Below are 45,646 nucleotides of genomic sequence, written 5' to 3'. Positions count from 1 at the left end.
TGGAAGGCACGCACTTGTTATTATGGATTGTGCTAGTTGGCATTCAATCAAACTAAATAGTCGATTTAAGAATTTATCAATCATGCATCTCCCACCTTATTCTCCGGAGCTTAATCCTATTGAACAAGTTTGGGCTTGGTTAAGAGCAAATGACTTAGGAAACTTCGCATTTAAAAATTATGAAGATATTGTTGATCAAGTAAGTCGGGCCTGGAATAACTTTAGGCATCAAGTTGATCATGTAAAATCTCTTTGTAAAAGAGACTGGGCGAATCTGATCATAAATTAAATTCCTTTGGTATGATCTACATTGAGCCATGCTCACCCATCGACAAGCTTGCATAGTATTTAGAACAATCCCTGTTGACTGACGTCAGCAGGGATTTTTTCGTTTAGGGCTTTTTAGTGGTCTCCTTCAGTGCGACAGCATCATATTATGAGCGGACTAAGCTTAGCGTGTCCTTGTGGTATCCCGACAGCAATTTTTCCCCATCATCAAGTATTCTGCGAAACAGGTAGATACCAAACACAATCACCAAGCTTGTATAATATTCAGAGACATCCCTGTTGACTGACGTCAGCAGGGGAGCGTTTAGATCTTTGTTTAGTGATGAATGAGCGAGCATGAGATAAACAAAGCGCCACGCAGTCGTTATCTTTAAGTGTGATAACTTTCCTTCGACTAACACTCTATTGAATAGGTTGATATCTATAAAAATGAGAAAATCCTTAAGTGTCCTATTGTTTTTATGGCTGTAATGCTTCACGAGCAGAGGAGTTCTGCAACACCTTTCCATTACTAGTGCCTTTGCATAGCAAGTCGACTTTTTAATACAGCAAGATCAATCGATAAGTCTCCTAGTATTTTCATGACAGCGATGTTCTGCGAGCAAAGAAGGGCTTCGACGATTTCTCTTGCCAAGTGCTTTTCAAAACAGATGGAGACTTAATAAAATTATCTTTTTTTCATCGCATTTAGAATAACCTCCTTGAATCGTGTCAGCAGGGTTGTGTGAAAAATGGTCTGCTAGCGCATGGGGGATACTTTGTCTGCTCTGTAGTTTCGATCTGCAAGTTTATGTATGACTACGAACTCTTTTTCATTGCAAATTTTGCTCGGGATCTAGAAAAATGCTAGTGAATAACGCCAATTCACTTTTTATTTTAGTGGTTGAAAAATAATTACCTACGAGGATAAAGAGTAAAAAATATGATGCGTAGGGGTTATTTTTTAGTGCTTTATTGATAATTAAATTCTTTTTAATAATGTGAAAACAGCATCTATTTACACTGCAGTCATATACCTAATACCAATTATTCATATCATTCAGACCTGACTGATACCAAAAATTTTGTTTTAGGACCTTAGTGATAATCTTTCTGGGTGTTTGAATAGTTTTACAAATGTAGGTGCATCACTAAGTTTTACAGTAACAATTGGCTGATATTAAATCTCAGTGTAAAGCTTGTATTAGATCGATAGATATTCTTTTTGTTTATGGCTCTAATAGTGAATAACTATTTTGTATTACATTGTTAATTATATGTAGATTATCCCGATGGATAAGTAAAAATCGCTGGGTCATTTTGGTTCTGTATTTTAGAAATAGAATAGGTGTTTTGATATTTTAATCATGTTTTTTGTTGTTTTTCATGTGACTTTTTTTGTATAAAAATGTAACTACCTGTATTTTTTTTAATCATAAATGCTGTGCTTAGGTTACTGATATTGGAATTTTAAATTATGTAATTAAATTACACTGTATAAATATTAGCATTAATAAAGAGATCTATATCACTCTAATTAATTGTAACTTCATTTTAAATGCAATTTAACGAGACATATGTCTCGTTTGTGATATTTTGCAGGTCATGCTAAATGTGATTCAAATCACTAAATTTAGCCAGTTGATAACTTTGTATTTAATTTGTCGCAATAGTACATCTTATTAAAGTGACTCAAGTATCAAAAATTGTGATTTTAGTTTCTTTTTGGTGACCAAGTTCACATGAAGTGAGACTCTGTTTTATATTTTTTTGAATGTGCTAAATTAATTGTATCAAACGGAATATAACGGTTTTTAATTAACTGTTACTTAACATTACTTATAATAAAATTGAACGGGGAAATGACATGATATCATCCGAGAGTAAAATCAGAGTACAAAACTTTGGTAGGTTCCTATCAAACATGGTTATGCCAAATATTGGGGCATTTATTGCCTGGGGTTTTATTACAGCACTATTTATACCAACAGGTTGGTTCCCTAATGAAGGTCTAGCTGCTTTAGTTGGCCCAATGATTAAATTCCTTCTTCCTTTATTAATCGGTTACACCGGTGGTAAATTAGTTGGTGGTGATCGTGGTGCTGTAGTTGGTGCGATTACTACAATGGGTGTTATCGTTGGTACTGAAATTCCAATGTTCCTCGGTGCAATGATTGTTGGTCCTTTAGGTGGCTGGGCAATCAGTAAATTTGATAAAGCTGTTCACGGTAAAATTAAGAGCGGTTTTGAAATGTTAGTGAATAACTTCTCATCTGGTATTATCGGGATGATCTTAGCTATTCTTTCTTACTACTTAATCGGTCCAGCTGTTTTCGTTCTTTCTGAAGGTCTTGCTGCCGGTGTAAACTTCTTAGTTCAAGCAGGTTTATTACCTCTTACTTCTATTTTTGTTGAACCAGCTAAAATATTATTCTTAAATAATGCAATCAACCACGGTATCTTCTCGCCATTAGGTATTCAACAATCTACTGAATTAGGTCAATCTATTTTCTTCTTAATTGAAGCAAACCCTGGTCCTGGTTTAGGTTTATTACTTGCATACATGGTATTTGGTAAAGGTACTGCTAAACAAACTGCTAGTGGTGCTTCAATCATCCACTTCTTTGGTGGTATCCATGAAATTTACTTCCCATATGTGTTAATGAATCCTCGTCTAATCCTTGCTGTTATTGCAGGTGGTATGACTGGTGTATTCACTTTAACATTATTTAATGCTGGTCTTCTTTCTCCTGCATCACCTGGTTCTATCTTCGCTGTATTATTGCTAACACCTAAAGCGTCATTAATTGGTGTTATCTTATCTGTTGTTTTATCTGCCTCTGTATCTTTCCTTGTTGCTTCTTTATTAATGAAAACGCAAAAAGATTTAGGTGAAGATGAAGGCGATAAACTAGCTGAAGCTTCTAACCAAATGAAAAATCTTAAAAATGCACCTGCAGCAGCGGCTCAAGGTAGTGCAAATGTAGATATGGCTAACGTGAATAAAATCATTGTTGCTTGTGATGCTGGTATGGGTTCTAGTGCAATGGGCGCAAGTTTATTAGCCAAAAAAGTTAAATCTGCAGGATTAAATATTAGTGTTACTAACTGTGCAATTAACAACCTTCCTGGTGATGTTGATATTGTTATTACGCATAAAGATTTAACTCCTCGTGCAATTAAGCATGCAGCTCAAGCTAAGCATTTATCTTTAACTAACTTCTTAGACAGTACTCTTTATGATGGACTAGTAGCAGAAATCATCGCAGCATCAGGAACGCCTGCACCAAGCAGTCAACCTGCTGCAGTTGTTGAAGAACCTACTGCAAAGCCTGTATTTGAATTAACTGAAAAGAATATTTATTTAGGTTTGAAAGCTGAAAACAAACAACAAGCAATCCAATTTGCAGGTGAGCAACTTGTAAAATTAGGTTATGCAGAACCAGCTTACATTGAAGGTATGTTTGAGCGTGAAAAACTAGTAACAACGTATCTTGGTGAATCAATTGCAGTACCACATGGTACGATTGAAGCAAAAGAAAGTGTTATTAAAACGGGTATTGTCGTATGTCAATATTCAGACGGTATACTGTTTGGTGATGAAGCAGATGATATCGCTAAACTAGTTATTGGTATTGCTGCTAAGAATGATGAACATATTAGCGTAATCACAACTATAACTAATGCACTTGATGACCCAGAAGCTATCGAAACATTGATCAATAGTAAAGATGTTCAAAAAGTATTAAGTATATTAAGTTAGTCAAATCAGACTTAATTAAAACGCTGGTTTTTACCAGCGTTTTTCGTTTTAGATTACTTTCATAAGGAAAAAACAATGAAATCAATTCATTTTGGCGCGGGTAATATTGGCCGTGGCTTTATTGGTAAATTATTAGCAGATGCTGGCATAAAAGTTACTTTTGCTGATGTCGATGAAAAAGTTATTAATTTGCTAAATACACTGAATACTTACAATGTAAAAGTAGTTGGTGCAGAATGTAAAACAGAAGTTGTTTCTGGTGTTAATGCAATTAATTCAACAAGTGAAGAGTTAGTTGCTCTTATCAGTGAAACAGATTTAATCACTACAGCCGTTGGCCCTAATGTATTAGTTATTATCGCTAACAAAATTGCACAAGGCTTAGCATTACGTTTTGATGCTAAAAACGAGCAATTCCTTAATATCATCGCATGTGAAAACATGATCCGTGGTACGACTTTTCTTAAAGCAGAAGTCTATAAGCATTTAGATGAAAAGTACCATGAGCAAGCAGAGCGTTTAGTTGGTTTTGTTGATTCTGCCGTAGACCGTATTGTACCTCCTTCTGAATCTGATGATCCTCTTGAAGTGACAGTGGAAAGCTTCAGTGAGTGGATTGTTGATGAGCAACAATTTAGAGGTGAAATACCTGTTATTGAAGGCATGCAGAAAACTGATAACTTAATGGCTTTCATCGAACGTAAATTATTTACCTTAAATACGGGTCATATCATGACTGCTTATTTAGGTGCATTAGCAGGTCATGAAACAGTTAAAGATGCTATTGATGATGATGCTATTTGTTCTCAGGTAAAACAAGCAATGCAAGAAAGTGGTGAAGTATTGATTAACCGTTATGGTTTTGAGCGTGATGCACACAATGCTTACATTGACAAAATTATCGGTCGCTTTGCAAACCCTTATCTACATGATGAAATTGACCGTGTAGGCCGTCAACCTATCCGTAAGTTAGGAGAGAATGATCGTTTAGTTAAACCTCTATTAGGTACAATTGAATACGCTACTGCTAATGATATGTTACTAAAAGGTATCGCTGCTGCATTTAAATATAAAAATAGCGACGATCCTCAAGCAATTGAATTACAAGCGTCATTAGAAGAGATTGGCTTTATTGCAACACTGTCTAAATACACTGGTTTACCAGCGGATAGTAATGAAGCGTTCAAAATAGAACAGCTATACCTAGCGATGGCTTAAAAGAAATAGTTGTACGAGATCCTATCTCGTACAACCTAACCTAGCTGAGCTTATGTCAAAACAACTGCAAGAAACTGAAATACTAGAATGTCTGAATACGAGCCTGACTGCTCGTGGTTTTTTTATCTCTACAGTGGATATCTTTGAACAACTGATTCAAGGGTTAATTGAACGTATTTTTCTGAAAAATGATTTTGCTGTTCAATCTGTTGTGGGTCCACTACTACATAATTCAGGGCCTTTAGGTGAGTTGTCTGTTCGTTTAAAACTATTATTTGGTTTAGGGGTGATACCTCATCCTATTTATCAAGATATAGAAAGCATTATAAAATTAAAAAATTTACTCAGTAATGATAGTGCCGAATACCACTTTACCGATCAGTTAATTGCTGATGCCATTAAATCTCTGCATTTAGCTAAAAATATGAATATGGGTATTTTTGATTTAGTAGCTGTTGCACAAGATGATATAGATTTAACTTTTTATAAAATGCAATTAGATAGACAGCAACAAGTGATCAAGTCATCCTTAGCGCTTGAAATTATTTCTCTCTGCGAAACTTTAAATAAAGAAAGTCCTTTTTAATACTTCATTAATAAAACGATAGTGATAAGACTTTAAACTCGCTAATAATAGATATTGATTAAATGCTATTAGCAATGTCTAGTTTATGAAATAAAAAAAGGCTCTGATACCGATAGGTACCAGAGCCTTTTTATTTATACTATATAAATGCTTACTTTATAATATATAACGAGTTAAATCTTCATCTTGAACGACTTCATCTAGCATACTAGCCACATAGGCTTCATCAATCGTAATTGACTCACCTGAACGTTCAGTGGCTTCATAAGATAGCTCATCCATAATGTGCTCCATCATAGTATGTAAACGTCGTGCTCCGATATTTTCGGTCGTTTCATTCACATGCCATGCAGACTTCGCTATTTTATTGATACCGCATTGAGTGAAAGTAATGGTCACTCCTTCAGTCGCTAATAAAGCTTGGTACTGTTCGCTTAGAGAAGCTTTAGGCTCGGTTAAAATACGTGCTAAATCTTCTTCACGTAATGCTTCTAATTCAACTCTGATTGGTAAACGACCTTGTAACTCAGGGATCAAGTCAGAAGGTTTCGCCACTTGGAATGCACCAGAAGCGATAAACAGCATGTGGTCTGTTTTCACCATGCCATGTTTAGTTTGTACTGTTGAACCTTCAATTAAAGGAAGTAGGTCACGCTGTACGCCTTCACGTGAAACATCAGGGCCAGATGACTCACCACGTTTACATATTTTATCTATTTCATCTATAAAGATAATGCCATTGTTTTCTGCTGCGAAAATGGCTTTTTCTTTTAAGTCTTCTTGGTTAATCAGTTTTGACGCTTCGCTTTCTATTAATGCTTTTAATGCGTCCTTAATTTTCATTTTACGTTTTTTAGACTCGCTCTTATTACCTAAGTTTTGGAACATGCCTTGTAGTTGGTTCGTCATCTCCTCCATACCAGGAGGCGCCATTATTTCTACACCAATTTGTGGTGCTGGCACATCAATTTCAACTTCTTTATCGTCTAATTTTCCTTCTCGTAATTTTTTACGGAAAGACTGTCTCGCAGGCCCTTCTTCAACAACTTCTGAATTGTTCACATCCCATTCAGTTGCTGTTTTAGCCGGTGGAATAAGAATATCTAAAATACGCTCTTCAGCTAAATCTTCTGCTTTTGCAGTTACTTTTGCTAATTCTTGCTCTTTTGTTATTTTAATTGCAGCTTCAACTAAATCTTTAACGATACTTTCAACTTCTTTACCGACATAACCTACTTCAGTAAATTTTGTCGCTTCAACTTTAATGAAGGGTGCATTGGCTAATTTTGCTAAGCGGCGTGCAATTTCAGTTTTACCAACACCCGTTGGACCTATCATTAAAATATTTTTAGGCGTTACTTCATGACGAATATCTTCATCAAGTTGCATGCGACGCCAGCGATTACGTAATGCGATAGCAACGGCGCGTTTAGCTTTGCTTTGGCCTATTATGTGGCGATCTAATTCATGCGCTATTTGTTGCGGAGTCATATTGTTAGTCATGTGTATTCCTATTTTTTTGTTGCTATTTCAGCATCAATGTCGATACATTCAATCGTTTGGTTAGTGTTAGTAAATACACATATGTTGCCGGCGATAGTGAGTGCTTTTTCAACTATTTCCTGCGCAGATAAATCAGTATTTTCTAATAAAGCCATGGCTGCAGATTGTGCGAAATTACCACCTGAACCAATGGCAATTAAGTCATTTTCAGGTCTAACTACATCACCATTACCGGTAATAATATAGGAATGTTTTTTATCTGCGACGGCTAATAATGCTTCTAATTTTCTTAACATGCGATCGGTACGCCAATCTTTGGCTAATTCAACCGCTGCGCGTTCAAGGTTACCTTGGTGGGCTTGTAGCTTGGCTTCAAAACGCTCTAACAAAGTAAAAGCATCCGCAGTGCCTCCCGCAAAGCCTGCAATGACTTGATCATTGTATAAACGGTGTACTTTGCGTGCATTGCCTTTCATTACGGTGTTACCGAGTGATACCTGACCATCACCACCGATAACCACTTGATTACCGCGTCGTACAGAAACAATAGTCGTCATATTGAACCCTTTTGTTGTTTGTTAACTAAATGAGTAGGCCAAATTATTGGCTGATAAATATAAAATGGGGTGGTTTTTATTGAATTCAAGGGGAAATAGGCAAAGAAAAGGAGAACCTAGGTTCTCCTTTAAAATGATTAACGCCAATACCATATTTGACAGCCATTTATTTTGGCTCGTTGTAGTTTATGCCGTTGCTTTTCTGCTAAGCGCTTACGTTCGTATGGGCCCAAAATAACGCGATACCAATTGCCGGTCTTTTTTACCTGACTTTCTAGCCCTTGAAAAGCTATTTTTGCTTTCAAAGACTCAGCATCACCCTGATGTCTAAATGAACCACATTGCATTTGATAAGGTCGAGTTGATTTTTTTTGTTCAGGTATTTCAACGGTTACTTCTTTGGTTTTTAATATATCAACGTAATCCCATTGTGGTTGGGGTTTTTCAGGTAGCACTTCTTCATTTTTAACCATGCTTTTCTTAGGCTTAACTTGAGGTGCTGGTTTATCGACAGCAAAAACAAAATAGCCAATAAAAGCGATTAACACGAGCGCAAAAAAACAAGCAATATATGGAAACCCTTGTTGATTAGGTTTACGTTTATTATTTCTTTTATTTGCCCCGCGTTTAGCAGGTTTTCTTCGTGTTACCTTGGCCATTATTACATACGTTCCAATGTGTTAATGCCTAACAGAGCTAAACCTTGTTGCAGCGTTTTAGCCGTTAAACCAGCTAGTTTTAAACGGCTTTGTTTTTGTGTTTCATTCTCTGCGATTAATATTGGGCAAGCTTCGTAAAAACTTGAGAATAAACCGGCTAACTCAAACAGGTAAGCACATAAGAAGTGTGGCATTCCTTGTTTACCAACTTGATCAATAATTTCATTAAACTGCATCAGTTTGTTAGCTAGATCGATCTCTTTTTCTTCGCTAAATGAAACATCAGCAGTGACACTATTTATTTCGATACCTGCTTTATTAAAGATACTGGCTACACGTGTGTAAGCATATAATAAATAAGGAGCAGTATTTCCTTCAAAACTTAACATGCTATCAAAACTAAAGGTGTAATCGCTGGTGCGGTTTTTTGATAAGTCTGCATACTTTACAGAAGAAATGCCAACGATTGAGGCAATATGACGTAGTTCGTCTTCTGCCATATCTTGATTTTTTTCTTTTACTAATTGGTAAGCACGTTGTTCTGCTTCGGTAAGTAAGTCAGCTAGTTTTGGTGTTGAACCTGCACGTGTTTTGAATGGTTTTCCATCCTCTCCCATTACCGTACCAAACGGCATATGTTCAAGTGAGGTGCCTGCTTTAACAAACTCAGCTAAGCGTGCAACTTGAAAGACTTGCTGGAAATGTAACCCTTGACGTGCATCGACAAAGTATAAAACGCGATCCGCATTTAATACCGATTGACGGTAGCGGATGGCTGCTAAATCAGACGTCGCATATAAAAATCCACCATCTTTTTTCTTGATAATAACAGGTAGAGGTTCGCCTTCTTTATTTTTAAATTCATCTAAGAAAACACATTTAGCACCTTGGCTTTCTTGTAATAGACCTTTTGCATCTAGGTCGCTGACAACGACTGACAAGTCTTTATCATATGCACTTTCTCCGCGCACATCATCTAAACTTAAGCTTACCCCTAAACGATCATAGGCTTCTTGACAGTGTGCAATACTAATTTCTTTGAATTCTTTCCATAGGGCTAAGCATTCGCTATCACCGCTTTGTAGAGCAACTACTAGATCACGGGCTCGGTTAGCAAAGACTTCTGACTCATCAAAACGTCCTTTTGCGGCGCGGTAGAATACTTCTAGGTTGGCAAGGTTTTTATTAATCTCTTCCCCTTTTGCTCGTAACTCTTCCATATAGGCTAAAAGCATACCAAATTGAGTTCCCCAATCACCCACGTGATTTTGGCGAACAACATTATGCCCTTGAAACTCTAGCGTACGGGTTACTGAGTCACCGATAATCGTTGAGCGTAAATGACCTACGTGCATTTCTTTGGCAAGGTTAGGCGATGAGTAATCGATCACTACCGTTTGTGGAGTGTCAGTTACTTGCACATTTAAACGCTCATCTGCAAAAGCGCTATCAATTTGTTTTTCGATATAGTGAGGGTTGATGAAAAAATTAATAAAACCAGGACCTGCGATCTCTGTTTTGAGAACTAATTCTGAAGCCGGTAAGTTTTTTACGATTAGCTCAGCAAGGGCGCGTGGATTTTGTTTTGCTGGTTTTGCTAGCATTAAAGCTAAGTTATTAGCAAAGTCGCCATGTGATTTGTCTTTAGTGCGATCAATCGTGATGCGTGGTTGAACATCGGCAGGTAAAATTTGTTGTGTCTGTAAAGAAGCAACTGCTTGTTCAAGGAGGGTTTGGATTAATGCTTTCATGGGTAACTCACCAATTGATTCGACAAATAAAGTAGTCAGATTCTACCGTTTATCGTTGGTGAAGACTAGCGAGGAAGTTAATAACAAGCCTTAAAAGTCCAATATCAGGAATACTTTTAATATTAGCGGCAGATGAAACTATAAGTACTCAAATTCATGACTGGCGATAACAACTTGATACAGCATTTCTTCTTCTTTACTGGTTAATTGCCCGATAGCCGTTTCTGCTTCTAAAGTAGGGCTGTTATTAGCAACCGCTTTCATTGCTTCAATTAATTGCATATCTAATTGTATTGCTAAAGTCACAATGTCTTCTAACTCTAAATCTGTTTTTAGCTCAAGGTCTTTGCAGCGTTGTGGAAAACTTTGGTCGAAGAAGTTATCTAACAGGGTGTCTAATAAACTAACGGGAGCGAGTTTAATGTATTGATGTAAATTGAGATGAGAGATTTGCTCTCTGTTTTTCATGTATTCTAATAATAATTTTGTTTTTCGGTCGCTGGCTTCTTCACCCAACCGCTGATAAAGGTCGGCTAAGGCTTTATGGCAGTCTTCAATATAAACTAAAAAGTCTTTGATCAGTTTAGAACGCATAATTCACTCCCTGTATTATGTGCTTAGCGCAACTATTAAAAAATAGGCACTAAACCAGTGTAATTAGTTTTCATTTTTTAGCATCTTATAAAGATCAAAACTGCTTGTTTATCGAATGATAATCACAGTTTTGATTATGCTTCAACGTTGTTGATTGCGTTTAAATAAAAGCGCCAACACCGATAATTCTTATGCTAGCGCCTCGTATTAACATCGAGACCTTCATAGCCGTTATCAAGCAAGACGCATTATTTAGCCATTAACTTGGACACTCTCATCGATTATATGACTTCTAAGCGAGCATAGGTTGTCATCAACCATTTGCTACCTACACCCATAAAGTGAACTTGTAAACGACTATTTTCACCACTACCTTCTTGCGCTGTAATCGTGCCTTCTCCAAACTTGGGATGCATCACTTGTTGTCCTAGTTTGAACCCCTGAATATCTTGAGTGATAGCTAGCTTTGGTTTCTGTATAACGGGTTGTGCTCTTCGAACTTGGGTTTTTAAACGAATATATTCAATATTCTCTTCTGGAAGCTCACTAATAAAACGCGATGGTGGATGAAACTTTTCTTGTCCATACAAGCGGCGACTTTCAGCATGACAAAGCGTTAATTTTGTCATTGCTCGTGTTAAGCCCACATAACATAAGCGGCGCTCTTCGGCCATTCGTGTTTCATCGGTAGCTGATTGCTGCCCAGGGAACATGCCTTCTTCTACTCCAACAATAAATACCTGTGGAAACTCTAACCCTTTAGCTGCATGCATAGTCATTAATTGAACTGCATCTTCAAACTCATCGGCTTGATTATCACCTGATTCTAAAGCTGCGTAAGCTAAAAAGGCAGTCAACTCTTCCATCTCTTGCTCTTCTTCGGGAATAACAAATCCTTTAGTCGCTGACACTAATTCTTGTAAGTTCTCGATTCGGCTACGGGATTTCTCTCCTTTTTCAGCTTCATACATCGCCTCTAAACCTGAGTGTTTATTGATGTGATCCACCATTTGGAATAAAGGTAATTCTGAGGTTTCATTTTTAAAGCGGTTAATTAAAGTTAAGAAACCACTTAATGACGCCTTAGCAGCAGGACTTAATTGTTTGTTTTCAATTAAGTATTGGCTAGCTTGCCATAGCGTATAACCTTGCTCACGGGCACAAATTCTTATTTTATCTAAGCTAGTATTACCTATTTTTCGTTTAGGCTTGTTAACAATTCGTTCGAAAGCCGCGTCGTCTTGATGGTTATTCATTAATCGTAAATAGGCAATGCTGTCTTTAATTTCCAAGCGGTCGAAGAAGCGTTGCCCACCATAAATATGATAAGGAATTTGCTGCGCCATTAATTGTTCTTCAAATAAACGCGATTGTGCATTGCTGCGGTATAAAATGGCACATTCGCTGAGTTTGTTACCTGCCTTTTCCCATGTTTGCAACTGGCTAGTGACATAACGCACTTCATCATAATCATTGAAGGCACTATAGATGGAGATTGGCTCGCCATCATCCCCGTCAGTCCACAGAACTTTTCCTAAACGATCGCTGTTATTTTGAATTAATTGATTTGAGGCTTTTAGGATATTGCCTGTGGAGCGATAATTTTGCTCTAAACGAATAGTAACGGGTGACGTTTTCTCTTTTAAAAAACGTTGAATATTTTCAATATCTGCGCCACGCCAACCGTAGATAGATTGATCATCATCACCGACAATGGTTAGGTAATTATTGTTATCAGTTAATAGTGTTAACCAAGCGTATTGTAATTTATTCGTATCTTGAAACTCGTCAACTAAAACATGTTGAAAACGCTGTTGATAATGAAGCAATAGTGCGGCGTTATTTAATAACAACTCATGCGCACGCAATAATAATTCTGCAAAGTCGACTAATCCAGCTAATTGGCAAGCGGCTTCATAGGCTTGATAGACTTGCAAGCGGTGCTTATCTTGTACGCCGAAACCTGGGTCGATATGTTTAGCACGTAATCCTTCGTCTTTTTTATCGTTGATATACCATTGCAACTCTTTTGCAGGGTAATACTTTTCATCTAACCCTAAGCTTTTGATTATGCGCTTAACCATCTTTTGTTGGTCATCACTATCAATAATTTGGAATTGCTCTGGTAAGTTTGCTTCTTGATGATGCAAGCGCAATAAACGATGGGCAATACCGTGGAAAGTACCAATCCACATACTGCCTATTTGCTGTGGGCAAATATCAGCAATACGTCCACGCATCTCTTTTGCTGCTTTGTTGGTAAAAGTAACCGCTAAAATACCGTAGGTAGGTATTTGATTAACTTGCATAAGCCATGCGATTCTATGGGTTAAAACACGTGTTTTACCACTACCGGCGCCGGCTAACACCAGCATATTTTGTTCTGGTGCTGATACGGCAGCGCGTTGATGATCATTTAAATCATCGATAAGGTAAGATACGTCCATAAAAATGCCTGTTTATTTATTCAGTAGAAAGGAACTATACCGAAACATCGCATAAATGTGAATATTCTATATTTTAGTATATGCCAAAGAACCTCTGCTGAAATACCGTGGTAACGATTATTGATAGTCGCAGAACGGTTGTTCTGAAGGATCAGCAGCAGGCTATAAAATAGCTAATAAGTCTTGTAGGTCGGCCATTTCCAAAGTCGGTAGTAACTTGGCGCGCTCAAGTTTTGTATGGTTAGGGTTAAACCAAACTGCTTGTGCTTTATTATTTTGTGCCCCATATACGTCTGAGATCAAGTGATCACCCACGTGTAATATGTCCTCTACCTTGATATCCAACTTTGATGCCGCTTGTTGAAACATATCTAAATGTGGTTTGCTACGTAATCCATCGCCCGCTTTTATCACAAATTGAAATTTATCATGGAGACCGATCTGTTTCACATTCACGTTACCATTGGTTAATGCGATGACAGGGTAATGCAATGCGAGTTGTTGTAATAATTTAATACTTTTTTCTGGCACCGTGAAATCACTGCGTAATTGCAGAAATACCTGTAATGCATTATCGGCATACTTAATAGCATTAACCATTGCAATACCATAAACCACCATGATGCGTTGAATAATTTCTTTACGCCATAGCGATACATCATGTTGTAATGCCGGATTTTCTTTTATCAGTAAATCTCTATATAAACCCCATTTACGGGCATCTAACTCTGCTAATTGCTGATAGGTTGTACGTAAATAGACAAGGAAGTCCGCTTCCGCCTTTATGATGATCGGGTGGTTGTCATATAAGGTATCATCCAAATCAAAGCTAATTGCTTTGAAAGGGCGAAGGGGTTTATAAAATTTCATTTTTGTCCCTATTAATAATATTATTTTTTACGCTTAGCGCGAGGGTGTGCTTTATCATACACTTCTGCTAAATGCTGAAAATCTAAATGCGTATAAATTTGTGTCGTGGCTAGGTCTGCATGGCCTAATAAGGTTTGTACCGCTCGTAGATTACCACTGGATTCCAGCATATGGGTTGCAAATGAATGTCGTAATTTGTGGGGATTAACGTGGCTTGGTAATGCCTGCTGTAGCCCCCATTTTTCCATACGCATTTGCACACTACGCGCTGAAATTCGTCTTTTTTGTTTAGATAAAAAGAGTGCTGTTTCACCGGCTTCCGCAAATTCAGGTCTGATCTTTAACCATAGTTTAATGGTACTAACAGCACTCTTAGTAATAGGTAACAGACGCTGTTTACTGCCTTTACCAGTTACCATTATCTCTTTTTCCGATAACTTTATATCTTTTAAGTTAATACCCACTAACTCACTTAACCTTAATCCAGAAGAATACATGAGTTCCATCATACAATGATCTCGAATGGTAAGCGGGTCTTCGCCATTAATATCTAATAGCTGATCCATATCGTCGACACTGATGTTTTTAGGTAGCGGTTTATCTAATTTTGGCGCGGCAACGCCTTTAGCGGGATTAAAGGTGAGTTGATCGTTCTTAACTAGGTATTCTAGAAAAGAGCGTAATGCAGAAAGTTTGGTAGCAATGGAACGTGCTTTAATACCATTTTGATGTAACTGTTTAGCTAATAAGCGTACTTGGTGTGTATCAAGCTGTTGCCATGTTTGTATGTTTTGAAGCTTTAATAATGCAATAAACTCATTAAGATGACGTTGGTAATTATTGATAGTGACAGGGCTTAAGCCACGTTGGCTAGCAATATGTAACAAATAGCGTTGTGTATCTGGTAATAAGGAACTCATGGTCAATCCTAGATAATAAAAAAGTGCATAGGACAATTCTCAAATGAATTAACCATGCACTTTTTAAGATCGTTGTTTTAGCATTGCATCGTTACAGTCAATGTTATGGATAGCGCGCTATAAAATAATAACAGGATCTGTTTATATTTGAATTTGTCCATCAAAGACAAACTCAGCGGGACCACTCATGCGCACACTTTGTCCTGGCTGCCAAAAAAAGCGCAACTCGCCACCGGGTAATTCAATACGGCAATGTGTATCTAATTTGCCTTGTAATTGACCAACCACAGCAGCCGCACAAGCGCCGGTGCCACAAGCTAAGGTTTCTCCTACACCACGTTCCCATACGCGCAGCTTTGCATAACCACGGTCTATTATTTGTAAAAAACCAACATTCACTTTGTTTGGAAAGCGTTCATGTACTTCTAGTAACGGACCCAATGTTTCAACCGGAGCTGTTTCTATATCATCAACAAGTACAACACAGTGTGGATTACCCATTGAAACCACGCCACATAGAACAGTGTGGTCTTCAACACGTAGAATATATGTTTTTTCTTCTTTCTGCGCTTCAAAGGGCACTTTTGCTGGCTCTAAAATAGGCTTGCCCATATCCACAATAATATTGCCATCTTGTTCTATTTTTAGTTGAATTTTACCCTTTGCAGTACTGACGTTAATCACGCGTTTGTGGGTTAATCCTTTTAGTTTAACAAAACGAGCAAAACAACGAGCGCCATTGCCACATTGCTCTACTTCACTACCATCAGCATTAAAGATGCGGTAATGAAAGTCTAAGTCTGGATCATAGGGTGGTTCAACCATTAATAATTGGTCAAAGCCTATGCCAAAGTTACGATCTGCTAACCTGCAGATCGTCTCTTTAGATAGAAAGACATTTTGCGTGACGTTGTTAATAACCATAAAGTCATTACCCAAGCCGTGCATTTTAGAAAATTCAATATTCATCTTCGCTCTACTTTTACCAATAAAACCTATTAAAATAGGGAGTTAATACTCCCCGAGATAGCGCATAAGTTTTAACTAAGGTAAAACATGCTCACCGCGCCATAGTTCAATGTGTTTTTCACGTTGACGTACAACAAAGGCTTTATCACCATCAACCATTATTTCTGCTGGACGACAACGAGAGTTGTAATTTGAACTCATAGTTGCACCGTAAGCACCTGCACTACGGATCACTAAATGATCACCTTCAGCAATGGTTAGTGAGCGATCTTTACCTAAAAAGTCACCTGTTTCACAAATAGGGCCAACAACATCGTAAACACGACTTGGACGTGTTTCAGGATCGTTTAATTTATTATTAAGTGGAATGATATTTTGCCATGCACTGTATAACGCAGGACGAATTAAATCATTCATTGCTGCATCTACAATCGCAAAGTTCTTATGGTCGTTTAATTTTAAAAACTCAACTTTAGTCACTAAAACACCCGCATTGGCCATAATTGCTCGGCCTGGTTCAAAAATAAGTTTTAGTTTACGGCCGTTCATACGTTCAATAATAGCGTGCATGTATTGTGCAGGCTGTGGTGGTGTTTCGCCATTGTATGGCACGCCTAAGCCGCCGCCTAAATCAAGGTGTTCGATTGTAATGCCCTGTGTTGCTAGGCTATCAATTAAGATAAGTAGTTTATCTAACGCTTCTAAGAATGGTTCAATTTCAGTTAGCTGAGAACCAATGTGGCAATCTACCCCTTTTACTTCTAAGAAAGGCAATTCACTAGCGATATTATAAACTGTCGATGCTTGCTCTATTTCAATACCAAATTTATTCTCTTTTAATCCTGTAGAAATATAAGGATGTGTACCTGCATCGATATTTGGATTAATTCGAATCGAAATAGGGGCTTTCTTGTTTAAACAGCCAGCTACTTCATTAATACGGTACAACTCAGAGATAGATTCAACATTGAAACAGTGGATCCCTGCTTGTAATGCGGTCGATATTTCAATTTCAGTTTTGCCTACACCAGAGAAAACAACTTTTTTAGGGTCTCCGCCAGCTTGAATAACACGCAATAACTCACCAACCGATACAATATCAAAACCTGAACCCAAGCGAGCCATTAGATTAAGTACACCTAGGTTTGAGTTTGCTTTAACTGCGTAACAAATTAAATGAGGATGAGATCCGGCAGCATTATCAAAAGCTTTCCAATGACGCTCGATAGTCGCACGAGAGTATACATACGCAGGCGTACCTGATTTCTTGATGATATCTTCAATTGCAGTGTCTTCGACTAATAGACGGCCATCGCTATGGTAATTAAAATGATCCAATTTGAAATCCTTTTGTTGATTCTGTAGTTTATTGGTTATTGTCACTGCCTTCATGCATGTTTTATTGTGAAGTATTTAAGGCATCTGTTGTATCTGCTTCGGTTGCGTTGTTTTGCACCGGTTGTTCTTTAGGTGCTGGTGGCGCTTCTCTATAAAGTGGGCCTTTCATACCACAACCTATCAATAAACTTGAAAAAAGCAGGGCTATTAACGATAAATTCAGTTTTTTCATACCTTCTCCTAGTTAAATATTTTTAGCCCTCTATAATCGCATTTCATCGGTAAAAAGCAAAGGAGAAGTAAATGACGGATAGCGAATTTCTTGAATTAGCGGATATGTTGTACCAAAAAATCGAAGATAACATTGAAGCGTCAGGTGCTGATATAGATTATGACCAAAACGGTGCTTTGCTAACCTTGGAGTTTGAGAATAGAACTAAATTGATTATTAATCGCCAACAACCATTACATCAAGTGTGGTTAGCCACATTAGAAAATGGCCATCATTATGATTTTAAAGATGGCTTCTGGATTGATGACCGAAGTGGGGCAGAGTTTTTAAGTTTCTTATCTGCGGCGATTAGTAAGCAATCAGGTGAAAAAATAATCTTTGAATAGTTTCAGAGTACTAAGTTGAATCGCATTTCGCGATAGTTGCTATTTAAATAGCCATTTTTAATAGTAAAAGCGGTCATTAAATATGTTTAAATCTTTTTTCGGTTACCCGTTTATTTTTTTGGTGTGCTTTTGGTTAGCGAGTGATATTGAGATCACAACCTCCTTAAAAGCATTTAAGCAGAGTCAGTTTTCGATTCAGTTCCCACAAGCGAGTTTAAGGGCAGAACAATCAGATCCTTGGTTTGAGTTTTATTGGCCAATGGTTGAGCAAGATAATGAGCAACAACATAAGATACCTTTAGAGGATGAATAATGAATACAGTTGTCTTTCCTGGATCCTTTGATCCCGTTACTAATGGCCACCTTGATCTTATCACTCGTGCGAGTTGTTTAGCTGATCGGGTGATTGTTGCGGTGGCTATCAATAGTAGCAAAAAACCTTGGTTTGATTTGCAAACCCGCTGTGATTTACTTTCCGAAGCCACTAAACACCTAAATGGTGTGGAGATTGTGCCATTCAACGGTTTGTTGGCTGAGTTCGCAAAAACGCATCAAGCACAGGCATTAATACGTGGTATTCGTGGTGGAACTGACGCTGATTATGAAATTCAATTATCGCAAGTAAATCACACCCTCAATCCTGAATTAGAGACTATTTTATTGCCTGCACATGCACGCACTGCTTTTATATCTTCAACTATTGTTAAAGAAGTCTTTAAACATCAAGGTGATATTAGCTTATTAGCGCCGACATGTGTGCAACAAGCATTTATCGACCGCCAGTAAAAATGCTGTTATTTTTCTAAAAGCCCCAATTACAATGAACTCATTTGGGACTTTCATCTCTTTTTGTCTCATTTCTCTATGACAATGCTGTTAAGCATTGTAAGAGTTGCATACACTGATTCCTAGCTATGCCAATTCTGCTAGTTGATTAATATTGTTGGTTAAAATGTACCACTTCTATTTGAAATGGGTTTATTTTCTCTGCTCAATATTTGATCACATATTCAGGAATATTGGTATTATAAAAATTAAAGTAGAGACCTTTGTAATGACAAAGGTCTCTACTGTTTTAATCCGTTTCAGATCCTGACAAGTATTTATGGTGCTGGTGGTCGACCTCATTTTCAATAGTAGATAGCAAACACCAAGTCACTTGACACATAAAAAAGGAATTATTATGAGAACAAGCGTTAAGCCTATCATATTGGCTACCCTCTTCAGTGCAGCCCTTTGGGGATGCTCTTCTGCACCACAACATCAATGGCAAGCAGATAAAAGCTATGATTTAACTGTACTACATACTAACGATCATCATGGCCGCTTTTGGCAAAACCGCCATGGTGAATATGGCATGGCTGCGCGTAAAACCTTAATTGATCAAATTCGTCAAGAAGTTGAAGGGGTAGGAGGCAGTGTTTTATTACTCTCCGGTGGTGATATCAACACAGGAGTGCCAGAATCTGATTTACAAGATGCAGAGCCAGATTTTAAAGGCATGAGCATGATTGGTTACGATGCAATGGCATTAGGTAACCATGAATTTGATAATCCGTTATCTGTACTTGAAAAACAGGGAAAGTGGGCAAACTTCCCAATGTTGTCGGCGAATATCTATAATAAAAAAACAGGTCAGCGTTTATTCCAGCCTTATCAGGTTTTTGTTAAACAAGGAGTAAAGATCGCTGTTATTGGGTTAACAACAGAAGACACGGCTAAAATTGGTAATCCAGAATACATTAGTGGTATTGACTTTCGAGATCCAAAGATAGAAGCCGCCAAAGTTATCGTTGAACTTGAAAAAAATGAACAACCCGATTTGATTTTTGCTGTAACGCATATGGGGCATTATCAAGATGCAGGCTTTGGTGTTAATGCACCTGGAGATGTTAGCCTTGCACGCTCTCTACCTGAAGGCGCTCTGGACATGATTATTGGTGGACATTCACAGGAACCGGTTTGTATGGAGGGAGTGAATGTTGTTAATAGTCAATTTAAACCAGGTGATGATTGTGTACCAGACAAACAAAATGGTACTTACATTGTTCAAGCCCATGAGTGGGGTAAATATGTTGGACGTGCAGATTATAAATTTAAAAATGGCGAACTAGCATTAGTTAATTACCGCTTAATTCCTGTTAATTTAGTGAAAAAAATAAAAGTGGATGGGGAGTCAAAACGTGTATTGATTCAATCACAGATTGCACAAGATCCAGCGCTATTAGCATTTTTGACACCTTACCAAGAAAAAGGTCAGGTTGAGTTAAATAACCAAGTAGCAGAAATTAATGGCAAACTTGAAGGTGACCGCAATGTGGTGCGTTTTAAACAAACCAACTTAGGTCGATTAATTGCTAAAGCACATAAAGAAAGAGCGAAGGCAGATTTTAGTGTGATGAACTCCGGTGGTGTGCGTGATTCAATCGAAGCGGGTAGCGTTACCTACAAAGATGTTTTAAAAGTACAACCTTTTGCAAATCAATTAACCTACGTTGATATGAAAGGTGCTGAAGTTATAGAATATCTTAATGCGGTTGCAACTAAACCTGTTGATACAGGTGCCTATGCTCAATTCTATGGCATTAGCATGGTTGTCAGTAAGAACTCTGTAAGTGAAGTGAAAATCAATGGAAAAGCAATTGATTTAATGCAAACGTATCGCTTCACCATTCCAAGTTTTAATGCAGCTGGTGGCGATGGGTATCCTAAAATCACAAATCATGCAGGTTTTGTAAATACTGGATTTGTAGATGCTGAGGTATTAAAAGACTACCTTGAGTCGCATACTCCTCTAAACGTTTCTGATTATGATGCTGCAGGTGAAATTAACTATAAATAATTTATTCAGATAGATTATAAAAGGCCTTGTTGCGCAGCTGAATTATTTACAGTGTCTGCAACAGGCCTTTATTTTTTAATGCTGGCAGTGACTACAATAGACACTGTTTCTGGCTGCTAATTTCACTGATGTTAATGGTTTATCACAGCCGGGACATAATTCCCCTGTTTTACCGTATACATGTAACGTTTGTTGAAAATAACCTGGTTTACCATCTCCTCCAACAAAGTCCTTCAATGTTGTTCCACCTTGTTTAATCGCCTCTTCTAAGATTTTTTTAATGGCAATAACTAATAGTTGATAACGCTTTAAACTAATATTGTTAGCCGCTCTAATGGGGCTTATTTTTGCACTAAATAAGGCTTCCGTTGCGTAAATATTACCTATACCAGTCACTACTTTTTGTTCCATAATAAATTGTTTAACCGGTATTTTTCTATTTTTAGCTTGTTCATAAAGCATTTCTGCAGTGAACTCCTCTGACAATGGTTCTGGACCGAGTATGCTTAATAAAGGGCATTCCTGTGGTGCTTCGCCTAACCATAAAATGGCACCAAAACGTCTGGGATCTTTATAACGCAATAAACAATGCTGAAACTCAAAGTCAACATGATCATGTTTTTGAGGTGAATCACCTAATTCGCAAATACGCAAACTACCAGACATACCAAGGTGGATCAGTAAGGTGCCATTTTCAAAGCGTAGCAGTAGATATTTAGCTCGTCGGTCTACTGCTAATAAAACTCTATTTTTTAATAGGGTCAATAAGTTACTGGGGATCGGCCAGCGTAGTTGATGATGACGGAGTACCACACCGGATATTTTTTGATCAACAATATGTGGGCTAATGCCTCGACGGCTAGTTTCTACCTCTGGTAATTCTGGCATTTTGATCTCGTTATTAAATAAAATTAATTAAAACCCTAGATTCGCATAATAAGTGCAATTAATAAAATTAGTAAATGCTAAAAGGAAATAATATGAAGAATATTCCTACTTGGGCGATCGTAATGATTGGGTTAGTGTTTAATATTTCATCTGCATTAGTGACACATTTTTTTATTGAAGAAAAAAACGAAAAGTTATCCGCACTTAATATGCGAGCTACTGAAAATAGCAATCAAATTGAATTGTTGTGGTCTCAAATGGAAGCCATTGAACAAAAAAGAGATACCTTATTATTGATAACTCAACAGGGAGAAATTAAACCTTCGCTGATACCTGTATTATCTTCTATTTTTGCCGCTCACTTACAACGTAAACTTAGTATCACAGAATTAAATGATTTTCAGTTTGTAAATAGAGAAATCAATCAATACCAACATCTTATCAGAGAGCAGATCGATCAACGTTTTTTAACCAATCTAGATTACAAAGAGAGAGAAGGCATATATAAAAAATCCATATCGAGTTTACGGAATTGGTCTATTTTCTTACAAATGATCGGTCTATCACTAATACTCGCACGAGATTTAAGTCGTAAATCATAATTAATTAAGTTATGAATTTAATTAAAAAGGAAGCCAATTATTTCAACCCGAGGACTACTGACCTAAAAATTGTGTCAGCTGTTTCGCGGGTAATGATAGAAAAAGTTGTTCATCGACTTGCAATATATACTGGTCATCTTGCAGCTGGTGGAGTTGCACAATAATTGGTTGCGTTTGTTCAGCGACAAAAAACTTAATAATAAAACTTGAAGTAGGCAAGCTTTGGAGCGTTAACACATCAAGGGGAACTGTTTGCCAGTTATTCACTACATTCTGTAGTTGTGTGCTGGAAATGCCTCTATTGGGCTTACTTTGCCAATTTCGACCTACACGAGTTATTACATAATCAGGTGTATCTATTTCTACAATGGTTAAGTCATTAGCAATCACGTGACGCTGTGATGTTTTGGAAGATAAACGCAATTCTTGGCTGAAGTTAAAGATAAAGATGATCAGCAAAACACCAAAAATAAGTACATTATTCCAGCCTTTTTTGGATAAGCGCATGCTAATTCCTTTTTTGTAGGTATAAAAAAACCCAGTATAAACTGGGTTTTTTAAGGTTAAATCAAAATTACTTGATTTTGCCTTCTTTGTAGATAACGTGTTTACGTACTACAGGGTCAAACTTTTTGATTTCAAACTTTTCAGGCATGTTCTTTTTATTTTTATCAGTAGTATAAAAATGACCAGTGCCAGCGCTTGAATTTAAACGAATTTTATCACGCATTTGTAAGCTCCTTAAACTTTAACGCCATTAGCACGGATATCAGTTAAAACTGAATCAATACCTTTTTTGTCGATGATACGCATACCTTTAGTAGTTAGGCGTAATTTAACAAAACGGTTCTCACTCTCAACCCAAAAACGGTGTGTTTGTAGGTTAGGTAAGAAACGACGTCGTGTACGGTTCTTTGCGTGTGATACATTGTTACCAACAGCTGGACGCTTGCCTGTAACTTGACATACTCTAGACATGTCGAAATCTCCAAAAATATTAGTTTTACTCGAGCAAAATAGTCGAACACCTTTTTTAGCCGTCGCCAAAGGCGTCGAGGGCGCATTTTATACATGATTGAGATTAAAAGATCAACAATTGTGACAATAAATGCTTTAAATCCACCCTTTTTCCGCAAATGAGGTGTATTTTCCATCACCAATGATGAAATGGTCCAGTATTTTAACATCAATTAATTGCAGTGTATTCACTAGTTTTTCAGTTATCTTTTTATCTGATTCACTGGCGGTTGGATCACCTGAAGGATGGTTATGGACCAAAATGACGGCTGCGGCATTTTCCTGCAATACTTTTTGCACGATAATACGTGGATGTACATTGGCACTATTGATGGTACCAAAGAAAAATTCGTGAAAGCGAATAACTCTATGTTGGCTATCTAATAATAATGCGGCGAAGACTTCATAGGGGTAATCTCGCATTTTTGCATTTAAAAATTGTTGTGTTTGTGCTGCGCTGGTTAAAGGGTCCCCTTTCATCAAAGGTTCTTGTAAATAACGACGCGACATTTCTAGTACAGCCTGCAATTGTACATATTTAGCTTGTCCTAATCCTTTATGTACACAAAAATCGCTTTCAGAGGCGGAAAATAAAGCGCGTAAAGATCCAAAATCAGTTAATAATTGGCGAGATAAAGTAACGACATCGATTCCTTGGCAACCAGTACGCAAAAAAATAGCTAATAATTCACTATCAGTTAAACTATTTGCACCTTGCTGAATTAATTTTTCACGAGGCCTCTCTTGTTTTGGCCATTGTTTTATTGATGTCAAATTTGAATACCTCAATAAAAGATAAGAGCCTTAAATCTAGTTGAAGTTGTCACATATTGCGTAATATTTTTATGCTATTGTAACGCCCATTTTTTTATTATTTTTGTTGAGAAGCTTATGTTGTCAATATTACCCCTTGAAGGGAAAAAGATACTGTTGGGTGTTTGTGGTGGGATTGCTGCTTACAAAAGTGCTGAATTAACCCGTCGTTTAATTGATCAAGGCGCGCAAGTTCGTATTGTAATGACTGCTTCAGCTAAACAGTTTATTACCCCTTTAACGATGCAAGCTGTTTCCGGTCATGTCATTTACGATGACTTATTAGATCCCCAAGCAGAAGCTGGTATGGGTCACATTGAATTAGCTAAATGGGCTGATTTAATTTTAATTGCACCTGCAACTGCTAATGCGATTGCTCGTTTACGCGCTGGCATGGCCGATGAGTTGCTTACAACTTTATGTTTAGCTAGTCCATCGCCTATTGCGATTGCTCCAGCCATGAATCAACAGATGTATTTAGCGGCTGCAACACAAGAAAATTTGAAGGTATTAAAAGCTCGAGGGTTACATATATGGGGGCCCGCTCAAGGCTTACAAGCCTGTGGAGACGTTGGTCCTGGTCGCTTACTTGAAGTACCTGACTTGGTTCAATTATGTTGTAAATTTTTTGCGCCTGCGGATCAGTCTTTAGCAGGTGTTAATGTTGTGATCACTGCGGGACCAACCCAAGAAGCGATCGATCCTGTGCGTTATATAAGTAATCATAGTTCTGGAAAAATGGGCTTTTCATTGGCGCAAGCTGCGTCAAATATGGGCGCGAATGTAACCGTAATTGCTGGACCAGTTCAATTAACTCTACCTTCTAATATTAAACGCATAGATGTAAAAAGTGCGATTGATATGCATCAAGCAGCACTTGCTTCAATTGTTGATGCAGATATATTCATTGCTTGTGCTGCAGTGGCTGATTATCGTGCACAGCAAGTCCATGATGAAAAAATGAAGAAACAAAGTGGTACTGATTCAATCACATTAACCTTGGTTAAAAATCCAGATATTATTGCCGATGTGGCGAAGTCAGTTAATCGTCCTTTTTGCGTGGGCTTTGCTGCTGAAACAAATGATGTAGAGGCTTATGCATTAGGGAAACTACAACGTAAAAATTTAGACTTAATTGCTGCAAATGATGTTTCAATAAGTGATCAAGGGTTTAATAGCGATAATAATGCATTGACTGTTTTTTCTAAAAAACAGCGTTTTGATATTGCATTAAGTAGCAAGAAAGAAGTTGCTATTCAGCTACTTAAAGTTATTAGTGAGCAGTTTAAATCTGCTTCTCAAGGCCCTAGTAACGACACAAATTAAACTCACTTATTGCTAAAGCAAGTTATGCGCTTTTTTAGTTTTACTGTAATAGAGACTAAGTTGTATTTCAACATTGTTGAGTTAGACAAAGATTGCAATTCATATAGCTGCCCCTGCACTAATCATCGCTAATGTGCTTTTAGTGGTTTGATCATGAAAATAGCGTAAAATAATTGATTTTATGGGGGGGTTATGAAGGTGTTAATGAATATTGATGCCTTGTTGTTGCACCGATAGTTAATTAGCGTTCAACCTAATGATCACTAAATGATGAGGCGGTTAATTTTCAATCACTATAAAAATAGTAGTGACGTGGTGAGTATTTTTGAGGAAACAGATCGTGGTAAAAGTGGCGTTGTGCATTCAGATAAATAGTTACAAAAAAAATAATGACAATAAAAATAAAAAGATAAGTAAAGATAACAAAGGAAGTTATTAAGATGGTTGCAAAAAACAATAATAAAAAAGCAAACCGAAAGGATGATATTTTAAGTGCGCTAGCTATTATGCTTGAAGGAAAACCTGGTCAACGTATCACAACGGCTAAATTAGCTGCAGAAGTGGGAGTATCAGAGGCCGCTTTATATCGTCATTTTCCAAGTAAAGCGCGCATGTTTGAGGGTTTGATTGACTTTACAGAAAGCGCTATTTTTAGTCAGATCAACCTTATCAAAGAGCAAAAGAAAGATACCTTTGTGAGAATTGAACATATTGTGCATTTTTTATTGGGCTTTGCAGAGCAAAATCCCGGCATTACACGTATTTTAAGTGGTGATGCATTGTTAGGGGAAAATGAACGATTACAACACCGTATCGAACATGTTTTTTCTAAACTTGAAACCCAATTAAAACAAACGCTGCGCGAGCGTCCTACATCAGATGGTCAAAAATTTGATATGGATGAAGGTGTCTTAGCTAATTTGTTATTGGCCTATATAGAAGGGCGTATTAATCAATTCGTTCGTTCTCAATTCAAACAAAAACCAACTCAGCATTTTAAAAGTCAATGGCTGTTTTTTCATAAGCAGTTATTACAAAGTTAATTAATTAGAGGAGTCATATAATGTCACAGGAAGGAAGTGTTGCATCGGCAGTTGATGCAGTTGCCAATACGATTGAACAAAATGTGGACGTATTAAACAATAGCGTAGAGTGGATAGCAGATAATCAAGAACTTATTATTGCTTATTGTATGAATATTGTTTTTGCCATTGCAACACTTGTTTTGGGCCTGATGGTTGCTCGTTTTATCGCTGGCACATTACATAAGATTCTAACTAAGCGTAAGTTAGATAGTACGATCGTTGATTTTGTTTCACATATGGTACGTTATGTCATTATTGCATTTGTTGTTATTGCTGCATTAGGGCGAATTGGCGTTGAAACTACCTCCTTTGTAGCGATTATTGGTGCTGCTGGTTTAGCTGTTGGTTTAGCATTGCAGGGTTCTTTATCTAACTTTGCATCGGGTGTTTTGATTATTGCTTTGCGCCCATTTAAAGCTGGGGAATATATTGAAGCTGCAGGCACAGCGGGAGTTGTCGAGTCTGTACAGATATTTTCAACAACATTAACTACGGCCGATAATAAATATGTTGTAGTGCCTAATTCAGCCATTTTAGGTGGTAATATAATCAATTATTCTCGTAAACCTACGCGTCGTATCGATTTAATTATCGGAGTGAGCTATAACGCAGATTTAGCAAAGACAAAAGCTGTGTTAGAAGCTGTTATTAAAGCCAATGATGCTGTTTTAAAGTCTCCTGAACCACAAGTTGCAGTCGCGGAGTTAGGCGACTCAAGTGTGAACTTGGTGGTTCGTCCATGGGTTAACGGACCTGATTATTGGCCTGTTCGCTTTGAATTAATGGAAGCGATTAAAAATGCTTTAGATGAAGCCGGAATTGAAATACCATTTCCACAAATGGATGTGCATATGGATAAGTAGTGCATCACTATTACCAGAATAAAAAACCAGCTTTTTAAGCTGGTTTTTTATTTTTGGCAGTGTCTATTTATTTGTTTGTAATTATTTTTAGTGTTTTACAATTAGAAACTTGCCATATTTAAGGACTTATATCGTGATCTGTAATCTTTGAAAACAATTCATTTTGAGAAGTAATGAGCATATAAGTTTGATCTCGCCTACACTCTTTAACCATGATTCTCTGAATCAAGGTTAAAGCCCACAAAAAATATGTTGTGAATAGAGAAGTGGTGTAGTATCTGCAGTAGCTAATTAATCAATAGCGAAATCATCAATAGATAATCCGTCAATAGATAATATCAGTCATTAAATAATGAGATAAAAATTGACTAGGTATAACATTAATCGCTTACAGTTGTTGGCTTAGTTAATTATATCTAACCATTTATATTTATCCTATAATAAACCTTGATTGTTAAATGAAAAGAGAAATTATGCATAACCCATTCATACAGATTGCAGGATCAAAACGCAGCCTACATGTTCAAGTTGCACGTGAAATTGCACGTAAAATTTTATCTGGTGAAGCGGCTCAAAATGAGATTATTCCTAGTGAAATGGTCTTATGTGAGCAATTTAGTGTTAGTCGTACAGCTTTGCGTGAAGCCATTAAATTATTAACTTCAAAGGGTTTATTAGAATCTAAACCTAAAGTTGGTACGCGTGTTAAAAGTAGAGAAAATTGGAATTTTTTAGATGCTCAATTACTGGATTGGGTTATTGATCTTGGTGATAACGAAGTCGTTTACCAAGAGTTTTTAGCATTAAGAAAAGCCATTGAACCTGAAGCTGCGGCTCTTGCTGCAAAAAACGCAACGGCACAACAAAGAATTTTGTTATCTGCGACTTTTCAACAAATGGATTATATTTCTAAAAACTTCGATGCGCAAAAATGGATGGAAGTTGATATGGAGTTTCATCGCCTTGTTTTTTTATCAACGGGTAATAGCTTTTATTTACCGTTTGCCAACGTCTTATGCACCATGTTTAGAAGTTTCATCAGCCATTCTTCAGAGAAGGGCGGTACTTGTATTGGTGAACATCGTGCCATTTATTCCGCCATTATGGCTGGTGATGCAGATAAAGCGCGCGAAGCAAATGCGATTTTATTGAAAAACACTAATCATCGTCTTCCTACTAGCAATTAATATTACTTAATTATTGCTTAGCTAGTGATTACTTAACAAGTATTGGTAGCAGGCTAAGATTGAAAAAAACCGCTGTTAGTTTATGACTAACAGCGGTTTTTCACTTTTATTAAGGTACTTCACAATGGTAATAAATGCCTACTATTCATTACACATTCTCTATTAAACGTTATCTATTACAGATGGCTATTAATGCTTTGCCATCGAATCATTAAATATTGCAATAGGTCCAGTCCAAGTAATCACTTCATCTTTAATGAGTACACTATTTTGAGTATGTTTATCTACATCGATAAGGTTACTTACACAGATTTTAATTTGCTTGTTATCCATTAGATTAAGGCTAATAACAGAAGCGGTATCATCTGCATGTAACACGGTAACTGAATCAACTTGTCCTCGTGCATTTAAGCTCGCTTCTATCGCTTCATTAAAGTAACCGTGTGTTTCATATACGTTAGCAAATAAATGGTTGGCTGCTTTTTGGCGAAGAATGAACATTGGCTCATTACGTAAGTTGAAGTCAGGATCATTCGCACCAGTACGAGCAAAGATAACTTCACTGCCTTTATTTGCACTGCTGATCAATGAATAGTAACTATTTCCCATTAACCAAGTTGTTAGTGATGAACCCTCTACTTTACCTTGACCAAGATTCCAAAGGTGTTGGTAACCATGGTCATCACCTACTGTGCTTAAGCTTTTATGTGCTTGATATTCAAAGTTAGTACGAATGATTTGGCCTTTGTAATGAACAGGATAATCGTAGCTATGCTCTTCTTCACTGATCATTCGGAATAGATCAATAATCAATGGTTTTTCAAACTCTTCAGACTCAAGCATGATAACCGTACGTTGTTGGTCAACTCCAGCATAGTAATCACGAGCAAATGCACTCATTGCTTGTAGTTTCCTATCACTTGTTTCATTACCTAATAGAGTGAAATGCTTCTCTCCATTATGCTGTTGTGCAATCGCTGTACTACCTTGGTTTTGGCTGATTTGATCAACCACAACGGTGTTGTGCGCAATAGTTTGTTTACAGTAACTTTTATTTTCAGGAATGTAACGACCACCAAATTTAGGCTCGATATTAACCCAACGACCATAACCATAATCATTAATGAATTCTTGATTATTGTTAAATAGGCTTAAATGCAAACCATCAAAATGACCATGATCTAATGCCGAGTGAAGTTTTGCATCACTACCATGCTGACCGTACCAAAGTAGCGCCATGCTATCGTCTGATTTGGCATCACGATGACGAAGAATCGTTACTCCCCCACACTCGCCTTCAGCGCCATCTGTGAGACTTAAGCTGCCCCAGTTAAAGTTTGCTACTTCGGCATTGCTATCTAATGCATTAGATAGGGCTGCGCCAGTGTTATGAACCCAAACATGATCTTGGTGTTTAGCCATCGCTAATAATGTTTCATTTTGCTCGTAACGGTCGAAACAGATGTTAGTCGCTAATAAAATACCTAGATCTTTAATGTCCATTGTACGAGATGAGTCATTTAATGCGGGTAACGTACCATTAGGGAATGCTGTGGACATGACTGCGTATGCAGTTGTTTTAATCACTTCATCTTTTAATTGGTAGATGCCGACCTCTGGTTGACGACGTTCAATGGTTTCAGCGAACAGGAAGATTGGTCGTAGTGAGAAACGGTGGTAGTACGGACCTTCCATGTAGTAACCATCTGGCGAGAATAATTGCGTTAATTGTGCAATAAAACCACCAGAAACACTGTCACCTTTTAGGCCATAGATTGCTTTGTCGACTGTAGCTTGATCATTGATAGCGTAAGCACAAATACCTGCACTGGCTACTGACCATAAACCGTGGTTATGGATAATATCGAAGTTCTCGGCATAGGTGACAACAAACATTTCAAGCATGACTTTAAACAAGTCATTTTCTATAAGTTGTTGTTGATCTTCTGTTAACTCATGGCGAATACAAGAGTAAGCGCACGATGAATATAACATCCACATATTTTCGTTTAATGTTTGGTGAAATAAACGACCTGGTTTATTCGAGTCACGGCTAATGTTCAACTCGCGATGCTTATAAACCTTTGCATATTCAACTAACATGGTTGTTGCGTAGTCTAGGTAACGTTTATCTTCAGTGATTAAGTACAAACGACCCGCTAAGTCTAAATGAATATAGTTTTGCTTATGACGGTTATGTTCGTAACCGCCTGCTTCACCATGCCCTGGAATTTCAATACCCATTGGCATGTAAGCTTCAAGTGCTTCAATTTCTTCAGCAATAGAGCGACCAATTAGTGAGTCAGTGCCTACGTATTGACGTAAGTCAGCTGCTTGTTCATAGCTCATTAGTAATGGTTGGTAACTCATGATTAAACCTCTTTACTTTCTACAGCAACAAAACCTTGGAAGCTGTACGATTGATTATTAAATTCGATAGTTGTTTGACTGTCAGCTGTTGCATTACGGTCATTATTAACCATCACTGTGAGTGCAATACCGTCACCTACAAGATCGACAACGGTTGCATCGTCGTTAAAACCAACAATATTAATTGAATGAATTTTACCGCGTGCATCTAAGCTAGCTTCAATCGCTTCATTAAAGTAACCATGCGTTTCTATCACATTAGCAAATAGTGCATTTTTAGCTTCGCGACGTAAAATTAAACTGGTTTCGCTACGTAAGTTAAATGATGGATCGTTAGCACCAGTACGAGTGAAGAATAAAGTATCGTCAGAAGAGGATGCACTTAACCATGTGTAATAACTGCTACCTTGTAACCAACTGACCAAATTTGTGCCTTTTGCTGCTGGGCCTTCACTTTCGTTCCATAAGTGTTGGTAACCTGCATCATCACCCATTGGATTTAATATTGCGTGTTGTTTGTGCTCAACATTGGTACGAATGATTTGACCTTGATACTGTAGGGAGTAGTCGTATTGATGTGTTTCTTCACTGATTAATCGGAATAAATCAATCAACAGTGGTTTTTCTAATTGCTCATGCTCAATTAAAATAAGTGAGCGTTGTTGGTCAACACCAGGATAAAAGCCAACAGCATAAGCGCTCATTGCTTGTGTTTTACCGTGACCAACAAAGAAGTGCGGCGTGCCGTGTTTACTATCAGCTGTATCAACATCAAAGTTGTTTTGACAGCTAGCATCAACAGATACTAAGTTATGTGCGATAGTTTGGCGCGCATAAGATTTATTTTCATCAAGATAACGACCACCAAATTTAGGTTCTATGTTCACCCAACGCCCAAACCCGTAATCACGTAATACTTCTTGATTGTTATTAAAGTAAGTCATCCCTAATGTATCGAAGTGGCCGTGTCCCATACCATGTTGACCATAGTTCATCACGAGTTGGCTAATATCACCCTTTGTATTTTGCATGCGAATAAAGCCTTGTGCACCTTTGTCACCATTAGGACCTTCGCTTAACTCAACACTTGGTAAGCAAGGAGTTTCAACTGAGTCTTGTGCTTGGTAAGCTTGTGATAAAGCAACGCCACAACCACTGATCCAAATTTGTTGTTGAATTTTAACAATACCAAATAAGTTTGTATCTTCAGGATAATGTTTTGCATATAAACTCACTGCAATCACGACACCTTCATCTTTAATATCCATGCTTTTTGAAGCATCGTTTAATGATGGGAATACACCGTTCGGGTAAGCAGTAGATAATAAAGATTGAATTGTTTTACCAATCACTTGGCCTTTAAAGTTAAATATATCTAACTCTGGACGGTATCGTTGAGTTAGCTCCGCTAATAAACATAAAGGACGAATCGCATAACGGTGGTAATAAGGCCCTTCAATGTAATAACCTGAAGGCGCAAATAAATTGCTTAGTTGTGCAAGAAAGCCACCTTGTATGTCATCACCAGCTAAACCATGTAACGCTAAATCAATATATTTCTCTTGTTCAATTGCTGCTCCACATGCCGCTGTTGCCGCAACTGCCCACACACCGTGGTTATGAATGCGATCAAAATCAAAGTCATATTTGACCGTTGCTACTTCTAACATGGGTTCAAATAATTGTTCAATAATGTGTTTGCGCTGTGTCTCAGTTAACCAGTGTTTAATACAGCTATAACCTAAGCTCGAATATAATAACCAAACATGTTCATTTAACATTTGGTGAAACAAACGCCCTGGTGGATTAGTGTTTCTTTGTACTTGAAACCCTAGTGCTAAATATTTATCTGCATATTGAGTTAATAGATCTGCTGCAAATTGTGCATACTTTTCTTCACCAGTGATTAAAAATAAACGACCTGCTTGATCAATATATTTATAATTTTGTTGATGTTTATTATGTGCATAACCGCCTGCAGGGCTGTGACCTGGTACATCAATGACTAAAGAAAGGTAGTTATCTGTATCGATAATAAGTGCATCAAGGCTGCGGCCCATTAAACTTTGCTTACCAAGTTGTTGTTGGATTGCTTTGATTTCTTGTTGGTCCATAAGCACTGCGTTGACGTTGCTAGACATTATTACCTCATTGCATATTTAAGTAAAAGATTCATGTTATAAAGTAATACAAATAAGGCTTTAAATCATAAGTTTTTTTTATTTTTAAGAATGAGATCTCTATTTTTATACTTTTAAATGTATAACACTCACTATTAAATTATTATTTATTTCCTCTTTTTTAATTTTTTAGCTGCTTATTTTCAATGGGTTGGTTATAAATTTTATAGATATGTTTAATTGATAGATTAAACTTTTATAATTTGGTCTATTTTATCTTTTTGATCTTAAAGTGTTTATTTTGATTGTTATATTCGCTGATGATCTGGATCACACATAGTGTCTTTTTGTATTACAAAATGGCATGCGTAATGTACAATTTAAACCCTATTTAAAGAACGGAAACAAACAGAGATAAGGTTGAGTTAAGCAATTGAAAACAGTTTACTCCAACCAATACCATAATATGGATAAGCACAGTGAAGTAACTTGTGCATAAAATGCTTTTACATTATTAAAAATAAACTGCTGATTTTATAAATAAAACCAGAAATAACTCTGAGATGAGTAATAATTTTAATGAGTAGAGGGTAGTAATGGTTCCATTTTTTATAAAAGAGGTGACTAATGGGTGAGCTAAATATCGCTTTAATCGGCGAATGTATGATTGAATTGCAAGAAATTAATGGTGTTTGGCGTAAAAGCTTCGGCGGTGACACATTAAATACCGCTGTTTATTTATCGCGCTTAAGCGAAGGTAAAGCCGTTAATGTTAGTTACGTTACTGCATTAGGTCAGGATAAAATAAGTCAAGAAATGATTGATAGTTGGTCTTTAGAGGGTATTAATGCTCAGTTTGTACAACGCTCTGCTACTAAGCAACCTGGTTTATATATGGTTGAAACAGATGAAACTGGCGAACGTAGCTTTTTATACTGGCGCGATGATGCCGCTGCAAAATATTGGCTTGAAACAGCGAGTGATGAACTTATTGAAAAATTGCTAGCTCAGGATGCAATTTATTTATCTGGTATTAGTCTCGCAATTTTACCGCTCCAGAGTCGCGAAAAACTTTATGATCTATTGAGTCGTTATAAATCGAATGGTGGTAAAGTTTATTTCGATAACAATTACCGACCTAAATTGTGGGATTCTGCAGAGCAAGCCGCCGAAAGTTTTAAACGAATTCTCTCTGTTACTCATACAGGTTTGTTAACTTTTGATGATGAACAAGCACTTTTTGGTGATACTTGTATTGAAGATTGCCTTGCCCGTACGCGCGCTTTAGGTGTGCAAGAGATTGTAATTAAGCAGGGTGGCAGTGAGTGTTTAATTGTTACAGGTGATCAGTCTACCAGTGTTGCTGCGACTAAAATATCTCCTGAAAATGTAATTGATACAACGGCTGCTGGTGACTCTTTTGCTGCAGGTTATATGTCAAAACGTATATTAGGTGAGTCAAGTATTGTTGCGGCTGAAAAAGGTCACCAGTTAGCAGGTACAGTTATTCAGCATAAAGGTGCGTTAATTGATGTGCAATATACAGCACCTTTTGTCGATTAAAGTTTATTAAAATATTCAATAGGATTAAAAATGACAACATTAAATGAAAAACTACAAGCTCTAAAAGTTATCCCTGTTATTGCAATTAAAGATGCTGACGATGCGGTACCACTAGGTAAAGTATTAGTTGAAAATGGTATGCCCTGTGCAGAAATCACATTCCGTACGCCTGCTGCTGCACAAGCAATTAAAAATATGCGTGAAGCATTTCCTGATATGTTAATCGGTGCTGGTACTGTATTAAACACTGCAACGGTTGATGCTGCAATTGATGCCGGTGTTGATTTTGTGGTTAGCCCTGGTTTTAATCCAACAACGGTTAAATACTGTCAACAACGTAATATGCCAATTATTCCTGGTATAAATAGCCCATCTTTAGTTGAGCAAGCAATGGAAATGGGATTAGATACCGTTAAATTCTTCCCTGCTGAACCTTCTGGTGGTGTTGCAATGTTGAAATCACTAACCGCTGTTTACCCAGTAAACATTATGCCTACTGGCGGTGTTTCACCATCTAATATCAATAACTACTTAGATATTGATGCAGTAATAGCATGTGGTGGTACTTGGATGGTTCCTGCGAATTTAGTTGATAATCGTGAGTGGGATAAAATTGCTGAATTAGTTAAAGAAGCAGTTGCATCTCTAGCTTAATTACTTACTACTGACTTTTATAAACAAAGCCTTGATTATTGATTTAATCGAGGCTTTTTTTTCAGTATTATAAATTGCACTTTTTATGCGAATCTAGGGTTTAACGTACGGCTTCTAAATAAGTTTTTTTTGCAAGCACTACAAAAGTGTAGATAATGATGTTCTTTATTTGATTTTGCTGCTTTATATTGCACCTTATCTGAATGGCAGTAGCAACATTTAACATTTTTTTTCCCTTTGATTTCACAATCAGGATGGATTTTTAAATAATCTTCCAAATAAGGCAGATCTTGCCAATTTTCTACATTAGGTGATTGATGAAATGTAAAATAATAAAGAGAGAGAGCGGCAAATAAACCACCTCCAAAAATAATATACTGAATAAAATCTTGCACTATTACCCCCATTTAAAGCATGCCTGTTAATTGAATAGGACTATTCATGCCTCTCTTCAATTAATCCGTTAATCGATGAAATAATTCATAATCATAGAATATATTTACGGCTCTCATTACGGCCAACGACTATGGCCTGAATTATCATCAATAATTGTAGTTAACAAAAATTATAATGGGTAAATTATTTTAGTGCATGTGAAGAGATCAATTTGAGGTTGATATTTTTTATTATAAAGCTTCTCGCCAGTTTTCGGCAAGGTGGCGAGCGTTAAATTTACACTGTCATATCATATATTGATAATTAAAGATCAGTGGGCGCCTACAACAAAGAAGCAGTATGCTAGTGCATTTTTTGCTACTAATGGAGTATTTATTCTTTCTCTAGTGTGTCCGTTGTCAGCGCTGTTTGCGTTTTATCTAGCTCATCATCCTCAGGCAGCGGTTGCCCTGTGTATGCATGTAAAAATGCTTCACATAATAATTCGCTATTAGTCGCGTGACGTAGGTTATTAACTTGACGTCTAGTGCGCTCATCGGTCAATATTTTAAGGACTTTAGTAGGGATAGATACCGTCACTTTCTTTACTTGTTCACTCTTTTTGCCGTGTTCAGCATAAGGGCTAATATATTCACCATTCCATTTTGTTGACATAATAATAACCTTTTAAAAAATATGCTTCATTTTACCCTGAGACTTTTAACATAGCAATCTGAACGTAAAGAGGGCTAGAAGTCTAGCAATCTAATGCTTACTTTTTTTAATTTGAGCTGAAGTAAATGCTTAATTTTACAGTGGGGCTATTGGCTACTAAGTGCAGACAGTAAATCTTCACTAGAAGTGGTAAGTGTTACGCTTTTAAATGGATTTAAAGATAAGGTTTTATCTTCATTTAGAGTAATGTCATAAAACTGTGGCAAGTTAAAGTTAATTTGATCATCTTGTTGACTGGAAACATGGCTGTTGGAAGCATAAAAACGATTTACGTTCTGTACAAACTCATTTTTAGATCCTGCAAAGTTTAAAAATGTCTCAATATCATTTTCTGCATTGGCAATATAAACATTAAACCCACTGCTATAGTTTTCAAAGAAGAACTGAATCAGACCTTCACTGATATGGGATTCGATCACATTGGCTGTTTGATCAAAGTGTGTATTCTTTAAATTTACAGTGCTCGCCGATAGTTTCTTTTTAGAAATATGGCTATAGATATCTACTGCACTTTCTAAGTGCTGTAGTGAAACGCCTTTACGTTCAAAGTAAAAGCCAAATTTTCTACCACCGGTCCATAATGTTTGTACGGAGCGAGTATGAACAGTATGTAAGCGCAATTGAATAAACTCATTCAACTTACTTCCAAAAGATTGACATATTTGTTCACTAAAATGTCTGCTATAACAAAATAAATCAATTTGGTTAGGCGGTGATGCATCTTGATGCATTTTTGAAAGAATGGTATTCAATGCTTCAACGACTGAGAATTGACTATTAAAGTGTAAGGTACGCACTTCATTCCATGAATTCCGGTAGATAAAGTCGATACTACCTATCAAACTTTCTTTGTGCTCGCCATAGGCCATTACATTATCAATTTGGTTTAGCTCACTTTCTTCAGTATCTTGCCAGTGTCGTGTCGGGTCTTTTTCTACATTTAAGAATATTGATAAATGTTTAATCGCACAGGGGGCACTTAATGCTTTATCACTTGCTTTAGGTTCATAGATAGGAAAAACTGCATATAAATCTTTTGCAAATTGGTTAAGGTTTTTATCTACTAAATCAGAACCTTGGTTATATAAATGCAGCATTGTATCTTCATCATAAAGTCCATTTACATAACTCCAAGCTACTAATTTTGACAAATACGGAGAATAACCAATACAAGGAGTAGTGGCTAACTCAAAGGTATCTAACGTACTGTTAAATAAGTACCAACCCGCTTTATTTTTTCGGTGTTCTGGAATTTGGATTAAGCTGAGGTTATTTTCCATCAAGTTAGGCGAAATATTAGGGTTAATTATAGCGACTTTACCTGGTAACGTTTCATGTGCGGCATAAAGCTTACGTGATAAAATCCCAATATCTTCGGCGCTAATTGATTCACTAATATTGTTGTCACGTGCAAATTTAATCAGATTGCTGTAACTGAGCATTAGCGAGTCGAGTAGTAAATCATTGGCTTGTTGTACTTCTCGAATTTTCCAATTATTACGATTATCTAGGTCTGCTATTTGATTATCAGTCCAACCCCATTCTTTAATCAGCTTGTTTAATATAGTTCGGCGCCAAGCGCTATTATCATTACAAGAAGGCTTAGATATCATCTCTTCTGTTTTAAAATAAAAACAGACTCGAACTAATTCTAGGCGTTGTAAATCATTAATACTGATTAAATAATCGCTCACTTTCTTTAACATTAAGCAATAAGGATCTAACTCTTCATCATAGGAATCTTGTTCTTGAAAGCTTTTTTTGTAGGAGGTTGAAATTAGTTCAGTATTTGGGTATTCCCAAGAATAAGCCTCCATTAAAATAGTTTTTAATGTTGCTTTATAAGGGTTATCAATACCTTTGTACAATTGCCATAACGTGGCACCAAATAACTCTTCCGCGGGCACGCAATGCAACCCACCTAAATCTAACCAATCGTCAATATTGATTTGACCTGTCTGATGTAGCATTTTTACATACTCATCATAATCTTGTTCATGTTGGTGCGGGATTTGACGCCATAAAATGCGTCGACCGGCGACACGCAAAGAGGTGCGATAAAACTCATCCAAGAGCAACATATGTTGCGAGGTACCGCAAGACTCATTACTTAGTTCTGATTGATTGTTAACGCGAAACTTATTATCAGGGATGAGGAAGAAGTTTAATTCGACACCTAAGCTTTCCGCCCAGTAAGTTATTTCCCATGCTTTATTATGAAGCAACGCAACGCGTTTGCTGTCAAGAGTATGTGAATAACAAATCCAAACATCAAAATCACTTTCAGAGCACTGCCCAATAGATGACGTACTACCCATTGCATATAAACCAATAATTTCACAATGTGTCGCTTCATTATCAGGTAATTCGGTAGCAAATAATTGTTGAGCTAATAGTTGGTGTTTTTTGGTTGGGCTAAACTGACAAATACCGGTCGGCACATCGCCTTCGATATAACCGGGCATTGAAGGGGTATTAAAGTGGAGTAATAATGGAAAACTTTGAAAAACATCCGCTTCATCTTTTTTCATTAACGCTAAAGCAGATCTTACGCGTAGCCGAGAAAACTCGTCTGATTTGTCACGTAATTGGATGATTTCTTGATTCAAGCTATGTTCCATTAATACTGGTGTTTATCACACTTCACCATAAAAAAAGTGTGACCATAATAGCATTAATTCATGTTGTTGGAAATATATACCCGTTAGCACTCCGGTATAAAAAAATAATGCATTTGGATCGGTAACAGGTATGGTTTGATAACTTGAAAGTATCAGAAAATAAAGAAAGCCCCTAGAATACCAGAGGCCATTTTATTTTTAATCTTCAGTAATTTGATAAGGAAGTGGAGCATAATAAAGAGTAGAGCCTTCAATCTCTTTTACTTGAAAAATATCCGCAGGATTGGTGTCTTTTGGTAGAACGGCTAAAAGCTCAATATGACCATCTCCATATTGGCATGCAGAAATAATAGTGCCGACTCGCTTCCAGTTATTATTTAATAATACTTCGATTGTTTGTCCTGTTTTTGGGCTTACTGGTGAGCGTCCTGTCAAAATAAATAAGGCGCGTTTATTCGCTCCCCTATATTTAGCTCGTGCAACAGTTTCTTGGCCGATATAACAGCCCTTTGTAAAGCTAATCGCGTTTAGTGCTTGTAGGTTAAGCATTTGCGGAACAAATTGTGCAGAGGTTTCTGCTTGAATAAAACCTGTGCCTGCAGCAATGTTCATGGCATTCCATAAGCTATCATCGAAGACATCAGCTTTATCTTTTAAGTCGAGTAATAATTCTTCGGCAGCTTCATTTTTCATGATCACTAAATAGCGTAATGAAGGGTAAGGTTGCTTTATTAGTACTGTTCCAGTATCAAGTAATCGACTATTATCATGAGTCGCAGCAGTATCTACTTGCTCTGCAATATATTGTGCAGATTTACATCCCGCTAAACCAAATGCTTGGTACTCTGTTTCTTTTTGTATGGTTACTTTTGAGAAAGCGGCGTATTTTTTTAATTCCGGTAATTGCACCGTTGATACAGAACTGGGTTGAACTAATAAAATGCGATCTTCTAAAATAATAACCCGTGCAACACTCCATGCTTTACCTTGAGGGTTACAATGGGCAGCTAAAGTTTGTTCACCGGGAATTAATTTTTCTAAATCACAGGTTAATTGGCCTTGTAAAAAGGCAACACGATCTTCGCCTGTTACACTGATTAAATCCCAGCTATTAAGTGGGCAAAGAACTAAGTCGGGTAGTTGGCTAATGTTCTCAAGTTGACTAAGTGTTAGCATGTTTGGCCTCATTATTGGACGAATTTGTTTTTTACAATGTTATAGCTCACAACCTATTTTGTCAGTAGTTGCTGTTAATAAAATGTTGTTGTTATGATGTTGTGCACTTTATATAAAATTCCTCCATTTTTTCATATTTTTAAAAGGAAGTATCAGTCATGCCAGAAGAGTTTTCTCTTTCTCGTTTATTATGGGCTTGTCGTCGTGGTATGTTAGAGCTTGATGTATTGTTCATGCCTTTTGTAAAAGAGGCCTATAGCGAGTTAAGTGATCAACATAAATTATATTTTCGCCGTTTATTAACATGTGAAGATCCTGAATTATTTGCTTGGTTTATGGGGCATGAAGTTTGTCCTGATCCTGAACTTGCAGAAATTGTAGATGTCATCCTCAAGCGCGTTAAAATATAATATTCACAATAAACCCTCGTTCATCGCCAAAGCTTTGGCGATGTTCTTTTTCTTGGCCATCGCTTTTTTATTCGTCCTGTTATGGGGAATAGGGTGGGTTAGTCTTTTATGTCTATTGGCTTATTTGAGTACGGCCTTCTATATTGTTTACTCCTTACCCTTTTTGCCTTTTTCAAGTCGATTATCCGAAAGCGGTGAGATTGAAATTAATCAACCCATTAAGGTTACTGGCGATATCAGTGCGCGCTCATTTTATAATGGCTGGGTCTTATTCTTATGTGTAGAAGTGAACCATGCATTATTCGTGAGCGATAAGCACAACAAACATAAACACAATAAACCTAGGAAGTGGTTTATTGTGTTTCATGATAGTGTTACTGATAGCGAGTATCGGTTACTTGCGCGGCTCATCAACAGCACCAGTTAACACTAGTTTTTATCTGGATTTAAAATAGTTGGTTTTGGATCACCATTTTGCTCAGGATAATCTAAGTTATAATGTAGGCCACGACTTTCCTTTCTTTGTATGGCACTTTTTATAATCAATTCAGCTACTTGAACTAAATTTCTTAGCTCGAGTAAATTGTTACCAACTTTAAAGTTACTATAATATTCAGATATTTCGCTTTGTAAAAGTTCAACGCGATGTAATGCTCTTTGTAAGCGTTTATCGGTACGTACAATTCCAACATAATCCCACATAAATAAACGTAATTCGTGCCAGTTATGTTGAATAACTACTTGTTCATCTGAATTTTCAACCTGGCTATCATCCCAATCTGGAATGGTTGCAAACTTTCTATTCTCATAAAAAGGGATACGATTAAGAATATCTTTGGCACAAGCATGTGCGTATACAATACATTCTAACAGTGAGTTTGAAGCCAATCGATTTGCTCCATGTAAGCCGGTATAGGTTACTTCTCCAATGGCATATAGGCCATCGATATCAGTTTGCCCATGATGATCAATCATGACACCGCCACAGGTATAATGCGCAGCTGGAACAATTGGCATTGGTTGGTGAGCAATATCAAGGCCGAGTAGTAGGCAGCGGCGATATATTGTCGGAAAGTGTTTAACAATAAATTCTTTAGGTCTATGGCTAATATCTAGGTACATACAATCAACACCTAAACGCTTCATTTCGTAGTCTATTGCACGTGCAACAATATCTCGCGGTGCTAATTCGCCACGTTCATCGAAATCCGGCATAAATCGAGTGCCATCGGGGCGTAATAACAGCGCTCCTTCGCCGCGTAATGCTTCTGTTAATAAGAAGTTCTTAGCGTCAGCATGATATAAACAAGTTGGATGAAATTGATTAAATTCCATATTGGCTACGCGACAACCGCTACGCCAAGCTAATGCAACACCATCACCGCTAGAAACATCAGGGTTACTAGTATATTGATATACTTTACTCGCCCCACCGGTTGCCAGTGTCACAAAGTGTGCTTTGATTGTTTCGACACGTTCCGCTGTTCGGTTCCAAACGTAAGCACCTAATACTCTATTAGCAGGGAGGTTTAGTTTTCGAGTGGTGATTAAGTCAATGGCATTGAAGCCTTCCATTAAAGTAATTCTAGGATGTTTTTTGACTGCTGAAAGTAATGACTCTTCAATTTCTCGACCCGTTGCATCTGCAGCGTGTAAAATTCTACGGTGAGAGTGACCGCCTTCACGAGTAAGGTGGTATTGTGTTTCTTCTTGGTCATTAACTTCAGTATCAAAATTAACGCCGGTATCAATTAACCATTGCATGCTTGCTTTAGCATTATTGACTGTGAAACGAACTGCGTCTTCGTCGCACAAACCTGCACCGGCAACAAGCGTATCTTCAAAATGCGAGTCGGTACTGTCATCATCTGAGAAAACAGCAGCAACACCTCCTTGTGCATAGTAGGTTGAACCTTCTGAAAGTTTACCTTTACTTAATACTCTCACATCGCTGTGAGTGGCTATTTTTAATGCTAAAGATAAACCGGCTGCGCCTGCTCCGATAATTAAAACGTCACAAGTATATTGATGTTCAGTTGTTGTTTTATTTTCTGCCATGGCATTATATGCTCTATTTTGGGTAAAATGATTAACTAACAATTCCGAGTACTCATTGAGTCTATCCAAAAATCCCTTTGTTTTGAATTTATTTGGAACTTTCTTTTTTTATAAAAGTCATAACTGTGAGAATCGATAGCTCACTATAAATATAGGTAGAAAAGCTCAATGAATGAGCGTGAATTAGATTTACAATTAATACAGCGTATACAAAATGGTGAGCAACAAGCATTTGCATTATTAGTACGTAAGTACCAGACACGTGTGGCTAATATATTAACACGTTACGTGCGCAGCTCTGGTGATATACCAGATGTATCACAAGAAGTGTTTATTAAAGTGTATAAGTCATTACCCAATTTTCGAGGTGATAGTGCTTTTTATACTTGGTTGTTTCGAATAACAGTGAATACAGCTAAGAACTATTTAACAAGTCAAAGCCGTCGCCCGCCAGCATCAGACATCGATGCAGAAGAGGCAGATAGCTATGATGGCAGTGGAGCTTTAAAAGATGATGCAAACCCTGAGGCTATTTTACATTCTCAGGAAGTAAAGCAAGTGATCTTAAAAGTGATTGGAGATTTGCCTGACGAGTTAAAGTCAGCAATTACATTACGTGAACTAGAAGGCATGAGTTATGACGAAATTGCGCAAATTGAAAATTGCCCAATTGGTACCGTTAGATCTCGTATTTTCAGAGCACGTGAAGCGATAGATAAACAGTTAAAACCTTTATTAGAAAATTAATTGGAATTAATAATGAAAGAATACTCACAAGATATATCAACACTCATTGATAATGAGTTGCATGATGACATGGTGATTAAACATATTCTTGATGATACTGAGTCACAGAAACAGTTTTCAAGATATCAATTAATCGGCGATGTAATGCGTGACGAAAGCGAAGGCTTGGATTTACGAATTGATATTACCGACAGCGTAATGGCGGCCATTGTTAATGAAACCCAAGATAATAAAATTGTACCGATTGCTACACCTGAAAAGGTAGAAAGTAATGTTGTGCCTTTTATGAAGCGCTTTGGGCAATATGCAATTGCAGCTTCAGTGGCTGGCGTTGTAGTGGTCAGTAGTTTAATGATCAATCAAAATGCAGTAACAGACCCAAGTGTGACACCTGTACTTAATACTGTACCTTTTGGTGGCGCTGCTGCACCAGTCAGTTTACAAGCTACACCCGTACAAACTAAAAGTGGTATCAAAGAGCGTAATGAACATTTAGAAGCGCTGCTTAAAGATCATCAGCTACAGTTGCAAGTACAGCCTTAAGGTTAACGATGAAACATCGATCATTTTTAGTTGTACTATTTTCAGTAATTGTATTCTTAGTTTCGCCGCAATTACTTGCGAGTCAAGAAGAAACGTCACAACAAACCATAACAAAACAAGTTCAACCATCAGCGTTAACTTATTTAAAAAAGATGAAGCAAGCTTATAAAGAATTAAATTATGAGCTGCTCTATCTTAATACAGCACAAAATCAAATAGAGCCTAAACAACTTATTCATGGTGTTCTTGATGGACAACGTATTGCATATTTTAGTTATCTAAATGGCGGGATACGTGAGTCCTTACAATTTGATGGTAAAATAAGCTATTACCAACAGGGTAATCAAGCCTATAGCTTAGTCACAAATCGAGACCACAGTGTGTTTGCCAATATTGCTAATTTTGATTTTGATAGCGGCAATAAAAACTATGAATATCTTATTTTAGGAAAAAGCAGAATTGCAGGTAAAAAATCTATTGCTATTAGAATGACAAGCAAAGATATGTACCGTTATAGTTATATTATTTGGTTGGATCTAGGTAGTTATTTACCACTGCGTTTGGAAACAATTAACAAATCTAACCTGATACTTGAACAAACTATGGTTGTTTCATTGAATGTCACTGAGTCAATTAATCCTTGGATTAAAAGGATGAGTGATCAGAAAGCACCTGACGTACTGCATTTACCTAAAACTACAGTAAAAGATGTGGCTCCATGGGAGTTAACTTGGTTGCCTCCTGGCTTTAAAATTATAAAAGATGACCAACATAAACTGATGGTCCATGATACTGATCCTATTTCATATATTATGCTTAATGATGGCATTGTTTCAGTGTCTATTTACATATCAACTAAAATGACCAACCTGACAAAGCAACAAAATATTATTCAACGTGGTGGGACCTTGCTGTATACAAAACAACAGGGAAATGTTGAAGTTAACGTGATCGGCGAAATTCCGTTGCTCACAGCGGAAAAGATTGCATCTTCAATTAAGGCTGTAAAATAATGATTCAAGAAACTGGACGCATTATTGAAATCAAAGAAATTAATGGTGAAAAAACAGTAGTTGTAGAGTGTATTTCAAAGTCTGCATGCAAATCTTGTAGTAGTAACGACAACTGTGGGGTTGGCGTTGTGGCGAAAGGGCTAACAAATAGAGCTCATCATCTATCGATGCCCTATAAACAAGGAATGGAAATTAACGAGTCAATAGAATTATTCATTGAAAATAAAGATATCGTTAAAAGTTCAATGATTGTCTATATCATTCCTCTACTGTTATTTGTTTCTGGTTGCTCAATTAGTTACTTGTTCACCAACAATGAGCCCCTCGTGATCGCTATTTCATTACTTTCATTATTTATTGGTACACTTATCGCTAAAGCTGTGTCATCTAAGCTCTACCCTAATAACAGTATTAGTAAGTTGATCAGTACAAAATAACATCGCAAAATTGTGCTTATTTAATCAATCTGTTTATTAAATAAGCTTTCAGAAAAATTTTCATAAAAAACCTTAATTAACGCTTGCTTACCTTTTCAAGATCCCTATAATGCGCATCCACAGACACGGGACGGAACGCAA

Annotated in this window: 44 protein-coding genes; 21 read left to right on the top strand and 23 right to left on the bottom strand. The window is 37.1% G+C overall.

Annotation, left to right across the window (positions count from 1 at the left end; all coding sequences use genetic code 11):
* From GQR44_RS18310 to GQR44_RS18295, 4 genes are all read left to right on the top strand, one after another.
* Positions 1 to 289, top strand: a 289-nt coding sequence (locus tag GQR44_RS18310; RefSeq protein WP_205963122.1) for a transposase, incomplete at its 5' end; no start/stop codon positions are given.
* A 1,845-nt stretch (positions 290 to 2,134) separates the two neighbouring features.
* Positions 2,135 to 4,030 (top strand): PTS mannitol transporter subunit IICBA, encoded by a 1,896-nt coding sequence (locus tag GQR44_RS18305; protein WP_166373124.1) that lies wholly within the window; start codon positions 2,135 to 2,137, stop codon positions 4,028 to 4,030.
* A gap of 75 nt (positions 4,031 to 4,105) precedes the next feature.
* On the top strand, positions 4,106 to 5,248 hold the full coding sequence (locus GQR44_RS18300; RefSeq protein WP_166373123.1) for a mannitol-1-phosphate 5-dehydrogenase: 1,143 nt from the start codon (positions 4,106 to 4,108) through the stop codon (positions 5,246 to 5,248).
* Positions 5,249 to 5,300: 52 nt separating this feature from the next.
* Complete coding sequence (locus tag GQR44_RS18295) at positions 5,301 to 5,834, top strand: MltR family transcriptional regulator (RefSeq protein WP_166373122.1); 534 nt, start codon at positions 5,301 to 5,303, stop codon at positions 5,832 to 5,834.
* 156 nt (positions 5,835 to 5,990) lie between these two features.
* Here the strand turns inward: GQR44_RS18295 and hslU are convergent, their stop codons facing one another.
* The 11 genes from hslU to GQR44_RS18240 all read right to left on the bottom strand — a co-directional run bounded on the left by hslU (position 5,991) and on the right by GQR44_RS18240 (position 17,674).
* On the bottom strand, positions 5,991 to 7,337 hold the full coding sequence (gene hslU, locus GQR44_RS18290; protein WP_166373121.1) for an ATP-dependent protease ATPase subunit HslU: 1,347 nt from the start codon (positions 7,335 to 7,337) through the stop codon (positions 5,991 to 5,993).
* Between the two features lie 8 nt (positions 7,338 to 7,345).
* The gene (gene hslV, locus GQR44_RS18285; protein ID WP_166373120.1) at positions 7,346 to 7,894 is read right to left on the bottom strand and encodes an ATP-dependent protease subunit HslV; all 549 of its coding nucleotides are present in this window, start codon (positions 7,892 to 7,894) and stop codon (positions 7,346 to 7,348) included.
* A 137-nt stretch (positions 7,895 to 8,031) separates the two neighbouring features.
* Positions 8,032 to 8,553: an SPOR domain-containing protein gene (locus GQR44_RS18280; protein ID WP_166373119.1), complete on the bottom strand. Its 522-nt coding sequence runs from the start codon at positions 8,551 to 8,553 to the stop codon at positions 8,032 to 8,034.
* 2 nt (positions 8,554 to 8,555) lie between these two features.
* The gene (gene argS / locus GQR44_RS18275) at positions 8,556 to 10,304 is read right to left on the bottom strand and encodes an arginine--tRNA ligase (protein WP_166373118.1); all 1,749 of its coding nucleotides are present in this window, start codon (positions 10,302 to 10,304) and stop codon (positions 8,556 to 8,558) included.
* A 138-nt stretch (positions 10,305 to 10,442) separates the two neighbouring features.
* A complete protein-coding gene (locus GQR44_RS18270; RefSeq protein ID WP_166373117.1) occupies positions 10,443 to 10,898 on the bottom strand; it encodes a hypothetical protein in 456 nt (151 codons plus the stop codon).
* Between the two features lie 281 nt (positions 10,899 to 11,179).
* Positions 11,180 to 13,345, bottom strand: coding sequence for a DNA helicase II (uvrD, locus tag GQR44_RS18265; protein ID WP_166373116.1), 2,166 nt, complete (start codon positions 13,343 to 13,345; stop codon positions 11,180 to 11,182).
* Between the two features lie 162 nt (positions 13,346 to 13,507).
* Positions 13,508 to 14,215: an HAD-IA family hydrolase gene (locus GQR44_RS18260; protein WP_166373115.1), complete on the bottom strand. Its 708-nt coding sequence runs from the start codon at positions 14,213 to 14,215 to the stop codon at positions 13,508 to 13,510.
* A gap of 20 nt (positions 14,216 to 14,235) precedes the next feature.
* Positions 14,236 to 15,135 (bottom strand): tyrosine recombinase XerC, encoded by a 900-nt coding sequence (gene xerC / locus GQR44_RS18255; protein WP_166373114.1) that lies wholly within the window; start codon positions 15,133 to 15,135, stop codon positions 14,236 to 14,238.
* Positions 15,136 to 15,276: 141 nt separating this feature from the next.
* Complete coding sequence (gene dapF, locus GQR44_RS18250; RefSeq protein WP_166373113.1) at positions 15,277 to 16,104, bottom strand: diaminopimelate epimerase; 828 nt, start codon at positions 16,102 to 16,104, stop codon at positions 15,277 to 15,279.
* A gap of 75 nt (positions 16,105 to 16,179) precedes the next feature.
* A complete protein-coding gene (gene lysA / locus GQR44_RS18245) occupies positions 16,180 to 17,442 on the bottom strand; it encodes a diaminopimelate decarboxylase (protein ID WP_166373112.1) in 1,263 nt (420 codons plus the stop codon).
* 61 nt (positions 17,443 to 17,503) lie between these two features.
* On the bottom strand, positions 17,504 to 17,674 hold the full coding sequence (locus GQR44_RS18240; RefSeq protein ID WP_166373111.1) for a lipoprotein: 171 nt from the start codon (positions 17,672 to 17,674) through the stop codon (positions 17,504 to 17,506).
* 71 nt (positions 17,675 to 17,745) lie between these two features.
* Here GQR44_RS18240 and cyaY point away from each other — a divergent pair, with 71 nt between their 5' ends.
* From cyaY to ushA, 4 genes are all read left to right on the top strand, one after another.
* Positions 17,746 to 18,060, top strand: a complete 315-nt coding sequence (cyaY, locus tag GQR44_RS18235; protein WP_166373110.1) for an iron donor protein CyaY — start codon at positions 17,746 to 17,748, stop codon at positions 18,058 to 18,060.
* An 82-nt stretch (positions 18,061 to 18,142) separates the two neighbouring features.
* The gene (locus tag GQR44_RS18230) at positions 18,143 to 18,373 is read left to right on the top strand and encodes a hypothetical protein (RefSeq protein WP_166373109.1); all 231 of its coding nucleotides are present in this window, start codon (positions 18,143 to 18,145) and stop codon (positions 18,371 to 18,373) included.
* Positions 18,373 to 18,846 carry a pantetheine-phosphate adenylyltransferase gene (coaD, locus tag GQR44_RS18225; RefSeq protein ID WP_166373108.1) on the top strand — a complete coding sequence of 158 codons (474 nt, stop codon included), beginning with the start codon at positions 18,373 to 18,375 and terminating at the stop codon, positions 18,844 to 18,846. Before GQR44_RS18230 ends, coaD begins: the two co-directional genes overlap by 1 nt.
* A 397-nt stretch (positions 18,847 to 19,243) precedes the next feature.
* Positions 19,244 to 20,902, top strand: a complete 1,659-nt coding sequence (gene ushA / locus GQR44_RS18220; protein ID WP_166373107.1) for a bifunctional UDP-sugar hydrolase/5'-nucleotidase UshA — start codon at positions 19,244 to 19,246, stop codon at positions 20,900 to 20,902.
* Between the two features lie 75 nt (positions 20,903 to 20,977).
* Here ushA and mutM read toward each other — a convergent pair whose 3' ends face one another.
* Positions 20,978 to 21,790 (bottom strand): bifunctional DNA-formamidopyrimidine glycosylase/DNA-(apurinic or apyrimidinic site) lyase, encoded by an 813-nt coding sequence (gene mutM / locus GQR44_RS18215; RefSeq protein WP_166373106.1) that lies wholly within the window; start codon positions 21,788 to 21,790, stop codon positions 20,978 to 20,980.
* 92 nt (positions 21,791 to 21,882) lie between these two features.
* Between mutM and GQR44_RS18210 the strand changes: the two genes are divergently transcribed.
* On the top strand, positions 21,883 to 22,392 hold the full coding sequence (locus tag GQR44_RS18210) for a hypothetical protein (RefSeq protein WP_166373105.1): 510 nt from the start codon (positions 21,883 to 21,885) through the stop codon (positions 22,390 to 22,392).
* Between the two features lie 54 nt (positions 22,393 to 22,446).
* Here GQR44_RS18210 and GQR44_RS18205 read toward each other — a convergent pair whose 3' ends face one another.
* The 4 genes from GQR44_RS18205 to radC form a co-directional block, all read right to left on the bottom strand.
* Positions 22,447 to 22,899, bottom strand: a complete 453-nt coding sequence (locus GQR44_RS18205; RefSeq protein WP_166373104.1) for a hypothetical protein — start codon at positions 22,897 to 22,899, stop codon at positions 22,447 to 22,449.
* 67 nt (positions 22,900 to 22,966) lie between these two features.
* Positions 22,967 to 23,122 carry a 50S ribosomal protein L33 gene (rpmG, locus tag GQR44_RS18200; protein WP_025562982.1) on the bottom strand — a complete coding sequence of 52 codons (156 nt, stop codon included), beginning with the start codon at positions 23,120 to 23,122 and terminating at the stop codon, positions 22,967 to 22,969.
* An 11-nt stretch (positions 23,123 to 23,133) separates the two neighbouring features.
* On the bottom strand, positions 23,134 to 23,370 hold the full coding sequence (rpmB, locus tag GQR44_RS18195; protein WP_028869451.1) for a 50S ribosomal protein L28: 237 nt from the start codon (positions 23,368 to 23,370) through the stop codon (positions 23,134 to 23,136).
* 135 nt (positions 23,371 to 23,505) lie between these two features.
* Entirely contained in the window at positions 23,506 to 24,183 is a 678-nt protein-coding gene (gene radC / locus GQR44_RS18190) for a DNA repair protein RadC (protein WP_028869452.1), read from the bottom strand.
* Positions 24,184 to 24,300: 117 nt separating this feature from the next.
* Between radC and coaBC the strand changes: the two genes are divergently transcribed.
* From coaBC to GQR44_RS18170, 4 genes are all read left to right on the top strand, one after another.
* Positions 24,301 to 25,548 carry a bifunctional phosphopantothenoylcysteine decarboxylase/phosphopantothenate--cysteine ligase CoaBC gene (gene coaBC / locus GQR44_RS18185; protein WP_205963121.1) on the top strand — a complete coding sequence of 416 codons (1,248 nt, stop codon included), beginning with the start codon at positions 24,301 to 24,303 and terminating at the stop codon, positions 25,546 to 25,548.
* A 440-nt stretch (positions 25,549 to 25,988) separates the two neighbouring features.
* Positions 25,989 to 26,591: a nucleoid occlusion factor SlmA gene (gene slmA, locus GQR44_RS18180; RefSeq protein WP_166373103.1), complete on the top strand. Its 603-nt coding sequence runs from the start codon at positions 25,989 to 25,991 to the stop codon at positions 26,589 to 26,591.
* Positions 26,592 to 26,611: 20 nt separating this feature from the next.
* The gene (gene mscS, locus GQR44_RS18175; RefSeq protein WP_166373102.1) at positions 26,612 to 27,496 is read left to right on the top strand and encodes a small-conductance mechanosensitive channel MscS; all 885 of its coding nucleotides are present in this window, start codon (positions 26,612 to 26,614) and stop codon (positions 27,494 to 27,496) included.
* A gap of 473 nt (positions 27,497 to 27,969) precedes the next feature.
* Positions 27,970 to 28,683, top strand: a complete 714-nt coding sequence (locus GQR44_RS18170; protein ID WP_166373101.1) for a FadR/GntR family transcriptional regulator — start codon at positions 27,970 to 27,972, stop codon at positions 28,681 to 28,683.
* 189 nt (positions 28,684 to 28,872) lie between these two features.
* On the opposite strand, the gene GQR44_RS18165 is transcribed toward GQR44_RS18170, so the two are convergent.
* Positions 28,873 to 31,053 (bottom strand): heparinase II/III family protein, encoded by a 2,181-nt coding sequence (locus GQR44_RS18165; RefSeq protein WP_166373100.1) that lies wholly within the window; start codon positions 31,051 to 31,053, stop codon positions 28,873 to 28,875.
* A gap of 2 nt (positions 31,054 to 31,055) precedes the next feature.
* Complete coding sequence (locus tag GQR44_RS18160; protein WP_166373099.1) at positions 31,056 to 33,194, bottom strand: heparinase II/III family protein; 2,139 nt, start codon at positions 33,192 to 33,194, stop codon at positions 31,056 to 31,058.
* Positions 33,195 to 33,800: 606 nt separating this feature from the next.
* Here GQR44_RS18160 and GQR44_RS18155 point away from each other — a divergent pair.
* Together GQR44_RS18155 and GQR44_RS18150 are read left to right on the top strand one after the other, a co-directional pair.
* Positions 33,801 to 34,736, top strand: coding sequence for a sugar kinase (locus GQR44_RS18155; protein WP_166373098.1), 936 nt, complete (start codon positions 33,801 to 33,803; stop codon positions 34,734 to 34,736).
* A gap of 30 nt (positions 34,737 to 34,766) precedes the next feature.
* Complete coding sequence (locus tag GQR44_RS18150) at positions 34,767 to 35,390, top strand: bifunctional 4-hydroxy-2-oxoglutarate aldolase/2-dehydro-3-deoxy-phosphogluconate aldolase (protein WP_166373097.1); 624 nt, start codon at positions 34,767 to 34,769, stop codon at positions 35,388 to 35,390.
* Between the two features lie 83 nt (positions 35,391 to 35,473).
* Here the strand turns inward: GQR44_RS18150 and GQR44_RS18145 are convergent, their stop codons facing one another.
* The 4 genes from GQR44_RS18145 to ygfZ all read right to left on the bottom strand — a co-directional run bounded on the left by GQR44_RS18145 (position 35,474) and on the right by ygfZ (position 40,297).
* Complete coding sequence (locus tag GQR44_RS18145; protein ID WP_166373096.1) at positions 35,474 to 35,785, bottom strand: hypothetical protein; 312 nt, start codon at positions 35,783 to 35,785, stop codon at positions 35,474 to 35,476.
* A 373-nt stretch (positions 35,786 to 36,158) separates the two neighbouring features.
* Positions 36,159 to 36,440: a met regulon transcriptional regulator MetJ gene (gene metJ / locus GQR44_RS18140; RefSeq protein ID WP_166373095.1), complete on the bottom strand. Its 282-nt coding sequence runs from the start codon at positions 36,438 to 36,440 to the stop codon at positions 36,159 to 36,161.
* Between the two features lie 146 nt (positions 36,441 to 36,586).
* The gene (locus tag GQR44_RS18135) at positions 36,587 to 39,109 is read right to left on the bottom strand and encodes a class I adenylate cyclase (RefSeq protein WP_166373094.1); all 2,523 of its coding nucleotides are present in this window, start codon (positions 39,107 to 39,109) and stop codon (positions 36,587 to 36,589) included.
* A 210-nt stretch (positions 39,110 to 39,319) separates the two neighbouring features.
* Complete coding sequence (gene ygfZ / locus GQR44_RS18130; RefSeq protein ID WP_166373093.1) at positions 39,320 to 40,297, bottom strand: tRNA-modifying protein YgfZ; 978 nt, start codon at positions 40,295 to 40,297, stop codon at positions 39,320 to 39,322.
* Between the two features lie 158 nt (positions 40,298 to 40,455).
* On the opposite strand from ygfZ, the gene GQR44_RS18125 reads away from it, so the two are divergent.
* Complete coding sequence (locus GQR44_RS18125) at positions 40,456 to 40,707, top strand: succinate dehydrogenase assembly factor 2 (protein ID WP_166373092.1); 252 nt, start codon at positions 40,456 to 40,458, stop codon at positions 40,705 to 40,707.
* Positions 40,679 to 41,134, top strand: coding sequence for a protein YgfX (locus tag GQR44_RS18120; protein ID WP_166373091.1), 456 nt, complete (start codon positions 40,679 to 40,681; stop codon positions 41,132 to 41,134). Before GQR44_RS18125 ends, GQR44_RS18120 begins: the two co-directional genes overlap by 29 nt.
* Positions 41,135 to 41,136: 2 nt before the next feature.
* Here the strand turns inward: GQR44_RS18120 and nadB are convergent, their stop codons facing one another.
* Positions 41,137 to 42,765 (bottom strand): L-aspartate oxidase, encoded by a 1,629-nt coding sequence (nadB, locus tag GQR44_RS18115; protein ID WP_166373090.1) that lies wholly within the window; start codon positions 42,763 to 42,765, stop codon positions 41,137 to 41,139.
* Between the two features lie 168 nt (positions 42,766 to 42,933).
* Here nadB and rpoE point away from each other — a divergent pair, with 168 nt between their 5' ends.
* From rpoE to GQR44_RS18095, 4 genes are read left to right on the top strand one after another with little or no spacing between them, the layout of a single operon-like run.
* Positions 42,934 to 43,512 (top strand): RNA polymerase sigma factor RpoE, encoded by a 579-nt coding sequence (gene rpoE / locus GQR44_RS18110; protein ID WP_166373089.1) that lies wholly within the window; start codon positions 42,934 to 42,936, stop codon positions 43,510 to 43,512.
* A gap of 12 nt (positions 43,513 to 43,524) precedes the next feature.
* The gene (locus GQR44_RS18105; protein ID WP_166373088.1) at positions 43,525 to 44,055 is read left to right on the top strand and encodes an RseA family anti-sigma factor; all 531 of its coding nucleotides are present in this window, start codon (positions 43,525 to 43,527) and stop codon (positions 44,053 to 44,055) included.
* An 8-nt stretch (positions 44,056 to 44,063) separates the two neighbouring features.
* Positions 44,064 to 45,068 carry a MucB/RseB C-terminal domain-containing protein gene (locus GQR44_RS18100; protein ID WP_166373087.1) on the top strand — a complete coding sequence of 335 codons (1,005 nt, stop codon included), beginning with the start codon at positions 44,064 to 44,066 and terminating at the stop codon, positions 45,066 to 45,068.
* Positions 45,068 to 45,505, top strand: a complete 438-nt coding sequence (locus tag GQR44_RS18095; RefSeq protein ID WP_166373086.1) for a SoxR reducing system RseC family protein — start codon at positions 45,068 to 45,070, stop codon at positions 45,503 to 45,505. The genes GQR44_RS18100 and GQR44_RS18095 overlap by 1 nt, the downstream gene beginning before the upstream one ends.
* Positions 45,506 to 45,646: the final 141 nt, after the last annotated feature.

The sequence above is a fragment of the Psychromonas sp. SA13A genome (assembly GCF_011378715.1).
Taxonomy (GTDB): Bacteria; Pseudomonadota; Gammaproteobacteria; order Enterobacterales; family Psychromonadaceae; genus Psychromonas.
The sequence above is the reverse complement of the archived record's forward strand: the minus strand, read 5'-3'. Positions and strand labels throughout refer to the sequence as shown.

Excerpts from the sequence above, each read along its gene's own strand:
- GQR44_RS18155 (WP_166373098.1), top strand. The coding sequence starts at position 33,801 with ATGGGTGAGCTAAATATCGCTTTAATCGGCGAATGTATGATTGAATTG.
- GQR44_RS18165 (WP_166373100.1), bottom strand. The coding sequence starts at position 31,053 with ATGAGTTACCAACCATTACTAATGAGCTATGAACAAGCAGCTGACTTA.
- coaBC (WP_205963121.1), top strand. The coding sequence starts at position 24,301 with ATGTTGTCAATATTACCCCTTGAAGGGAAAAAGATACTGTTGGGTGTT.
- GQR44_RS18125 (WP_166373092.1), top strand. The coding sequence starts at position 40,456 with ATGCCAGAAGAGTTTTCTCTTTCTCGTTTATTATGGGCTTGTCGTCGT.
- rpmB (WP_028869451.1), bottom strand. The coding sequence starts at position 23,370 with ATGTCTAGAGTATGTCAAGTTACAGGCAAGCGTCCAGCTGTTGGTAAC.
- uvrD (WP_166373116.1), bottom strand. The coding sequence starts at position 13,345 with ATGGACGTATCTTACCTTATCGATGATTTAAATGATCATCAACGCGCT.
- cyaY (WP_166373110.1), top strand. The coding sequence starts at position 17,746 with ATGACGGATAGCGAATTTCTTGAATTAGCGGATATGTTGTACCAAAAA.
- ushA (WP_166373107.1), top strand. The coding sequence starts at position 19,244 with ATGAGAACAAGCGTTAAGCCTATCATATTGGCTACCCTCTTCAGTGCA.
- dapF (WP_166373113.1), bottom strand. The coding sequence starts at position 16,104 with ATGAATATTGAATTTTCTAAAATGCACGGCTTGGGTAATGACTTTATG.
- rpmG (WP_025562982.1), bottom strand. The coding sequence starts at position 23,122 with ATGCGTGATAAAATTCGTTTAAATTCAAGCGCTGGCACTGGTCATTTT.
- GQR44_RS18150 (WP_166373097.1), top strand. The coding sequence starts at position 34,767 with ATGACAACATTAAATGAAAAACTACAAGCTCTAAAAGTTATCCCTGTT.
- GQR44_RS18280 (WP_166373119.1), bottom strand. The coding sequence starts at position 8,553 with ATGGCCAAGGTAACACGAAGAAAACCTGCTAAACGCGGGGCAAATAAA.
- rpoE (WP_166373089.1), top strand. The coding sequence starts at position 42,934 with ATGAATGAGCGTGAATTAGATTTACAATTAATACAGCGTATACAAAAT.
- ygfZ (WP_166373093.1), bottom strand. The coding sequence starts at position 40,297 with ATGCTAACACTTAGTCAACTTGAGAACATTAGCCAACTACCCGACTTA.
- GQR44_RS18260 (WP_166373115.1), bottom strand. The coding sequence starts at position 14,215 with ATGAAATTTTATAAACCCCTTCGCCCTTTCAAAGCAATTAGCTTTGAT.
- slmA (WP_166373103.1), top strand. The coding sequence starts at position 25,989 with ATGGTTGCAAAAAACAATAATAAAAAAGCAAACCGAAAGGATGATATT.
- GQR44_RS18095 (WP_166373086.1), top strand. The coding sequence starts at position 45,068 with ATGATTCAAGAAACTGGACGCATTATTGAAATCAAAGAAATTAATGGT.
- mscS (WP_166373102.1), top strand. The coding sequence starts at position 26,612 with ATGTCACAGGAAGGAAGTGTTGCATCGGCAGTTGATGCAGTTGCCAAT.
- GQR44_RS18105 (WP_166373088.1), top strand. The coding sequence starts at position 43,525 with ATGAAAGAATACTCACAAGATATATCAACACTCATTGATAATGAGTTG.
- GQR44_RS18160 (WP_166373099.1), bottom strand. The coding sequence starts at position 33,194 with ATGTCTAGCAACGTCAACGCAGTGCTTATGGACCAACAAGAAATCAAA.
- mutM (WP_166373106.1), bottom strand. The coding sequence starts at position 21,790 with ATGCCAGAATTACCAGAGGTAGAAACTAGCCGTCGAGGCATTAGCCCA.
- xerC (WP_166373114.1), bottom strand. The coding sequence starts at position 15,135 with ATGAGTTCCTTATTACCAGATACACAACGCTATTTGTTACATATTGCT.
- GQR44_RS18120 (WP_166373091.1), top strand. The coding sequence starts at position 40,679 with ATGTCATCCTCAAGCGCGTTAAAATATAATATTCACAATAAACCCTCG.
- GQR44_RS18210 (WP_166373105.1), top strand. The coding sequence starts at position 21,883 with ATGAAGAATATTCCTACTTGGGCGATCGTAATGATTGGGTTAGTGTTT.
- GQR44_RS18170 (WP_166373101.1), top strand. The coding sequence starts at position 27,970 with ATGCATAACCCATTCATACAGATTGCAGGATCAAAACGCAGCCTACAT.
- GQR44_RS18295 (WP_166373122.1), top strand. The coding sequence starts at position 5,301 with ATGTCAAAACAACTGCAAGAAACTGAAATACTAGAATGTCTGAATACG.
- GQR44_RS18270 (WP_166373117.1), bottom strand. The coding sequence starts at position 10,898 with ATGCGTTCTAAACTGATCAAAGACTTTTTAGTTTATATTGAAGACTGC.
- GQR44_RS18305 (WP_166373124.1), top strand. The coding sequence starts at position 2,135 with ATGATATCATCCGAGAGTAAAATCAGAGTACAAAACTTTGGTAGGTTC.
- coaD (WP_166373108.1), top strand. The coding sequence starts at position 18,373 with ATGAATACAGTTGTCTTTCCTGGATCCTTTGATCCCGTTACTAATGGC.
- GQR44_RS18230 (WP_166373109.1), top strand. The coding sequence starts at position 18,143 with ATGTTTAAATCTTTTTTCGGTTACCCGTTTATTTTTTTGGTGTGCTTT.
- hslV (WP_166373120.1), bottom strand. The coding sequence starts at position 7,894 with ATGACGACTATTGTTTCTGTACGACGCGGTAATCAAGTGGTTATCGGT.
- GQR44_RS18300 (WP_166373123.1), top strand. The coding sequence starts at position 4,106 with ATGAAATCAATTCATTTTGGCGCGGGTAATATTGGCCGTGGCTTTATT.
- GQR44_RS18240 (WP_166373111.1), bottom strand. The coding sequence starts at position 17,674 with ATGAAAAAACTGAATTTATCGTTAATAGCCCTGCTTTTTTCAAGTTTA.
- nadB (WP_166373090.1), bottom strand. The coding sequence starts at position 42,765 with ATGGCAGAAAATAAAACAACAACTGAACATCAATATACTTGTGACGTT.
- GQR44_RS18100 (WP_166373087.1), top strand. The coding sequence starts at position 44,064 with ATGAAACATCGATCATTTTTAGTTGTACTATTTTCAGTAATTGTATTC.
- metJ (WP_166373095.1), bottom strand. The coding sequence starts at position 36,440 with ATGTCAACAAAATGGAATGGTGAATATATTAGCCCTTATGCTGAACAC.
- hslU (WP_166373121.1), bottom strand. The coding sequence starts at position 7,337 with ATGACTAACAATATGACTCCGCAACAAATAGCGCATGAATTAGATCGC.
- GQR44_RS18205 (WP_166373104.1), bottom strand. The coding sequence starts at position 22,899 with ATGCGCTTATCCAAAAAAGGCTGGAATAATGTACTTATTTTTGGTGTT.
- argS (WP_166373118.1), bottom strand. The coding sequence starts at position 10,304 with ATGAAAGCATTAATCCAAACCCTCCTTGAACAAGCAGTTGCTTCTTTA.